Source organism: Stenotrophomonas sp. CASM110 (genome assembly GCF_049384345.1).
Lineage (GTDB): Bacteria > Pseudomonadota > Gammaproteobacteria > Xanthomonadales > Xanthomonadaceae > Stenotrophomonas > Stenotrophomonas muris.
Window position 1 is genome coordinate 1 of record NZ_JBMRGI010000009.1, and the last position, 55,863, is coordinate 55,863.

At 67.0% G+C, this 55,863-nt stretch carries 52 protein-coding genes (1 of these 52 only partly in view); 25 read left to right on the forward strand and 27 right to left on the reverse strand.

The genetic code is table 11. The annotated features are described in order from the left end of the window. Positions 1 to 471: 471 nt before the first annotated feature. The 5 genes from VG561_RS09560 to lpdA all read left to right on the forward strand — a co-directional run bounded on the left by VG561_RS09560 (position 472) and on the right by lpdA (position 8,539). Positions 472 to 1,884 carry a JmjC domain-containing protein gene (locus VG561_RS09560; RefSeq protein WP_423179537.1) on the forward strand — a complete coding sequence of 471 codons (1,413 nt, stop codon included), beginning with the start codon at positions 472 to 474 and terminating at the stop codon, positions 1,882 to 1,884. A 9-nt stretch (positions 1,885 to 1,893) separates the two neighbouring features. Further along, positions 1,894 to 2,790: a GNAT family N-acetyltransferase gene (locus VG561_RS09565; protein ID WP_049442447.1), complete on the forward strand. Its 897-nt coding sequence runs from the start codon at positions 1,894 to 1,896 to the stop codon at positions 2,788 to 2,790. A gap of 186 nt (positions 2,791 to 2,976) precedes the next feature. Further along, entirely contained in the window at positions 2,977 to 5,808 is a 2,832-nt protein-coding gene (locus VG561_RS09570; protein ID WP_423179538.1) for a 2-oxoglutarate dehydrogenase E1 component, read from the forward strand. 40 nt (positions 5,809 to 5,848) lie between these two features. Beyond that, positions 5,849 to 7,039: a dihydrolipoyllysine-residue succinyltransferase gene (gene sucB, locus VG561_RS09575; protein ID WP_180835898.1), complete on the forward strand. Its 1,191-nt coding sequence runs from the start codon at positions 5,849 to 5,851 to the stop codon at positions 7,037 to 7,039. Between the two features lie 63 nt (positions 7,040 to 7,102). Further along, positions 7,103 to 8,539 carry a dihydrolipoyl dehydrogenase gene (gene lpdA, locus VG561_RS09580; protein ID WP_014647703.1) on the forward strand — a complete coding sequence of 479 codons (1,437 nt, stop codon included), beginning with the start codon at positions 7,103 to 7,105 and terminating at the stop codon, positions 8,537 to 8,539. A gap of 148 nt (positions 8,540 to 8,687) precedes the next feature. Here the strand turns inward: lpdA and VG561_RS09585 are convergent, their stop codons facing one another. The 11 genes from VG561_RS09585 to VG561_RS09635 form a co-directional block, all read right to left on the reverse strand. Continuing rightward, positions 8,688 to 8,936 (reverse strand): hypothetical protein, encoded by a 249-nt coding sequence (locus VG561_RS09585; RefSeq protein WP_053495588.1) that lies wholly within the window; start codon positions 8,934 to 8,936, stop codon positions 8,688 to 8,690. After that, positions 8,933 to 9,145 carry a hypothetical protein gene (locus tag VG561_RS09590; RefSeq protein ID WP_014647705.1) on the reverse strand — a complete coding sequence of 71 codons (213 nt, stop codon included), beginning with the start codon at positions 9,143 to 9,145 and terminating at the stop codon, positions 8,933 to 8,935. Before VG561_RS09590 ends, VG561_RS09585 begins: the two co-directional genes overlap by 4 nt. 209 nt (positions 9,146 to 9,354) lie before the next feature. Further along, complete coding sequence (locus VG561_RS09595) at positions 9,355 to 10,947, reverse strand: alkaline phosphatase D family protein (RefSeq protein ID WP_423179539.1); 1,593 nt, start codon at positions 10,945 to 10,947, stop codon at positions 9,355 to 9,357. After that, on the reverse strand, positions 10,947 to 13,190 hold the full coding sequence (locus tag VG561_RS09600) for a TonB-dependent receptor family protein (protein ID WP_423179540.1): 2,244 nt from the start codon (positions 13,188 to 13,190) through the stop codon (positions 10,947 to 10,949). The genes VG561_RS09595 and VG561_RS09600 overlap by 1 nt, the downstream gene beginning before the upstream one ends. Positions 13,191 to 13,363: 173 nt before the next feature. After that, entirely contained in the window at positions 13,364 to 14,794 is a 1,431-nt protein-coding gene (locus VG561_RS09605) for a replicative DNA helicase (RefSeq protein ID WP_014647708.1), read from the reverse strand. Positions 14,795 to 15,092: 298 nt separating this feature from the next. Continuing rightward, a complete protein-coding gene (locus tag VG561_RS09610; RefSeq protein WP_014647710.1) occupies positions 15,093 to 15,653 on the reverse strand; it encodes an NADPH-dependent FMN reductase in 561 nt (186 codons plus the stop codon). Between the two features lie 66 nt (positions 15,654 to 15,719). Then, positions 15,720 to 17,663, reverse strand: a complete 1,944-nt coding sequence (asnB, locus tag VG561_RS09615; RefSeq protein WP_046431608.1) for an asparagine synthase (glutamine-hydrolyzing) — start codon at positions 17,661 to 17,663, stop codon at positions 15,720 to 15,722. Between the two features lie 3 nt (positions 17,664 to 17,666). Then, the gene (locus VG561_RS09620; protein ID WP_423179541.1) at positions 17,667 to 19,946 is read right to left on the reverse strand and encodes a thiamine pyrophosphate-dependent enzyme; all 2,280 of its coding nucleotides are present in this window, start codon (positions 19,944 to 19,946) and stop codon (positions 17,667 to 17,669) included. A gap of 79 nt (positions 19,947 to 20,025) precedes the next feature. Then, positions 20,026 to 20,682: a glutathione S-transferase family protein gene (locus VG561_RS09625; RefSeq protein WP_111206015.1), complete on the reverse strand. Its 657-nt coding sequence runs from the start codon at positions 20,680 to 20,682 to the stop codon at positions 20,026 to 20,028. Positions 20,683 to 20,858: 176 nt separating this feature from the next. Further along, complete coding sequence (locus VG561_RS09630; RefSeq protein WP_032958898.1) at positions 20,859 to 21,401, reverse strand: GNAT family N-acetyltransferase; 543 nt, start codon at positions 21,399 to 21,401, stop codon at positions 20,859 to 20,861. Between the two features lie 126 nt (positions 21,402 to 21,527). Next, positions 21,528 to 22,373 carry a glycine zipper 2TM domain-containing protein gene (locus VG561_RS09635; RefSeq protein WP_046431690.1) on the reverse strand — a complete coding sequence of 282 codons (846 nt, stop codon included), beginning with the start codon at positions 22,371 to 22,373 and terminating at the stop codon, positions 21,528 to 21,530. 163 nt (positions 22,374 to 22,536) lie between these two features. On the opposite strand from VG561_RS09635, the gene VG561_RS09640 reads away from it, so the two are divergent. After that, a complete protein-coding gene (locus tag VG561_RS09640; RefSeq protein ID WP_423179542.1) occupies positions 22,537 to 22,752 on the forward strand; it encodes a DUF6116 family protein in 216 nt (71 codons plus the stop codon). After that, entirely contained in the window at positions 22,749 to 23,522 is a 774-nt protein-coding gene (locus VG561_RS09645; RefSeq protein WP_046431615.1) for a TatD family hydrolase, read from the forward strand. Before VG561_RS09640 ends, VG561_RS09645 begins: the two co-directional genes overlap by 4 nt. Positions 23,523 to 23,556: 34 nt before the next feature. Here the strand turns inward: VG561_RS09645 and VG561_RS09650 are convergent, their stop codons facing one another. Then, positions 23,557 to 24,381 (reverse strand): tRNA threonylcarbamoyladenosine dehydratase, encoded by an 825-nt coding sequence (locus VG561_RS09650; protein ID WP_423179543.1) that lies wholly within the window; start codon positions 24,379 to 24,381, stop codon positions 23,557 to 23,559. Positions 24,382 to 24,460: 79 nt separating this feature from the next. On the opposite strand from VG561_RS09650, the gene VG561_RS09655 reads away from it, so the two are divergent. Both VG561_RS09655 and VG561_RS09660 read left to right on the forward strand, forming a co-directional pair. Continuing rightward, positions 24,461 to 24,895: a cytochrome c gene (locus VG561_RS09655; protein WP_014647719.1), complete on the forward strand. Its 435-nt coding sequence runs from the start codon at positions 24,461 to 24,463 to the stop codon at positions 24,893 to 24,895. Positions 24,896 to 25,031: 136 nt separating this feature from the next. After that, positions 25,032 to 25,526 carry a glycine zipper 2TM domain-containing protein gene (locus VG561_RS09660; RefSeq protein WP_005417545.1) on the forward strand — a complete coding sequence of 165 codons (495 nt, stop codon included), beginning with the start codon at positions 25,032 to 25,034 and terminating at the stop codon, positions 25,524 to 25,526. Positions 25,527 to 25,598: 72 nt separating this feature from the next. Here the strand turns inward: VG561_RS09660 and VG561_RS09665 are convergent, their stop codons facing one another. Next, positions 25,599 to 25,808, reverse strand: a complete 210-nt coding sequence (locus VG561_RS09665; protein WP_014647720.1) for a cold-shock protein — start codon at positions 25,806 to 25,808, stop codon at positions 25,599 to 25,601. A 235-nt stretch (positions 25,809 to 26,043) separates the two neighbouring features. Between VG561_RS09665 and VG561_RS09670 the strand changes: the two genes are divergently transcribed. From VG561_RS09670 to arsC, 3 genes are all read left to right on the forward strand, one after another. Continuing rightward, positions 26,044 to 26,529 carry a DUF456 domain-containing protein gene (locus VG561_RS09670; protein ID WP_032958895.1) on the forward strand — a complete coding sequence of 162 codons (486 nt, stop codon included), beginning with the start codon at positions 26,044 to 26,046 and terminating at the stop codon, positions 26,527 to 26,529. A gap of 118 nt (positions 26,530 to 26,647) precedes the next feature. After that, positions 26,648 to 27,802 carry a phospholipase A gene (locus tag VG561_RS09675; protein WP_053496454.1) on the forward strand — a complete coding sequence of 385 codons (1,155 nt, stop codon included), beginning with the start codon at positions 26,648 to 26,650 and terminating at the stop codon, positions 27,800 to 27,802. Continuing rightward, positions 27,802 to 28,143, forward strand: coding sequence for an arsenate reductase (glutaredoxin) (gene arsC, locus VG561_RS09680; RefSeq protein ID WP_423179544.1), 342 nt, complete (start codon positions 27,802 to 27,804; stop codon positions 28,141 to 28,143). Before VG561_RS09675 ends, arsC begins: the two co-directional genes overlap by 1 nt. Positions 28,144 to 28,214: 71 nt before the next feature. Here arsC and VG561_RS09685 read toward each other — a convergent pair whose 3' ends face one another. The 3 genes from VG561_RS09685 to VG561_RS09695 form a co-directional block, all read right to left on the reverse strand. Continuing rightward, entirely contained in the window at positions 28,215 to 28,850 is a 636-nt protein-coding gene (locus VG561_RS09685) for a glutathione S-transferase family protein (RefSeq protein WP_423179545.1), read from the reverse strand. A gap of 57 nt (positions 28,851 to 28,907) precedes the next feature. Further along, the gene (locus tag VG561_RS09690) at positions 28,908 to 29,246 is read right to left on the reverse strand and encodes a hypothetical protein (protein ID WP_014647725.1); all 339 of its coding nucleotides are present in this window, start codon (positions 29,244 to 29,246) and stop codon (positions 28,908 to 28,910) included. A gap of 125 nt (positions 29,247 to 29,371) precedes the next feature. After that, on the reverse strand, positions 29,372 to 30,889 hold the full coding sequence (locus VG561_RS09695; RefSeq protein WP_014647726.1) for a fumarate hydratase: 1,518 nt from the start codon (positions 30,887 to 30,889) through the stop codon (positions 29,372 to 29,374). 146 nt (positions 30,890 to 31,035) lie between these two features. On the opposite strand from VG561_RS09695, the gene VG561_RS09700 reads away from it, so the two are divergent. The 4 genes from VG561_RS09700 (at position 31,036) to VG561_RS09715 (ending at position 35,340) form a co-directional block, all read left to right on the forward strand. Continuing rightward, positions 31,036 to 31,932, forward strand: coding sequence for an RNA polymerase sigma-70 factor (locus tag VG561_RS09700; RefSeq protein WP_423179546.1), 897 nt, complete (start codon positions 31,036 to 31,038; stop codon positions 31,930 to 31,932). 36 nt (positions 31,933 to 31,968) lie between these two features. Next, the gene (locus tag VG561_RS09705) at positions 31,969 to 32,421 is read left to right on the forward strand and encodes a carboxymuconolactone decarboxylase family protein (RefSeq protein ID WP_134809081.1); all 453 of its coding nucleotides are present in this window, start codon (positions 31,969 to 31,971) and stop codon (positions 32,419 to 32,421) included. 188 nt (positions 32,422 to 32,609) lie between these two features. Further along, positions 32,610 to 34,481 (forward strand): ABC transporter ATP-binding protein, encoded by a 1,872-nt coding sequence (locus VG561_RS09710; protein WP_423179547.1) that lies wholly within the window; start codon positions 32,610 to 32,612, stop codon positions 34,479 to 34,481. Positions 34,482 to 34,560: 79 nt separating this feature from the next. Beyond that, the gene (locus VG561_RS09715) at positions 34,561 to 35,340 is read left to right on the forward strand and encodes a ferredoxin--NADP reductase (RefSeq protein WP_014647730.1); all 780 of its coding nucleotides are present in this window, start codon (positions 34,561 to 34,563) and stop codon (positions 35,338 to 35,340) included. A 75-nt stretch (positions 35,341 to 35,415) separates the two neighbouring features. Here the strand turns inward: VG561_RS09715 and VG561_RS09720 are convergent, their stop codons facing one another. Next, the gene (locus VG561_RS09720; RefSeq protein ID WP_423179548.1) at positions 35,416 to 35,895 is read right to left on the reverse strand and encodes a glutathione peroxidase; all 480 of its coding nucleotides are present in this window, start codon (positions 35,893 to 35,895) and stop codon (positions 35,416 to 35,418) included. Positions 35,896 to 36,025: 130 nt separating this feature from the next. On the opposite strand from VG561_RS09720, the gene VG561_RS09725 reads away from it, so the two are divergent. Continuing rightward, positions 36,026 to 38,194, forward strand: coding sequence for a M3 family metallopeptidase (locus VG561_RS09725; RefSeq protein WP_014647732.1), 2,169 nt, complete (start codon positions 36,026 to 36,028; stop codon positions 38,192 to 38,194). 151 nt (positions 38,195 to 38,345) lie between these two features. Here the strand turns inward: VG561_RS09725 and cfa are convergent, their stop codons facing one another. Genes cfa through VG561_RS09740 form a run of 3 tightly spaced genes read right to left on the reverse strand, consistent with a single transcriptional unit; the run spans position 38,346 to position 40,702 of the window. Then, a complete protein-coding gene (cfa, locus tag VG561_RS09730; protein WP_100450326.1) occupies positions 38,346 to 39,461 on the reverse strand; it encodes a cyclopropane fatty acyl phospholipid synthase in 1,116 nt (371 codons plus the stop codon). A 19-nt stretch (positions 39,462 to 39,480) separates the two neighbouring features. Then, complete coding sequence (locus tag VG561_RS09735; protein ID WP_423179549.1) at positions 39,481 to 40,362, reverse strand: DUF3298 domain-containing protein; 882 nt, start codon at positions 40,360 to 40,362, stop codon at positions 39,481 to 39,483. A gap of 37 nt (positions 40,363 to 40,399) precedes the next feature. Further along, positions 40,400 to 40,702, reverse strand: coding sequence for a GNAT family N-acetyltransferase (locus VG561_RS09740; RefSeq protein WP_006455911.1), 303 nt, complete (start codon positions 40,700 to 40,702; stop codon positions 40,400 to 40,402). A gap of 208 nt (positions 40,703 to 40,910) precedes the next feature. Between VG561_RS09740 and VG561_RS09745 the strand changes: the two genes are divergently transcribed. Next, positions 40,911 to 41,072, forward strand: a complete 162-nt coding sequence (locus VG561_RS09745) for a hypothetical protein (protein WP_014037806.1) — start codon at positions 40,911 to 40,913, stop codon at positions 41,070 to 41,072. 43 nt (positions 41,073 to 41,115) lie between these two features. Here the strand turns inward: VG561_RS09745 and VG561_RS09750 are convergent, their stop codons facing one another. After that, on the reverse strand, positions 41,116 to 41,742 hold the full coding sequence (locus tag VG561_RS09750) for a rhomboid family intramembrane serine protease (RefSeq protein WP_014647735.1): 627 nt from the start codon (positions 41,740 to 41,742) through the stop codon (positions 41,116 to 41,118). A 7-nt stretch (positions 41,743 to 41,749) separates the two neighbouring features. After that, a complete protein-coding gene (locus VG561_RS09755) occupies positions 41,750 to 43,315 on the reverse strand; it encodes an oligopeptide:H+ symporter (protein WP_134809087.1) in 1,566 nt (521 codons plus the stop codon). 162 nt (positions 43,316 to 43,477) lie between these two features. Between VG561_RS09755 and VG561_RS09760 the strand changes: the two genes are divergently transcribed. Further along, complete coding sequence (locus VG561_RS09760; protein WP_049405898.1) at positions 43,478 to 44,326, forward strand: endonuclease/exonuclease/phosphatase family protein; 849 nt, start codon at positions 43,478 to 43,480, stop codon at positions 44,324 to 44,326. Positions 44,327 to 44,457: 131 nt separating this feature from the next. On the opposite strand, the gene VG561_RS09765 is transcribed toward VG561_RS09760, so the two are convergent. Then, entirely contained in the window at positions 44,458 to 45,069 is a 612-nt protein-coding gene (locus VG561_RS09765) for a superoxide dismutase (protein ID WP_005410310.1), read from the reverse strand. 219 nt (positions 45,070 to 45,288) lie between these two features. Here VG561_RS09765 and VG561_RS09770 point away from each other — a divergent pair, with 219 nt between their 5' ends. Then, positions 45,289 to 45,741 carry a ribonuclease domain-containing protein gene (locus tag VG561_RS09770; RefSeq protein ID WP_049405900.1) on the forward strand — a complete coding sequence of 151 codons (453 nt, stop codon included), beginning with the start codon at positions 45,289 to 45,291 and terminating at the stop codon, positions 45,739 to 45,741. Beyond that, positions 45,741 to 46,154 (forward strand): barstar family protein, encoded by a 414-nt coding sequence (locus tag VG561_RS09775; protein WP_262087986.1) that lies wholly within the window; start codon positions 45,741 to 45,743, stop codon positions 46,152 to 46,154. The genes VG561_RS09770 and VG561_RS09775 overlap by 1 nt, the downstream gene beginning before the upstream one ends. 128 nt (positions 46,155 to 46,282) lie before the next feature. Here VG561_RS09775 and VG561_RS09780 read toward each other — a convergent pair whose 3' ends face one another. Together VG561_RS09780 and VG561_RS09785 are read right to left on the reverse strand one after the other, a co-directional pair. Continuing rightward, positions 46,283 to 48,043, reverse strand: a complete 1,761-nt coding sequence (locus VG561_RS09780; RefSeq protein WP_053495369.1) for a hypothetical protein — start codon at positions 48,041 to 48,043, stop codon at positions 46,283 to 46,285. Between the two features lie 10 nt (positions 48,044 to 48,053). After that, positions 48,054 to 48,653 (reverse strand): NfuA family Fe-S biogenesis protein, encoded by a 600-nt coding sequence (locus tag VG561_RS09785; protein WP_014037813.1) that lies wholly within the window; start codon positions 48,651 to 48,653, stop codon positions 48,054 to 48,056. Positions 48,654 to 48,743: 90 nt separating this feature from the next. On the opposite strand from VG561_RS09785, the gene VG561_RS09790 reads away from it, so the two are divergent. The 3 genes from VG561_RS09790 to zupT all read left to right on the forward strand — a co-directional run bounded on the left by VG561_RS09790 (position 48,744) and on the right by zupT (position 50,415). Next, positions 48,744 to 49,094: a 4a-hydroxytetrahydrobiopterin dehydratase gene (locus VG561_RS09790; RefSeq protein ID WP_014647741.1), complete on the forward strand. Its 351-nt coding sequence runs from the start codon at positions 48,744 to 48,746 to the stop codon at positions 49,092 to 49,094. After that, positions 49,091 to 49,507, forward strand: coding sequence for an energy transducer TonB (locus VG561_RS09795; protein ID WP_014647742.1), 417 nt, complete (start codon positions 49,091 to 49,093; stop codon positions 49,505 to 49,507). The genes VG561_RS09790 and VG561_RS09795 overlap by 4 nt, the downstream gene beginning before the upstream one ends. 98 nt (positions 49,508 to 49,605) lie before the next feature. Then, positions 49,606 to 50,415, forward strand: coding sequence for a zinc transporter ZupT (gene zupT / locus VG561_RS09800; RefSeq protein ID WP_014647743.1), 810 nt, complete (start codon positions 49,606 to 49,608; stop codon positions 50,413 to 50,415). Between the two features lie 102 nt (positions 50,416 to 50,517). Here zupT and VG561_RS09805 read toward each other — a convergent pair whose 3' ends face one another. Continuing rightward, positions 50,518 to 51,492 (reverse strand): RluA family pseudouridine synthase, encoded by a 975-nt coding sequence (locus tag VG561_RS09805; RefSeq protein ID WP_049403782.1) that lies wholly within the window; start codon positions 51,490 to 51,492, stop codon positions 50,518 to 50,520. A 407-nt stretch (positions 51,493 to 51,899) separates the two neighbouring features. Between VG561_RS09805 and rne the strand changes: the two genes are divergently transcribed. After that, positions 51,900 to 55,151: a ribonuclease E gene (gene rne, locus VG561_RS09810; RefSeq protein ID WP_423179550.1), complete on the forward strand. Its 3,252-nt coding sequence runs from the start codon at positions 51,900 to 51,902 to the stop codon at positions 55,149 to 55,151. Positions 55,152 to 55,320: 169 nt separating this feature from the next. Here the strand turns inward: rne and VG561_RS09815 are convergent, their stop codons facing one another. Next, on the reverse strand, positions 55,321 to 55,863 hold the 3' portion of the coding sequence (locus VG561_RS09815) for an endonuclease/exonuclease/phosphatase family protein (RefSeq protein WP_423179551.1). 345 nt of this gene lie beyond the right edge of the window; the window shows 543 of its 888 coding nt (coding positions 346–888); its start codon lies beyond the right edge, outside the window — the gene reads right to left on this strand; it ends in the stop codon at positions 55,321 to 55,323.

Here is a 55,863-nt window from a genome sequence, read left to right on the forward strand (position 1 = left end):
CCCATCCATGGGGGCTCGATGGCGCCATCCATGGCGCCAACGGTCCCGCTGGCCCCTCCCGCCCCACCTCTGGCAGATTCCCGGTGACGGATCGAAGAGCATTGGGTTGTCGGGACGGAATTTGAAAGAGGGACGCGGCTTCGCCGCGTCCGTCTTTGTTTGAGGGTCTTTTGTAGAGCCGAGCCCGTGCTCGGCTGCTTTTGGGCGTGGGCAACAGCAAGCCGAGCGTGGGCTCGGCTCTACAAGGGCATGAGCAAGCGCAGCGCGCGACCCGCTGTTGCCTTTGATCTTCTTCTTCCATTCCGTGGCGGGCCGCGCAGGAAACTGTCACCCGCCACGAGGGGCTCCGCCGTTGGCCGGACACCCCGCGACAAACCACCGCACGTGCGCAATCCCGACGAACGGCGGACAATGGAACCCTTGGCGGCTCGCCACGCCGCCCCTCCCGCTTTCCGCTGCAAGGATTCCCCCATGGCCGCCCGCAAGTCCTCCGCCCCCCTGATCGAAGTCACCGCCCGCCCTGGCCAGCCGCTCGGCATGGCGCCGGCCACCTTCCTGCGCGACTTCTGGCAGAAGCGCCCGCTGCTGATCCGCAATGCCTTCCCGGATTTCCAGACCCCGGTACAGCCGGAAGACCTGGCCGGGCTGGCCTGCGAGGAAGGTGTGCTGGCGCGCCTGATCGAGCACGACAAGGCCCAGGACGGCTGGCGCGTGCGCACCGGCCCGTTCCAGGAAGACGTGTTCCCCGCCCTGCCCGACCACGACTGGACCCTGCTGGTGCAGGACGTGGACAAGTGGGACCCGGACGTGCGCGCCCTGATCCAACACTTCAGCTTCCTGCCGCGCTGGCGCATGGATGACGTGATGATCAGCTTCGCCGCCACCGGCGGCTCGGTCGGCGCCCATGTCGATCAGTACGACGTGTTCCTGCTGCAGGCCCACGGCCACCGTCGCTGGCAGATCGATGCGAGCGAATCGATCAAGGGCAGGCAGCCGCCGCTGGGCTTCCGCCCGGACGTGGAGCTGAAACTGCTGAAGGTGTTCAAGCCCACCCACGACTGGGTGCTGGCGCCGGGCGACATGCTGTACCTGCCGCCGAACGTGCCGCACCACGGCGTCGCCGAAGACCCCTGCCTGACCTTCTCGTTCGGCATGCGTGCGCCGTCTTCTGCCGAGCTGATCAGCGACTATCTGGACACCCTGATCGCCGATGCCGATGAGAACATCCGCTACCAGGATGCCGACCTGAAGGTGCCGGCCGACCCGAACGAAATCGACACGGTGGCGATGGCGCGGGTGATCGCCGCCCTCAACGCCATCCGCATGAACGACCCGGACAAGCTGGGTGACTGGTTCGGCCGCTTCATCACCACCTACCGCGCCGCCGGCGAAGTGATGGCCCACCAGGCTGCGCCGGCCACGGAGCAAGTGGTCGAAGCGCTGGCCTCGGGCATGCTGCTGCAGCGCCACCCGTGGGCCCGCCTGGCCTGGCGCCGGGCCAAGCGTGGCGCCAGCCTGTATGTCAGCGGCCAGGACTTCGCGCTGCCGGTGAAGGACGCGCAGCGACTGGCCGGCGCCGAGCAGCTCGACGCCGCCGCCTATCGCGGCCTGTCCGACAAGGGCCGTGCCGTGGTCCAGCAGCTGCTGGTCGGGGGTGTGTTCCAGCTGATCGACCCGAATGAGGTGTACGAGGCCGAAGACGAGGAAGACAGCGAGGATGCCGTGGTGCTCGGCGAGGTCGTCGAAGGCCGCGACCGCGTCGAGGCGATCGACGCCGACGCGGTGTCCGACGATGTCCACTCCGTGACCGTGCACGACGACGGTATCGAGGTCATCGTCAACTTCGAGGACGACGACGAAGACGACAGCACCGGCCGGGCCTGAGCCATCGTCATGATCCGGGTCCAGCAGGTCAGCCACGCCGACGCCCACGTTGCCATCCACGACGTGCGCCAACGCGTGTTCGTGCAGGAACAGGGCATCGCCGCCGAGCTGGAACGCGATGCGCTGGACCCGGTCAGTGCCCATGTGCTGGCGCTGGACAGTGACGGCCAGCCGGTCGGCACCGGCAGGCTGGCTCCGGACGGCCGCATCGGCCGCATGGCCGTGCTGGCCACCCATCGCAGCAACGGGGTCGGCGAGGCCCTGCTGGCGGCCCTGGTCGAAGCCGGGCGCCGGCTCGGCCTGGCCGAACTGCACCTGCACGCCCAGCTGCCCGCGCGCGATTTCTATGCACGCCAGGGCTTCCTGCCCGAGGGCGAGGTGTTCGAGGAAGCCGGCATCGGACACCAGCAGATGCGCCGCCGGCTGGGCGTGGCCAGCGCCATCGACAGCCGCGCCGAGGCGGTGGCGATCACCACGGCCATCATCCACCGCGCCCGTCGCCAGCTGTGGCTGCACAGCCGCCAACTGGACCCGGGGCTGCTCGACGCGCCCCCGGTACAGTCCGCCCTGCGCCGCTTCGTCACCGCCCGCCACGACAAGCAGCTGCGGGTGATCGTGCACGACGCCGCCGCGATCGCGTCTGCCGGGTCGCCGCTGCTGGCGCTGGCCCAGCGCCTGCCCAGCGTGGTCCAGTTCCGCGAGGTCAGCGATCCGGTCGACCGCGCGCTGGCCTCGGCCTGCCTGCTCAACGATGCGGGCGACTTCTACTTTCGTCTGATCGGCCATCGCCTCGACGGCGAGGCCGGCATCGCGCTGCCAGCACGTTCGCAGCCGTTCGAGCAGCAATTGCAGCGTGTCTGGGACCGTTCGCGCGTCTGCAGCGAACTGCGTGCGCTCGGCATCTGAGTCGGCACAGCCGACCGAACCTGTCTGGAACCGGCATCGGCGGACGCGGGATACCTGTGGTGGTGCCCCTTCGTGTCCGGTTGGGGGTACAATTTGGCTGTTTGAACGCGCCCGCGCAGGGCTATTCATCTTCCTGCCGGGTCCTTCTGAAGCCATACCCCACAAAGCGAATCAACACCCTCCATCGTGGACAATCAACTGAAGCAGTTTGCGCAATCTTCGCAACTCGCCGGCGGCAACGCCTCCTATGTCGAGGACCTGTACGAGCAGTACCTGGTCTCCCCGGATAGTGTCGATCCCAAATGGAAAACCTACTTCGACGGCTTCAAGGGCCGCGAAGCAGGTGACATTCCGCACTCGGCCGTCATCTCCCACATTGCGGACGCGGCCAAGGATGCGCTGAAGGCCGGTACCGGTAACGGTGCAGGCGACGAGCGCGAGCGCAATGTCGGTCGTCTGATCACCGCCTACCGTTCGCGCGGCCACCTGGACGCCCGCCTCGATCCGCTGGGCCTGGCCGCACCGGTCAATACCCCGGATCTGGGCCTGCCGTTCCACAGCCTGTCCGATGCCGACCTCAACAGCGAGTTCAGCACCGGCGGCGTCGGCGGCCAGCCGCGCATGAAGCTGCGCGACCTGCTGGCACGCCTGAAGGCGACCTACACCGGCTCGATCGGTGCGGAGTTCATGCACATCTCCGAGGTCGAGCAGCGCCAGTGGATCTACAAGAAGCTGGAAGCCGCCGGTGGCAACTACCAGCTGGACGCTGACACCCAGCGCCGCACCCTGGAGCGCCTGACTGCGGCCGAGGGCCTGGAGCGCTACCTGCACACCAAGTACGTCGGCCAGAAGCGGTTCTCGCTGGAAGGCGGCGATTCGCTGATCCCGATGATGGACACCATCATCCGCAACGCCGGCAAGGATGGCGTCAAGGATGTGGTGATCGGCATGGCCCACCGTGGCCGCCTGAACGTGCTGGTCAACACCCTGGGCAAGAACCCGCGCAAGCTGTTCGACGAGTTCGAAGGCAAGTTCGAGCACGACGAGCACGCCTCGGCCGGTGACGTGAAGTACCACATGGGCTTCTCCGCCGACGTCGCCACCGATGGCGGCCCGGTGCACCTGGCGCTGGCGTTCAACCCGTCGCACCTGGAAATCGCCGACCCGGTCGTGGCCGGTTCCGTGCGCTCGCGCCAGGAGCGCCGCAAGGACACCGCGCGCAAGCAGGTCATGCCGATCCTGATCCACGGCGACGCGGCCTTCTCCGGCCAGGGCGTGGTCATGGAACTGTTCCAGATGTCGCAGGCCCGCGGCTTCGCCGTCGGCGGCACCGTGCACATCGTGGTCAACAACCAGGTCGGCTTCACCACCTCCAACCCGCTGGATACGCGTTCCACGCGCTATGCCACCGACGTGGCGAAGATGATTGCCGCGCCGGTGCTGCACGTGAACGGCGATGACCCGGAAGCAGTGGTGTTCGCCGCACAGCTGGCCTTCGAGTTCCGCCAGACGTTCGCCAAGGACGTGGTCATCGACCTGATGTGCTACCGCCGCTGGGGCCACAACGAGGCCGACGAACCGGCGATCACCCAGCCGCTGATGTACCAGGTGATCCGCAAGCACCCGACCACCCGCGAGATGTACGCCGAGCAGCTGGAAAAGGCGGGCGTGATCGCCGCCGGCGCCGGCAAGGCGATGGTCGATGCCTACCGCGAGAAGCTGGACGCCGGTGAAGTGACCACCGAGCTGGCCAAGGTCGAGAAGACCCCGCCGAGCAGCCCGCTGTTCGTCGATTGGCCGAAGCTGCTGGAAGGCAAGCTGTCCGACCCGGTCTCGACCAAGGTCGAGAAGAACAAGCTGGTCGAGCTGGCCAAGCTGATCAACACCATTCCCGATGAAGTGCAGCTGCACTCGCGCGTGGCCAAGGTCTATGACGACCGCCGCAAGATGGCCGCCGGCGAGATCCCGGGCGACTGGGGCTTTGCCGAGAACCTGGCCTACGCCACCCTGCTCGATGAAGGCCATGCACTGCGCCTGGTCGGCCAGGACGTGGGCCGCGGTACGTTCACGCATCGCCACGCGATCCTGCACGACCAGAAGACCGACAACTACTACATGCCGCTGCGGCAGCTGGTGGATTCGCCGGAGAAGGCCACCGTCATCGATTCGCTGCTGAGCGAAGAAGCGGTGATGGCCTACGAGTACGGCTTCTCCACCACCGATCCGAACACGCTGTGCATCTGGGAAGGCCAGTTCGGCGACTTCGCCAACGGTGCCCAGGTGGTGATCGACCAGTTCATCGCCGCCGGTGAAGCCAAGTGGGGCCGCATTTCCGGCCTGACCCTGCTGCTGCCGCATGGCTATGAAGGGCAAGGCCCGGAACACAGCTCGGCGCGCCTGGAGCGCTTCCTGCAGCTGTGCGCGCTGGAGAACATGCTGGTGGTCGTGCCGTCGACCCCGGCCCAGGCCTTCCACATGCTGCGTCGCCAGATGCACATGACCACCCGCAAGCCGCTGGTGGTGATGTCGCCGAAGTCGCTGCTGCGCCACAAGCTGGCCGTGTCGACCCTGGACGAGCTGGCCAACGGCGAGTTCCAGCACCTGATCGGCGACGCCAACGCAGACGCCAAGAAGGTCAAGCGCGTGGTGCTGTGCTCGGGCAAGGTCTATTACGACCTGCTGGAGGACCAGATCAAGCGTGGCCAGGACGACGTGGCGATCATCCGCGTGGAGCAGCTGTATCCGTTCCCGCGTGCGCTGCTGGCGGCCGAACTGAAGAAGTACGGCAAGGCCACCGACGTGGTGTGGACGCAGGAAGAACCGCAGAACCAGGGCGCGTGGTACCAGATCCGCCACCATCTGCAGTTCTGCCTGGCCGATGGCCAGAACCTGCACTACGCCGGTCGCGCACGTTCGGCCTCGCCGGCTGCCGGTCACATGGCTGACCACGTCCGCGAGCAGCAGCAGCTGATCGCCGACGCACTGGTCAACCCGTTCAACGACACGTTCGCTGAATAATCCTCCCCATATTTAGAAGACAAACCAGGAAGCTCCCGCAATGGCCACCGAAGTCAAAGCCCCGGTACTGCCCGAATCCGTCGCCGACGGCACCATCGCCACCTGGCACAAGAAGGTGGGCGACGCCGTCAAGCGCGACGAAAACCTGCTTGACCTGGAAACCGACAAGGTCGTCCTGGAAGTGCCGTCGCCGGTCGACGGCGTGCTGAAGGAAATCAAGTTCGCCGAAGGCTCGACCGTGACCTCCAGCCAGGTCGTGGCGATCATCGAGGAAGGCGCCGTTGCAGCTGCTCCGGCACCGACCGCCGAGGCCGCTCCGGCCGCCGCCGCTCCGGCTCCGGCCGCTGCCGCTGCGCCGGCCCCGGCCGCCAAGTCGGCCGCCGATGCGCTGCCGCCGGGCGCCCGCTTCACCGCCATCACTGAAGGCGTGAACCCGGCCGATGTCGACGGCACCGGCCGTCGCGGCGCGGTCACCAAGGAAGACATCGTCAACTTCGCCCGCAACGGCGGCGCCGGCAAGGCCGGTGGCGCACGCCCGGAAGAGCGCGTGCCGATGACCCGCATCCGCAAGCGCATCGCCGAGCGCCTGATGGAGTCGAAGAACTCCACCGCGATGCTGACCACCTTCAACGAAGTCGACCTGTCCAAGGTGTCGGCGGCGCGCAAGGAACTGCAGGACGAGTTCGTCAAGGCACACGGCATCAAGCTGGGCTTCATGAGCTTCTTCGTGAAGGCCGCCGCCAACGCGCTGCAGCGCTTCCCGCTGGTCAACGCCTCGATCGACGGCGACGACATCATCTATCACGGCTACTCGGACATCTCGATCGCCGTCTCGACCGAGAAGGGCCTGGTCACGCCGGTGCTGCGCAACGTCGAGCGCATGTCGTTCGCCGACATCGAGAAGACCATCGCCGACTACGCCAAGAAGGCCCGTGACGGCAAGCTGGGCCTGGAAGAGCTGCAGGGCGGCACCTTCACCGTGACCAACGGCGGCACCTTCGGTTCGCTGCTGTCGACCCCGATCATCAACCCGCCGCAGAGCGCCATCCTGGGCATGCACGCCATCAAGGAGCGTCCGATCGCCCAGAACGGCCAGGTCGTGATCGCGCCGATGATGTACCTGGCGCTGTCGTACGACCACCGCATCATCGACGGCAAGGACTCGGTGCAGTTCCTGGTGGACATCAAGAACCAGCTGGAAAACCCGGGCCGCATGCTGTTCGGCCTGTAAGACACCTCCCGCCCCTCCGCGCCTGCGCGGAGGGGTTCTGGTAATGCATCAAGGAATAATTCAATGGCTGAACAATTCGACGTCGTCGTCATCGGTGCCGGCCCGGCCGGTTACCACGCTGCCATCCGCGCGGCCCAGCTGGGCCTGAAGACCGCCTGCATCGATGCAGCGCTGGGCAAGGACGGCAAGCCGGCCCTCGGCGGCACCTGCCTGCGCGTGGGCTGCATCCCGTCCAAGGCGCTGCTGGATTCCTCGCGCCAGTTCTGGAACATGGGCCACATCTTTGGCGACCACGGCATCAGCTTCAAGGATGCCAAGATCGACGTCGAGGCGATGGTTGGCCGCAAGGACAAGATCGTCAAGCAGTTCACCGGCGGCATCGGCATGCTGTTCAAGGCCAACAAGGTCGCCGCCTACTACGGCTTCGGTGAACTGCAGCCGGGCAACGTGGTCAAGGTCACCCAGCATGACGGTTCCATCGTCGAGCTGAAGGGCACCAACGTCATCATCGCGGCCGGTTCGGATTCGATCGAACTGCCGTTCGCCAAGTTCGACGGCGAGACCATCGTCGACAACGTTGGCGGCCTGGACTTCACCGAAGTGCCGAACCGCCTGGCGGTGATCGGCGCCGGCGTGATCGGCCTGGAACTGGGCAGCGTGTGGAAGCGCCTGGGCGCTGAAGTCACCATCCTGGAAGCCATGCCGGAGTTCCTGGCGGCTGCCGATGCCGAAGTGGCCAAGGCGGCTGCCAAGGAATTCAAGAAGCAGGGCCTGGACATCAAGCTCAATGCCAAGGTCTCCAAGACCGAGATCACCGGCAAGGGCAAGAAGAAGGAAGTCATCGTCACCTACACCGACGCGGAAGGCGAAAAGACCCTGACCGTGGACAAGCTGCTGGTGGCCGTTGGCCGTCGCGCCGCCACCAAGGGCCTGCTGGCCGAAGGCACCGGCGTCAAGATCAACGAGCGCGGCCAGATCGAAGTCGATGCGCACTGCCACACCGGCGTCAACGGTGTGTGGGCAGTCGGCGACTGCGTGCGCGGCCCGATGCTGGCGCACAAGGGCTTCGAGGAAGGCATCGCGGTGGCTGAGCTGATCGCCGGCCTGCCGGGCCACGTCAACTTCGACACCATCCCGTGGGTCATCTACACCGAACCGGAACTGGCCTGGGTCGGCAAGACCGAAGCGCAGCTGAAGGCCGAAGGCATTCCGTACAAGGCCGGCAGCTTCCCGTTCGCCGCCAACGGCCGTGCCGTGGCGATGATCGAGCCGGCAGGCTTCGTGAAGATCCTGGCCCATGCCGAAACCGATCGCATCCTCGGCATGCACCTGGTCGGCGCCAACGTCTCCGAGCTGGTGCACGAAGGCGTGCTGACCATGGAGTTCAGTGGTTCGGCCGATGACCTGGCCCGCATCTGCCACGCCCACCCGTCGCTGTCGGAAGTGGTCCACGACGCGGCGATGGCGGTCAGCAAGCGCGCCATCCACAAGGCGAACTGATCGGCATCATGGTAGGTGCCGACCGTTGGTCGGCACTCACCTGCAGACGAAAAACCCCGCTTCGGCGGGGTTTTTTGTTGCCCGTTTCCCTGTAGCGCCGAGCCCACGCTCGGCTGCCCTGCAAAGGCCGCCGGGCATGGGCCCGACGCTACACCTTTCCAGCCGGCTTCTTCGGTGGATCCTCACAGACCCTGTGCTGTACCACCGTATCGCCGGCCTTCCATTGCTTGACCACCCGGCAGCGCGCCTCGGCTTTCGGCGCAGGGACCGCCGCTGCATTGGCTTCGTCAGCCGCAGCGCTCTGCTCGCGCTCCAGCCACGCCGACGGGGGTACCGGGGGTGCGGCCAGCACCGGGCCTGGCAACAGGACCAGACCGGCCAGCAGCACCCTCCTCATGCGGGAACCGCCCGGCCGCCAAGCAACCGCGCCGGCAGCATGAACAGCGCGCGCAGGAAGGCGAACAACGCCGAGAAGGTGATGCCGACCAGGCGGAACGGCAGGCTCAGCAGCCACACGAACGGCCACGCGATCAGGGCGAGGATCGCCAGCGGCCAGCACAGCACGAACAGCAGGCACCACACACCGAGCGCGAACAGGGTCTTCATCACGGTCTCCTTGGGGCGGCACCCTGCCGCCTGCGGACACCTTGGCGCCCCGCCCTCGCCGCCGGCAAACGGTTTGCGACGAAACCGGTCTGGGGGCGATGAAATCCGGTGCAGGGCCGTCGTTGTAGAGCCGAGCCCACGCTCGGCTGCTCTTCGTTGCGATCACAGAAAACCCGCGCTGCGCGCGACAGCCGAGCGTAGGCTCGGCTCTACAGGAGCTGCACCGCGCCCGGGCGGCCATGGGCCACCTGGAATCGCGCCGCGGTACGCACTGCGGCATCCGGGCGCAGCACGCTGTCGGCGAAGCGGAGCTCGGCGTCCACGGTCTGCCGGTTCAGCTGCAGCTCCCACCAGCCGCGGCGGTCGCCGTCGAAATAGCGGATATGCGGGTGCTGCGGAATCGATGGCCCGTAGTACGGCCCGTACGGCGTGTCGTCGCCGCCACTGCTGATCGCCGGGGCGATGAATTCGGTGGCCACGACCGGCGCGCTGGCCGCGTCGAAATCCAGCTTCAGGTCGTTGACGAAGGTGGAATGCCAGTCGCCGCCCAGCACGATGGCGTTGCCCTGCCCGCCTGCCTGCATCGCCTGCAGCAGACGCCTGCGTGCGGCGGGATAGCCATCCCAGGCGTCGTTCCAGAAGCGCTCGCGTGGCGTGCCGCCGTCCAGCCGCAGCTGCGACATAAGCAGCTGCTGCACCACCACGTTCCAGCGCGTGCCCTGCGCGGCGGCCATCGACTGCGTGAACCACGCTTCCTGCCCCGTGCCGAGCATGCTCATGCGCGGATCCAGCGCCGCTTCGCAGCGCGGTGACTCGCCCACACCGCAGGGATTGGCCGGGCGGAACTGGCGGCAGTCGAGCAGGGTGAGCTGTGCCAGATCGCCGTAACGCAGGCGCCGGTGCACGCGCAGGCCGCCATTGCCCGCAGGCGTGCTGCGCATCGGCAGGTGTTCGTAGAACGCGCGGTAGGCCGCCGCGCGGCGAACGATGAAGTCCTCGATCGACACGCCGGGCTTCTCCGGATGGATGCCCGAGTAGTCGTTCTGCACCTCGTGATCGTCCCAGATCACCGCGAAGGCGTGTGCGGCATGGGCCGCCTGCAGATCCGGGTCGAGCTTGTACAGCGCGTACTGGTCACGGTAGCGCTCCAGGCTCACCGTCTCGCCACTGAAACGCGCCGCGTCCAGCGTGCTGCCACGCACGTTCTGCAGCGGGCTGTATTCATACAGGTAGTCGCCGGCATGCAGCACGAGGTCGACATCGCTCCGTGCGATATCGCGCAGCACCGGATAGTAGCCACTGTTCCAGGCCTGGCAGGTGCACAGGGCCAGCCGCAGCTGCTGCAGCTGCGTGTCCGGTAGCGACGCGGTGCGGAAGTGGCCGACCGCGCTTTCCTCATCGCCATCGCAGGCGAAGCGGTAGTAGTAGTCGCGGCCCGGGCGCAGGCCATTGACCTCCACGTGCACCGAATGGGCCAGCTCCGGCACCGCGGCTGCAGTACCCCGCTGTACCAGCCGGCGCATGCCGGCGTCTTCGGCCACGAACCAGCGCACCGGCACCGCCCGCGACGGCATGCCGCCGCCGTTGAGCGGGTCCGGCGCCAGCCGCGTCCACAACACGGCCCCCTGTGGATCCGGATCACCGGCGGCGACACCAAGGGTGAACGGATCACGCCCCAGCCGTGGCCGTGGGCCGGCCGTGGCCAGCCCCGGCATCGCCGCCAGCGCGATCGCCGCCCCCGTGCCCTGCCACGCCATGCGCAGCAGGCGACGACGGCGTTCCGGATCCACAGGCCCGCGCATCAGAAGCGCACGGTGGCGGTGGCCATCACCTGGCGCGGCGCGCCGACCTGCATGGTCGCCAGGCTGCGGGTCGGGTCGGCGGCGTAGGTGCCGTTGGTGTTGATCGAAGACAGGTAGCGCTTGTCGGTCAGGTTGGTCAGGTTCAGCGCCATGGTCAGGTTCTGCGCCGGGCCCAGCGCGCCGAAGTCATAGGCCACGGAGGCATTGACCAGCCAGTAGCTCGGCACCGACTCGTCGTTGGTATAGGTCACGTAGCGCTTGCCGACGTGGTTGGCCGACAGGCGCATGTCCCAGGGGCCCGGGGTCCAGGCCAGGGTGCTGGCGAACATCCATTCGGGGGTGTCGACGGTCTTCTTGCCGCGGGTCGGCACCACGCCATTGTTCACGTAGTCGTTGTCGTAGGTGCTGTCATTCCAGGACAGCGCGTTGGACCAGGCCAGGTCCTGCATCGGCTTCAGCTGCAGTGTCGCCTCGGCGCCGCGGCTGGTCACCGAACCGACGTTGGAGAACAGCGCCGGGCAGCCGAGGATGCCCACGCACTGGGCGATCGCCAGCAGGCGGTTGTCGAACTTGACGTCGTACACCGCAACCGAGGCTTCATAGCCCTTCCCGTAGCCGCGCCAGCCCAGTTCCAGGGTGCGTGACTGTTCCGGCTTCAAGTCCTGCGCGCTGGCATCGAACGCCGCCTGCGGCACGTTGAACGGGCTGCCCACGCCCAACGCGTAGGCGGCGATGTTCCTGGCGAACGAACCGAAGATCTCGTTGCCTTCGTTGAGCTTGAAGTTGAAACCCGCCTGAGGCAGCAGGCCCTTCTTCGAAGTCAGGCTGCTGTTGTTGGCATAGCTGCCCAGTGGCGTGCGCACGCGGGTGCGGGTGTGCGGCGACTTCGCACCGATGTCGATGGTCAGCCGGTCATCGAACAGGCGGAAGCGGTCCTGCACGTAGAACTGGCGGGTAATGGTGGTGTAGCGCTGGTGCCACACGCGCTGGTCCGGGTTGCGCAGGAAGAAGTCATCGGTGACCGGGCCGTCGATGTAGTAGAAGTTGCGCTGCACGCTGTGGCCGTTGTCCTCGTACCAGAGACCGGCTTCCAGGTCGTGGCCACCGACGTTCCAGGTGAACGCCGAGGTCACGCCGGTACGGTCGATCGCGTACTCGGTGGTGCGGATCGAGATCGGAATCTCGCGACTGGTGCCCGGGTTGGATGGATTGGACGGGCTGAACCAGTGGCCCTGGCCGCGGTTGCTGTGGTTGTACACATTGACCTTCAGCCGCATCGACTCGTTCAGGCCGAAATCGCCGGCGATGCTGGACAGGTCATCGTTGCGCAGGCCGTGGCCGGAGTAGTACGCATCCCAGGGGCTGTTGACGCCGCCCGTGAACCTGCCGCGCGCGGCGGCGACGGCACGATCCCAGTCCGGCGCGTAGTTGTCCCAGTCCCAGCCAAGGCGATCGATCATCTCCAGCGACAGGTCCTGGTAGTCCGCCTCGACGCGGCGCGAGGCGTTGAACAGCGCGGTGATCCTGCTGTCCGTTCCGAAATTGTAGGTGGCCTTGCCGTTGAACTGTTTCAGCTCCTGCGAGCCCTTGCCCTTCCACTTGTCGCCTTCGGAGTACACGCCGGACAGGTAGGCCGCAAAGCCCTGGTGCTCACCGGTCTCCAGGCGCGCATAGCTGCGCCGCGCACTGTCGCTGCCGAAGCCCTGCGCCAGCACCACGCCGTACTCGGTGGACGGATCGATCGAATAGAACTGGAACACGCCGCCGAGGTTGCTGGTGGACGGCGTACCCAGCGCGCCGATGCCGGTGGACACTTCGGCTCCGCCCAGGTTCTCGCTGATCACGGCACGGCTGATATGTAGGCCGTTGCTGTTGCCATAGGCCATGTTGCCCAGCGGGATGCCATCGAGCGTGTAGCCCAGGCGGCTCTGGTTGAAGCCACGCAGGCTGATGGTGGTGGACCATTCGTACGCGCCGGTGGCATCGGCCGACTCGAAGTGAACGCCCGGCTTGCTGGCCAGCAGCTTCAGTGGGTTCGCACCGGGCGGCAGGATCTTCATGTCCTCGGCGGTCACGCGCTGCACCTGGCGGGCTTCGCCGCGGCCGATCACCGAGATCGAATCGAGGGTGGTCGCCGACGGTGCGTCGGAGGCGGGGGCGGGTTCAGCGGCAGCGAGCGACGGCAGCGAAGCACAGACCAGCAGGGCCAGCAGATTGCGGCGATGCGAAGCGTGGGACGACATGGAGGTGGATTCCTTGGGCACGCTGGACGCCGAAGGGCGGCGTCGAAGAGCAGCAGCGGCGGAATCGTAGAAGCGGCGCGTTACATGTCATTTACACGCCACATGCGGAATTCTTGCGTTCCGAATGGTGTACCGCCCGGAAGGCGATTGCCGGCCAGCGGCCGGCATGGCCGTTACTCGAACGAGCCGACCGAATCGTGGGCCAGGTTGTCGAAGCGGGTGTACTCGCCGAAGAACTTCAGCTTGCACGAGCCGGTCGGGCCACCACGGTGCTTGCCGATGATGATCTCGGCCAGGCCCTTGTCCGGCGAGTTTTCCTTGTTGTAGTAGTCGTCGCGGTAGATGAACACGATCATGTCCGCGTCCTGCTCGATTGCGCCCGACTCGCGAAGGTCGGCCATCACCGGGCGCTTGTCGGTACGCGTTTCCAGCGAGCGGTTGAGCTGTGACAGCGCGATCACCGGCACATTCAATTCCTTGGCCAGGCCCTTCAACGAACGCGAGATCTCCGAGATTTCGGTCGCGCGGTTTTCGCTGTTGCCGGGCACGCTCATCAGCTGCAGGTAGTCGATCACGATCAGGCCGAGATCATGCTCGCGCTTGAGGCGGCGGCACTTGGAGCGCAGCACTTCCGGCGACACGCCCGGCGTATCGTCGATGAAGATCTTGGTTTCCTTCAGCATCTTGATCGCGCTGGTGACGCGGCTCCAGTCCTCGTCTTCCAGCTGGCCGGTACGCAGGCGCTGCGCGTTGATGCGGCCATTGGAGGAAATCAGGCGCATCGCCAGCTGCGATGCCGACATTTCCATCGAGAACACCGCCACGCCCTTCTTCGACTTGATCGCCGCGTACTCGGCGATGTTCAGCGCGAAGGTGGTCTTGCCCATGGCCGGGCGCGCGGCGAGGATGATCAGATCGGTCGGCTGCAGGCCGGCGGTCATCGCATCGAAATCGGTGTACCCGGTCGGCAGGCCGGTGATGTTGCCGCCGTTCTCGAAGCGGTTGCGCAGCTCCTCGAATGCATCCTTCAGCGCACCGGGCATGGCCACGAAATCGGTGCGACCACGTGCGCCCTGTTCGGCAATGGCGAACACGCTCTTTTCCGCCGAGGCCAGCAGCTCGCTGCTGTCGCGGCCTTCGGGCTGGAAACCGTCGTTGACGATGTCGGTGCCCACTTGGATCAGCTGGCGCAACACTGCCTTGTCACGCACGATCTCGGCGTAGGCCACGATGTTGGCAGCCGACGGCGTGGTACTGGCCAGTTCGATCAGGTAGGCACCGTCGCCCACCAGTTCCATCTTGCCCTGCGACTCGAACCACTCGCCCAGGGTCACCGCATCGAACGGACGCTCGCGCTCGGAGAGCTCGCGGATCGCCCGATAGATCATCTGGTGGTCGCGACGGTAGAAGTCGCCTTCGGTGAGCTGGTCATTGACCCGGTCATACGCTTCGGGCGCCAGCATCAGCCCCCCCAGCACCGCCTGCTCGGCTTCCACCGAATGCGGCGGTACCCGCAACTGGTCGATGCGCGACTCGTCGCGATCGCGATCGAAGCCATCACCGCGCTCTCTGCGGTTGGAACGGAAGCCGGGACGAGCGGACATGCTGCGGTGTTTCCTGCAAAAGTGGGCCAGACGAGTGTAGGCATGCGCCGACCCCGGCGACCATGGACAAGCCTGTGGATAAGCCGTGGAGAAACGGGGGATATCCGCCGGCGCCTGGCCAGACTGGCGTGGGGGCGTCGCACTGCCTGCGACAGGCGCCATTGCGGCACCCGAGCGGAGCATTATCGCAAATCAGGCGCCACGGGTCGGAGCCCGTCGCTGCGCGTCAGGATCCGACCCCGGGGCGTGGTTGGGGTCGGATCCCTCTGCGACGCAGGGAACTCCGACCCCGCAGGCGTCAATCGCCCTTGACGTGCACCGCGATCAGCGCCAGGAACCGGTCCACGTAGCCCTGCAGGAACTTCTGCGTGCCCTCGTTGTGGATCGTGCCGTCGGCATCGATCAGGCCCTCCTTGAAGTGGATGAACGCCTCGGGCTGCCCAAGCACATGCATATCCAGGAAGGCCAGGGTGTTGCGCAGGTGCTGCTGGGCCACGGCGGTACCGATCTGGCCGATGGAGGCGCCGATCACCGCCGCCGGCTTGCCGGCAAACGCACTGTCACCGTAGGGACGCGAGCCGATATCGATGGCGTTCTTGAGCACGCCCGGCACCGACCGGTTGTATTCGGGGGTGACGAACAGCACCGCGTCGGCGGCGCGCACCTGGTCCTTCAGCCGGGTACCCTGCGCCGGGTACTGCGCGTCGAAGTCCTGGTCATACAACGGCAGGTCGCCGATCTGCACGTACTGGAAGCGTGCGCGATCACCGGCGATCTTCTCCAGCGCATGGGCCAGCTTGCGGTTGCACGAGTCCTTGCGCAGGCTGCCGACGAACACGGCGATGGTGGGGACGGACATCGGGACATACTCCTCATGGTGCGGGAGGCCCAGCCTAGTCGCCGGGCCCGTGCAGGCCGGTGAAGATCAGCCGCCCACAATGCCTGCGCGCACCTGCCGCCAATGCGCCTGCCAGGCCTGGAACATCAGCACGTTCCACAGATGGGTATGCCACTTGCGCTGCCCTCCCAGGAACTGCTGCCACAGCGGCTGCACCGCCGCCGCCGACAGCACGCCCTCACGCTCCAGCCGCGCCGGCTGCAGCAGGTCCTCGGCCCAGGGCCGCAGGTCGCCTTTCAGCCAGTCACTGACCGGCGCGCCGAAACCGCGCTTGGGACGGTGCACCATCGAATGCGGCACGTAACGGCCCAGCACGCGCTTGAGCAGCACCTTGCTGGTGGTCTCGCTGCGCTTGAAGCCCAGCGGCAGCGACCAGGCGAACTCGGCCACCCGCCAGTCCAGCAGCGGTGCGCGCGCCTCCAGGCTGACCGCCATCGAGGTGCGGTCGACCTTGCACAACAGATCGTCCGGCAGGTAGGTCACGAAATCGGCCAGCATCATCGCGTCGGCCGGCGTACCCGCGCCGTGCAGCGGATCGGCCAGGTCGTAGAAGCTGCCGGCGGCCCGCGCGCCGGTCACCGCCGCGGCCGGGTCGCGCCAGCGCGAGATGCGGTTGCGGTAGACGTCGCCGATGCCACGCGCACCGGTCTCGGCCAGCAGCGCGGCCAGGCCGCCGGTGCGCGAGGCTTCGCCCTGCTGCTGCGCACGGGCGCCCATCCAGCGCCGCAGCGGCCCCGGCACGCGGCCGAGCATCTGCCAGTTGCGCAGCGCGCGTACATACCGGGTATAGCCGAAGAACAGCTCATCGCCACCGTCACCAGACAGCGCCACGGTCACGCCCTGCCGCGCCAGCCGGGCGACCAGCGCGGTCGGCACCTGCGATGCGTCGGCAAAAGGCTCATCGAACATCGCCGGCAACTGCGGCACCACCGCCAGCGCGTCGGCGCCGCTGACGTACAACTCGGTATGGTCACAGCCCAGGTGGGCCGCCAGCTCCCGGGCCAGCGGCGCCTCGTCATGTCCCGAATCGGTGAAGCCGATGCTGAAGCTGTGCACCGGCTGCCCGCTCTGGGCCTGCATCAGCGACGCCACCAGTGAGGAATCGGTGCCACCGGACAGGAATACGCCGACCGGCACGTCGGCCACCATGCGTAGCGCCACCGCGTCGCGCAGCAGCGTGTCCAGCTGTTCCTCGGCGTCCTCGATGCGGCCCTGGAAGGGTGCGGCCAGCGCCGCCTGCATGCGCGCGCGCGCATCCCAGTACGGCCGCTGTGCCTGTTCCGGACGATGCGCGGATGCGCCGGCAGCGACGGCCGCCGCGTCCAGGCGCAACACCCGGCCCGGCATCAGCTTGTAGCAGCGCTGGTGGATGCTGTGCGGCGCCGGGATGTAATCCAGCCGCAGCAGCAAGGTGAGCGCATCGCGGTCGATGTCGTTGTCGAACGCCGGGTGCTGCCAGAGCGCCTTCAGTTCCGAACCGAACACCAGCGTGTCGCCGGCCCAGCCGTAGTACAGCGGCTTCTTGCCCACGCGGTCGCGGGCCAGCCACAGGCAACGCTCCTGGCGGTCCCACAGCGCGATGGCGAACATGCCGTTGCAGCGCTGCAGGGTGTCTTCCACGCCCCATTGCAGGATCGCCGCCAGCAGTACTTCGGTGTCGGAATGGCCGCGGAAGGCATGCCCCAGCGGCTCCAGTTCCTCGCGCAGGGCCGCGAAGTTGTAGACCTCGCCGTTGTAGGCCATCACGTAGCGGCCGTCGGCCGAGGCCATCGGCTGGTGGCCCAGCGGGGACAGGTCGAGGATGCTCAGGCGGCGATGCGCCAGCGCGATGCCCGCCTCGGCATCAACCCAGCTGCCGCCATCATCGGGCCCGCGGTGGTGCAGCGCCTGGCCCATGGCCAGGGCCTGCGCCTGCAGCGCCTCGGCCGACGCCAGCGGCGCCGGCAACAACATTCCCGCCAATCCACACATGCATCAGGGTTCCTGCGCCAGGTCGAGGGCGGCGCCAATCACCGCATTGTCGCTTGGAAGCCCGAACATTGCTGCCCCCGCCAGTGGCGTGTAGGTGTCGGCACCACAGACCCGGCGCAACGGCAGATGGCCGAACCCGGCCTCGACCAGCGCGGTGACCACGCCCTCGCCCACCCCGCCGCTGTGGCGGCCTTCATCCAGCACCAGCACCCGCCGTGCGCTGGCGGCCTGGGCAGTGATGAAGCCCGCGTCCAGCGGTACCAGCCAGCGCAGGTCGACCACCCGCACCTGCCAGCCCAGCTGCTGCTCGATCGCCCGCGATGCGCGCAATGCCATCGGCACGCCGTTGCCATAGGTATAGATCACCAGGTCGCCGGCCTCCGGCGCATAGACCCGGCCCTCCCCCGGCACCAGCGACTGGCCCTGTGCGGGGAAGTCGAACAGCCACTGGCCATCGCCGGCTTCGTGCAGGTCCTTGCTCATGTACAACGCGATCGGCTCCAGGAACACCGCCACGCGCCCATCCACCCGCGCCAGTGCGGCCAGCGTGCGCAGCATCATCACCGCATCGTCGCCACGCGACGGGCAGCCCACCACCAGCCCCGGGATGTCGCGCAACGCGGTGATCGAGTTGTCGTTGTGGAAGTGGCCACCGAAGCCCTTCTGGTACCCCAGCCCGGCCACCCGCACCAGCATCGGGTTGCGGTACTGGTCGTTGGAGAAGAACTGCAGCGAACACGCTTCGCCGCGCACCTGGTCGATGGCGTTGTGCAGATAGGCCAGGTACTGGATCTCCGGAATCGGCAGCATGCCCAGGTTGGCCAGGCCCTGAGCCATGCCCAGGATCATGGTCTCGTCCAGCAGGGTGTTGAACACCCGGCGTGGGCCGAAGCGGCGCAGCAGATCCTTGGTGACGGTGTAGACACCGCCCTTCTGTGCGACGTCCTCACCGAACAGCAGGCTCTGCGGATACTTCGCCAGCAGTTCCTGCAGGGCATGGTTGATCTGGATCGCGAGGTGGCGTGGCGCCTGCCGTTCGGGCAACGCCTCCGCACCGCCATACAGCGCTTCACGCGTTCCGGCGGGCACCTCGCGCCGTGCTTCGGCCTGCACCGCAGCCGGCGTATAGGGCGCAAGCGGCTCCATCACTTCCCGCAGCGACTGCAGCTTCGGCCGTCCTTCGGCATCGGCAGCGGCGGCCATGCAGCGCGCGCGCATCGTCTCGTAGGCCACCTCGATGGCGGCCGCATCCATCCAGCCCGATTCCATCGCGATCTGTGCCGAGCGCAGCAGCGGATCCTGCGCCTCGGCCGCGCACAGCTCGGGCAACGCGCGCCATTCCACCTCGAAGTCGGTGCCGGCGTGCCCCATCAGGCGCGTGGTGCGCAGATGCAGGAAGGTCGGCCGCCGCGTACGCCGGCAGTGCTCCACCGCCGCCTGCACCTGCGCATGGCCGGTGGCCAGGTCGAGGCCATCGGCGTAGAAATAGTCCAGCCCGGGCTGACCGCTGAAGCGTTCGGCGATCCAGCCTTCAGGCGTTTTCACCGAGATGCCCAGGCCATTGTCCTCGCAGACGAACAGGACCGGTGCCGGCAGCTTCTGGTAGGCCGACCACATCGCGGTGTTGAACGCGGTCTGCGCGGTGGCATGGTTGGCAGAGGCGTCGCCGAACGAGCACAGTACGATGCTGTCGGCCGGAATCGGCAGTTCGTGGCCCAGCCGCTTGCCGCTTTCGAGGGCCAGCGCGGTGCCCAGCGCTTTCGGCAGATGCGAGGCGATGGTCGAGGTCTGCGGCAGCACCCACAACGATTTGCTGCCCCACACCTTGTGCCGCCCCCCGCTGGCCGGGTCATCGGCGCTGGCAGCAAAGGACAGCGCGGCATCGCGCAGCGGGTCGATCCCCGGCACCTGGCGTGAGCGCTCGGCCATGAAGGCACCGGAGCGATAGTGCAGGAATGCAGGATCCGTATGCCGGCAGGCCCGCGCCAGCAGCGCATTGCCTTCGTGGCCGGATGAACCGATGGTGTAGAAGACCTTGTTCTGCACGCGCAGCACGCGCGCCATCAGGTCCAGCTGGCGGCTGGCCAGCTGCGAATCGAACAGCTCGCCAAACGCGGCGGCGGTAAGCGTGCTGCCCGGCAGGATCGGCGCATCCGGCGCCGGGCGCGGGCGCGGGGTACCGCGCCAGCCACGCACCGCGTCGAGGAAATTGGCGTCGCACACGTCGGCGCGGTTGAGCACGCGCATGCGTGCGGGAATCGGATCTGGAACCACAGCGAACATCGAACACCCTCCGTGTCGTTGTTGCATTCCGCCCGGGGTTGGCCAGGCGCTACCCTGTGGGGGATCACCTTGGTGAGAGTCATGCGGCCTCGAAGCGGGCGCGCACCTCGGCGGTCACCGCCGGCATCGGCAGGAAGCGCGGCTGCCCGCGCACGCGCTGCAACCAGGCGCGAACTTCCGGGAACGGCTGCAGGCTGATTCCACCCTCGCCTGCGACGTCGGTGTAGGCGAACAGCGCGATGTCGGCGATGCCGTACCCACTGCCGGTGAACCATTGCGCATCACGCAGGTGCTGCTCCATCACCGCCAGTGCAGTGGCGGCGCGCTCGTGCAGGCGTGGCAGTTCGGCGCGGCGCGGCGACCCAGGCGGGGTCCAGCCGCGGATGAAGCGCGCGACCGCTACGCACGGCTCGTGCGTGTACTGCTCGAAGAACATCCAGCTCAGTGCCTGCGCGCGCTCCCAGCCATCGGTGGGCAGGTAGGGCGTGCCTTCGGCCAGCCAGAAAAGGATCGCATTGGACTCGGTCAGCACGCGGCCATCGTCGCGGACGATCAACGGCACCTTGGCATTGGGATTGAGCGCGAGGAACTCGGGGGTGTGGGTCTGGCCGTGGGCACTGTCCACTTCCACCCAGCGGTAGCGGCTGCCGAGCTGCTCCAGCAGCAGGCGGACCTTGTGGCAATTGCCTGACACCGACATGCCGTGCACCGTCAACGGGACGCGCTCTTCAACCATTGCCTGCTCCCTCGGATCCGGCCGGCGGCCGGCTGCGTGCAGTCTGGCAAGCACGCCAGTGAATGCCAAGCGCGGGTGCAGCATGACTACACGGTAGTGCCGGCCGCTGGCCGGCATCCTCGATGCAGCTGGATCCAAGCGATTGCCGGCCAGCGGCCGGCACTACCAAGCCACGCTCAGCGCGCGCGTTGCCGCCACTGTTCGCGCGACTGGCCCCAGATCTGCATGGGCTTGTCGTTGTATGGCGCTGGCAACTCCCCCATGCGCAGCAGGGTGCTTCCCAGCTTGCGTGCCACGGCCCGCGAGTTGTCGTTGTTCTCGGCGATCGTGTGGATCACCTCAGCCCATCCCAGCGTATCGAACGCCCAGTCGATCGCCGCGACCGCCGCCTCCGGCGCATAGCCCCGGCCCCAGCTGGCATGGCGGATGCCCCAACCGACCTCGGTACCCGGCCAGTCCTGCGGCTGCCACGGTCCCATCCGCCCGATCCAGTCGCCGCTGGATTTCTCGATCACGCTGAACATCGAGAAGCCGAACAGCTGCCAGGCGCCGGCCAGGCTGCAGAAACCGCGCCAGGCCACCGAGGGTGGCTGCACGCCGCCCAGGGTACGCATCGTGGCCTCGTCGGCGCAGAACGCCAGGTACGGCTCGTAGTCCTCGCGAAGCAGCGGGCGCAGGATCAGCCGCTCGGTTTCGATGCGCAGGTCGAAGATGCTCATGCCGGCTCCATGTCGAAGGGGGCACCCATGATGGAGGATGGCTTCCCTGCGCGGATGAATATCGCCGGTCGCAATGAAACGGGCCGGCATGAGCCGGCCCGTCAGGTACTGCATGCTGCGCCGGGATTACTGGCGCGTGGCTGCGGCAGTGGCACCGGCGGCAGCGGTCTGCGTGACCAGCTGGCCATCGACCACCGGCAGGCGATCGCTGGCCGGCTTGTTGTCCATGCGCACGGTCTTCTCCGCGCCGTCATAGCGGTAGGTCACGTTGTAACCCTTCACCACGTCGTTGGTACCCATGGCAATGCGGTTGCCCGGCTTGCTGGCCATGCGCATGGTGCCGGTGGTGCCGTCCTCATTGCGGTAGGTCACGTTGTAGCCGGTGACGCGGCTCGACTCGGAGGTGGCGGTCTCGGTGTGGCACTGGCGCTCGGTGCGGTTGACCACACGGCCACCCACATGGCGCTTGTCGATCTGGTTGCCGATGAAGCCGCCGGCCACGGCACCGGCGGCGGTCGCGGCCTTCTTGCCGTTGCCGCCACCGACCTGGTTGCCGAGCAGGCCACCGACCACAGCGCCGACCACGGTGCCGCCGACGTTGCCATCACGTTCCGGCAGGCGTTCCTGCACCGTCACGTCCTGGCAGACCTCGTGCGGGGTCTGGGTGGTGGAGGTCTCGCGCACTGGATCGGTGCCGATCACGGTGGCGTAGGCCTTCTGCTTCTCGGTGATCGGGTCAACCTTCAGCACATCGGCATATTCAAGCCCGCGCGGCGCGGACGGGTCCAGCTTGTCACCACGTGCGCCGTCGTCAGAAGCGTTACCTTCAACGAGGCGCGATTCACCATTGGGGGTTCCGGCGCTGATGGAATCGGGCGACTTGTCACCACTCTTCATGAAGGCGGCGGTGGCGATGCCACCGACCAGCAGCGCGCCCGCTGCGACCAGGACAGTTGTAGTTGTGCTTTTCATGACCTGCTCCTTGCGGACCATCCGCAACGTTCTCGGGGCAGATTGCAGCATGCGCTGCCTGAACGGAATCTCCACATTTCCTGCTCATTCCGATAACCCATTCAGCATCGGGAAATGCTGGGCCCGTGGTAGCGTTTGCATATTCCCCACGAGGCTTCCCGCCATGGCCAACCCGATGCTGCTGCCGGTACTGCAATGGGCCCGCCGGCTGCGCTACCCCACCCTGTTCAAGCTCACCGCCGGCCTGTTCGTGCTGACCTTGTTCATCCCGGACCCGATCCCGTTCGTCGATGAGCTGGTGCTGGGCTTCGGCACGCTGCTGCTGGCCAACTGGAAGAACCGCAACGCCGCAACACCTCCGCCGCTGGAACAGCGTTGAGCATCCTGGTTGACAGCCACTGCCATCTGGATGCCAGCGGGTTCGACCGTGACCGCGCTGCGGTGATCGAGCGTGCGCAGGCCGCGGGGGTGCGCCAGCAGGTGGTACCGGCGGTGACCGCGGCCAGCTGGCCGAAGCTGCGTGAGGTCTGCCAGCAGGCGCCGGGGCTGTACCCGGCCTACGGCCTGCATCCGATGTTCCTGGCCGATCACCAGCCCGGGCACCTGCCACTGCTGCGCGAGTGGATCGAGCGCGAACGCCCCTGTGCGATCGGCGAATGCGGCCTGGACTTCTTTGTCGAAGGGCTGGACGCCGACGCCCAGCAGGCGTATTTCATCGGCCAGCTGGAACTGGCCCGCGAATTCGAGTTGCCGGTGATCGTGCACGCGCGACGCGCGGTGGATGCGGTGATCGCCGCCATCCGCCGCGTCGGCGGCCTGCGCGGCGTGGTGCACAGCTTTTCCGGCAGCCCGGAACAGGCCGCGCAACTGCACAGGCAGGGCTTCCTGCTCGGCCTCGGTGGCCCACTGACCTACGATCGCGCGCAACGGCTGCAGCGGCTGGTGCGCGAGATGCCGCTGGAACAGTTGCTGCTGGAAACCGACGCGCCCGACCAGCCCGACGCCGGCATCCGCGGCCAGCGCAACGAGCCAGCGCGGCTGGCGACCATTGCCCGGCACGTGGCCGCACTGCGCGGGATGGAGCTGGAAGCCGTGGCCCAGGCCACGACGGAGAATGCGCGGCGATTGTTCGCGCTGCCGGCAATGTAACGGGTAGGTGCCGGCCGCTGGCCGGCACGATCCATCACACCGCGCTGGCCTCTACCGCATCCACCTTCACCTTCTTCGGCTCCAGCAGCATCTCCAGCGCCTTGCCAACCGCCGCGAAGGCGAACGCGCCGGTGATGTGGGTTGCCGCGCCCAGGCCGGCACCACAGTCCAGCTTCAACGCCGCATCGGCGCCCAGGTTCGGACGGATGCCGCAGACGCTGCCATCGGCCTGCGGGTACTTCACATTCTCCAGCGAATACACCGCCGGTACGCCGAAATAGCGCTTGGCGTTCTTCGGGAAGTTGAATTCGCTGCGCAGCTTCTTGCGGATCAGCGCCAGCATGGCGTCGTGCTCGGTGCGAGAGACATCGCGGATGCGCACCAGGGTCGGATCGGTACGGCCACCGGCGGCACCGACGGTCAGCAACGGCAGCTTGCGGCGGCGGCACCATGCGATCGTCTCGACCTTGACCCGGAAGCTGTCGCAGGCATCGATCACCAGATCGAACCCCCGGTCCAGCAGCTCGGCCATGTTGGACACGGTCAGGAATGCCTGCACCGCGTCGACCCCGATGTCCGGATTGATCGCACGGCAACGCTCGGCCATCGCCTCGGCCTTGTTGCGGCCGTAGTTGCCTTCCATCGCCGGCAGCTGCCGGTTGGTGTTGGACACGCAGATATCGTCGGCATCGATCAGGGCCAAGTGGCCGACGGCCGAACGGGCCAGCGCCTCCACCACCCACGAGCCGACGCCGCCCATGCCGACCACCGCCACGCGGCTGCCCTGCAGGCGCTCGAGTGCACCCACGCCGTACAGCCGTTCGATGCCGGCGAAGCGTTGTTTGACCTGTTCGTTCATCGGGCTATTTTAACGTGCAGGTGCTGGCGCCCGCAGTACGCCGGCGTCGAACCCACCGTTGCACGCCCGGAGTGCCCGCATGAATGCCAGCCCGCCCCGCCGCCTGTCCAGCGCCCATCGCTACCTGTTCGTGCTCTGCCTGGGCCTGCTGATCGGCCTGATCGCCACGGTAATGGTCGGCCGCGCCCTGCAGGCGCGTCGCGATCCGTTCCCGGGCAGCCTGATGCAGGTGATGCAGCGGCAGTCACAGCTGCTGCAGCAGGCCCAGCTGCAGAACCGCTGCAGCCTGGCTGACAGCGTGCCGCGGCTGCAGGTGCTGCGCCTGCTGTCCAATGACCTGGACCAGGCGTTTCCCGGGCTGAAGGACAGTGCGCAGTTCCAGCAGCACGCCAGCCAGCTGCGCGGCAACCTCAACACGGCGCTGGCCTCACCCCCCGGCGACTGCAGGGCCCTCGCCCAGCTGGTGGAAACACTGCAGGCGGACTGCCGCGCCTGCCACCAGGATTTCCGCTGAGCCGCATTCATCCTGCAGCCGGGCAGCACGCACACGGTTGGCGCGTTGTTCACGTTCGAAAGGAGAGGATTCGTCCACCCTGCTGCACGACGCAGTACCACCCAACCCACCCGCCTTCACGGCCAGGAGACGCCCCATGAAGATCCAGCTCATCGCCGCCAGCGCCATCGCTACCCTCGCGCTGGCTGGCTGTGCCACCTCGCCCGGTTACAGCGGCGGTGGTTACAACAACGGCTACAACAACGGCGGCTACGGCAACAATGGCGGCTACAACCAGGGCCGTTGCGCTGACTGTGGCATCGTCACCCGCATCAACACCGTGCCCTCGGGCCGCACCGCGCCCAGCGCGACCGGCGCGATCCTCGGCGGCATCGTCGGCGCCGTGGCCGGCCATGAAATCTCCGACCACACCGGTGGCAGCCGTGGCAACAAGAACATCGCCGCCGCCGCAGGCGCGGTCGGTGGTGCCCTGGCCGGCAACCAGATCCAGAAGAACGTCACCAGCGATACCTATGACATCAGCGTGCGCATGGATGATGGCCGCACCATCGTGGTCAACCAGCGCGATCTCGGCGGCATCCGCGAGAACACCTACGTGCGCGTCGTCAATGGCAAGGTCATCCTGCGCTGACCTGCACCGGGCCAACGGCAAAGAAAAAGGCCCGCTTGCGCGGGCCTTTTTCATGCCGACGGGCGGCGGGTATTACACCGGCTGCACCTTGTCAGCCTGCAGGCCCTTCTGGCCCTGCACGACTTCGAAGCTCACAGTCTGGCCTTCCTTGAGGCTCTTGAAGCCCTGGGTCTCGATGGCGCGGAAGTGCACGAACACGTCCTCGCCATTCTGCCGGCTGATGAAGCCGAAGCCCTTCGCATCATTGAACCACTTTACGGTACCGGTCTCGCGCTCAGCCATCTCACTAACTCCCTTTGACTCTCTCTTGTTGTTGGAAACGCCCGGTGGGCGGCTGACAAGCAAGGGGGAAGCGAGGTGCATCGATGCAGCGGATCGGAAAGATCTTGCTTCATCAGGCCACGATCCACGGTGACCTTGCCAAGCTCAGCGACTGCAACTTAACCCGCCCAAAACGAAAAAGCAACTGGCAAAATCTTTCACTGTCAACCCCAAAACGGCCACCATACGGGACAGCATGGGACTCTCATTCATCTTATATCTGCTAGCGGTCATTTTTGTCCTGATCGGCATCGCCGGCATCATCCTGCCGGCCCTCCCGGGCATCCCGCTGGTGTTCATCGGGCTGCTGCTGGCGGCCTGGGCCGACGGCTTCGCCCACGTCGGCTGGCCCACCCTGGTCGCGCTGGGCGTGCTGACCCTGCTTTCACTGCTGGTGGACGTGCTCGCCACCGTAGTTGGCGCGCAGCGCGTCGGCGCCAGCCGCAAGGCCCTGTGGGGCACCTTCGTCGGCAGCATCGTCGGCCTGTTCTTCATGCCCATCGGCCTGTTTGCCGGACCGCTGGTCGGCGCCCTGCTCGGCGAGTACTGGCACACCCGCGAACTCGGCCGCTCGACCAAGGTGGGCCTGGCGACCTGGCTCGGCATCCTGCTCGGCCTGGCACTGAAACTGGCGGTGGTGATCGCGATGCTGGGCCTGTTCGCGTTCGCCTGGTTCTTCTGAGCCACCTAGCCTTCACGCCACGCGCACGCCGTGGCCGTGCATAAACGGTGGGGCTGGCCGCGATCCGGTGCAGCCGCCACACTGTGCGATTCCCGTATCCATCGAAGGGCCTGCTGCAATGACCCTCCCCACGCTGCTTCCCCGTCTGGCGCCGCTGGCGCTTGCCCTGGCCAGTGCACCGTTGGCTGCGCAGGAGTTCGCGCCCAGCGCCGACACCTCGCCGGCCGCCTGCGCGGCGATCACCACCGACGCGGCCCGCCTGGCCTGCTATGACCGCCTCTTCGGGCATACCCCGGAGGCCACCGCCGCCGCCGATGCCGCCGCCGAATCGGCTGCGCAGGCGCGCCGCGAGGAACGACAGACCGCGCGCGTGAGCCAGGGCGAGGAAAAGCTGCGCGAGCGGGTCAGCGACCTGTTCCGTCCGGCGGCACCGGACAGCGCGCTGGCCAATGCTGGCCGCGGTTCGCTGCTGGACAGCCGCTGGGAGCTGGCCGAGGACTCCAAGCTGGGGCCCTTCCAGCTGCGTGCCTACAAGCCGGTGTACCTGCTGCCGGCGTTCTGGACCAGCGACCGCAACACCACGCCGCATTCGCCGAACCCGGCCAACAGCGTGACGACCCCGCAGGTACTCGACAGTGCCGAGCTGAAGTTCCAGATCAGCTTCAAGACCAAGATCGCAGAGAACCTGTTCGGCGACAACGGCGACATCTGGGCTGGCTACACCCAGAGTTCGCGCTGGCAGGCCTACAACAGCGAGGATTCGCGCCCGTTCCGCGAAACCAACTACGAACCCGAAGTGATGATGGTGTTCCGCAACGGCTACTCGATCGGTGGCTGGCGCGGGCGCATGACCGGTATCAGCCTCAACCACCAGTCCAACGGACGGGCCGATCCGCTCTCGCGCAGCTGGAACCGGGTCATGCTCAACATCGGCCTGGATCGCGAGAACTGGGCGCTGGTGCTGCGCCCGTGGTACCGCATCCCGGAAAGCCGCAGCGAAGACAATAATCCGGACATCGAGGATTACATGGGCCGGGGTGACGCGACCCTGATCTGGAACCGAAACGGGCATGAGGTCGCGCTGATGGCGCGTCATTCGCTGCGCACCGGCAGCCGCTCCCACGGTGCACTGCAGCTGGATTACGGCTTTCCGATCAGCAATCTGCTGCGTGGCCATGTGCAGGTCTTCGACGGCTATGGCGAGAGCATGATCGACTACAACCACAAGGCCACCTATGTGGGCGTGGGCGTGTCGCTGCTGGAGTGGTTCTGATGGACGTGACGATCTGGCACAACCCGGCCTGCAGCAACTCGCGCGGCGCACTGAAGCTGATCCACGATGCGGGCTTCGACCCGGTGGTGATCGAGTACCTGGGCACCCCGCCCGACGCGGCCACCCTGCGCCAGGTGCTGGCCGAGTCGGCCCTGAGCGCGCGCGACCTGGTGCGCAGCAAGGAGACCCAGTTCGCCGCACTCGGGCTGGAAGATGCCGACGATGCCACCCTGCTGGCTGCGATGGCCGAACACCCGCGCCTGATCAACCGCCCCGTGGTGCGCACGCCCAAGGGCACACGGCTGTGCCGCCCGCCGGAAACGGTGCTGGAGATCCTGTAACGGAAAAGGGGACGGAGGGGATTAAGTCGTTTGTGCACAAACGACTTAATCCCCTCCGTCCCCTTTTCTGGTTACCGCCAGTCGGTGATGCCTTCGCGGCGGTAGGCCTCGGCGAACGCCGGGCGCGCCTTCATCGAGGTGGCATGTGCCTTGAGCGACGGCCAGGTGTCACTGGGCCTGGGCATGTTGCGCGACCAGCGCATCAGCATCACCAGCATGTAGTCGACCACGCAGGGCGTGGCGCCCAGCAGGTAGGGCCCATGCGCCAGCAGGTGCGTGGCCACATGCTGCCAGGCCGCTTCCAGGCGCTGTCGCGCCATCTCGCGACTGGCCTCCACGTTTGCCTCGCCCGCCACCTCGTGCGGATAGAACCAAGCGCGATAGGCCGGCTGCAACGTATTGGCACACCAGAACATCCAGCGGTAGGCATCGGCGCGCTGCGGCGTGCCCAGTGCCGGCAACAAACCGGCGTCCGGATGGCGGTCGGCCAGGTACAGGGCGATCGCCGCCGCTTCAGTCAGTACCAGGCCATCGATCAGCAGCGTCGGCACCACGCCGGCCGGATTCAGTGCCAGGTACTCCACCGACTTGTGCTCGCGCGCGTCGAAATCCAGCAGCACCAACTCGTGCTCGATGCCGAGCTCGATCAGCAGCCAGTGCACCACCAGCGCGGCGGTGCTTGTCGAACCATACAGCGTGGTGCTCATGCGGCGGATCCTGTGCAGGTGGGCCGGCCGATTATGCGCCCGTGCGGGAGCCGTCGCTCAGCCGCAGCTGCTCATGCAGGTATCGCGGCGCTCGCCACAGGACATCATCGGCGCGCGCAGCGTGCAGTCATGCGTCTTCAGTTCGCAGGCACGGCGCAGGTCCGGGTTGTCCACGTCCTTGCAGCGCTTGTCCGGCGCCGGCACCATCCGCTGCTCGCAATTGCTCTGGCGGCTGCCGAGGGAGTCATTCTGCGCCATGCAGCTGCGGTAGCTGGCCTGGCACTGCATGCGGCATTGCGCCGATGCAGGGAAATCCGCGCCTTCGTACGACGCCGGGGTGCTGCAGCCGGCCAGGGCCAGCAGCACGCCGGCCACGATGAAGCGATGCAGGGCCATGGACACGTCCTGTGCGAGGGTGTGCCAACCGTAGCAGAGCCAGGGCTACAGGCGCGTTAATCCTGCCTCCAGATACAGCAACGGCGCCACACGGGCGCCGTTGTCTGGACCGAAGCGTGCGGGAATTACTCCACCACCACCGGAATCTTGCCGATGCGGGCCTGCCACTCGCGCGGGCCGGTCTTGTGCACCGATTCGCCGGCGGAGTCGACGGCCACGGTCACTGGCATGTCCTGCACGGTGAACTCGTAGATCGCCTCCATGCCCAGGTCAGCGAAACCGACCACCTTGGCCGCCTTGATCGCCTTGGACACCAGGTAGGCCGAGCCACCGACGGCCATCAGGTAGGCCGACTTGTGCTTCTTGATCGCCTCGATCGCGGCCGGGCCGCGCTCGGCCTTGCCGACCATGCCCAGCAGGCCGGTCTGTGCCAGCACCTGCTCGGTGAACTTGTCCATGCGGGTCGCCGTGGTCGGGCCGGCCGGGCCCACCACTTCGTCACGCACCGGATCGACCGGGCCGACGTAGTAGATGAAGCGGCCCTTCAGATCGACCGGCAGCTGCTCGCCCTTGTTGAGCATGTCGACCATGCGCTTGTGCGCGGCGTCGCGGCCGGTGAGCAGCTTGCCGTTGAGCAGCAGGGTCTGGCCCGGCTTCCAGCTGGCCACGTCTTCCGGGGTAATCGTATCCAGGTCCACCCGGGTGCCCTTGGATGCGTCGTAGGTCAGCTTCGGCCAGTCTTCCAGCGACGGCGGGTCCAGCATCACCGGGCCGCTGCCATCCAGGGTGAAGTGCGCATGGCGGGTGGCCGCGCAGTTCGGGATCATCGCCACCGGCAGGTTGGCCGCGTGGGTCGGGTAGTCGTTGATCTTGATGTCGAGCACGGTGGTCAGGCCACCCAGGCCCTGCGCACCGATGCCCAGCGCGTTGACCTTCTCGTACAGCTCCAGGCGCAGCTCCTCGATGCGGTTGGACGCACCACGGGCCTGCAGCTCGGTGATGTCGATCGGCTCCATCAGCGCTTCCTTGGCCAGCAGCATCGCCTTCTCGGCGGTGCCACCGATGCCGATGCCCAGCATGCCCGGCGGGCACCAGCCGGCGCCCATGGTCGGCACGGTCTTCAGCACCCAGTCGACAATCGAGTCGGACGGATTGAGCATGGCGAACTTGGTCTTCGCTTCCGAACCACCGCCCTTGGCGGCGACGATCACGTCGACTTTGTTGCCCGGCACCACCTTGACGTTGACCACGCCCGGGGTGTTGTCCCTGGTGTTGATGCGCTTGCCTGCCGGATCGGCCAGCACCGAGGCGCGCAGCTTGTTGTCCGGGTGCATGTAGGCGCGGCGCACGCCTTCATTGGCCATGTCTTCCACGCCCATGGTGGCGTCATCCCAACGCACGTCCATGCCGATTTCCAGGAACACGGTGACGATGCCGGTGTCCTGGCAGATCGGGCGGTGGCCCTCGGCGCACATGCGCGAATTGATCAGGATCTGCGCCATCGCTTCCTTCGCGGCCGGCGACTCCTCGCGCTCGTAGGCGGCGGCAAGGTTCTTGATGTAGTCGACCGGGTGGTAGTACGAGATGTACTGCAGCGCGTCGGCGATGGACTGGATGAGGTCTTCCTGCTTGATCGATGTCACGTCTTGCTCGCTTGCTCGAGGCTGGCGGGGGTAATCCACCCATTTTACCCCCTCCCCCGGCCCCGGGGTGGTAGTGCCGGCCGCTGGCCGGCAAGATTCCCCCGACGCTCTGTCACGCCACGCGCCACTGCGGCGTCCTTGCCCACATGAACGCCGAAAGCGCTTTCCAGACCCACCGCCCGCGCCTGATGGCGCTGGCCTACCGCCTGCTCGGCAGCCGCACCGACGCCGAAGACGTGGTCCAGGACGCCTGGCTGCGCTGGTCCGGCGCCGATCCTGCGGCCGTCCGCGATGCCGAGGCCTGGCTGGTCACCACCACCACCCGGCTCGGCCTGGACCGGCTGCGTGCGGCCAAGCGCGAGCGCGTCCACTACGTCGGCCCATGGCTGGCCGAACCGCTGGCGGTCACCCTGGAGCCGGACCCGGCGCCCGGTCCGGCCCAGCTGCATGCGCTGGCCGACGACGTCTCGGTCGCTTTCCTGACCCTGCTCGAACAGCTCGGCCCGGAGGAACGCGCCGCCTTCCTGCTGAAGGAGGCGTTCGACCACGACTACCGTGAGATCGCCGAGCTGATCGGCCACAGCGAGGCCAACTGCCGGCAGCTGGTGCACCGTGCCCGGCAACGCCTGCAGGCCGGACGACCGCGCTTCAATGCCGATGCCAGCCAGCACCGGCAGCTGCTGGCGCGCTTCATGGAGGCCTCGCAGCGCGGCGACAGCGACGCGATCCAGGCCCTGCTGCACGCCAACGCGGTACTGGTTTCCGACGGCGGTGGCGTGGTCACTGCGGCGGTGCGGCCGCTGCTGGGCGCCGAACGCATCGGCCGCCTGTTCTGGGCCATCGCCCGCCGCGGCGCGGTGCATCCCGCCCAGCTGGGCTACGTCAACGGCGAGCCGGCGATCCTGCGCTTCCAGGGTGAGCGCCTGCATTCGGTCACCACCATCGAAGTGGTCGATGGCTGCATCGCCAACGTGTACAGCGTGTTGAATCCGGAAAAGCTGCCGGGTGTTGTCACGCGCGATGACGGTACGGCGTCCTGGTAGTGAAAGGCGGCCACCGTGGCCGCCGTGGAGCCGAAAATGTCCGACCACGCCTCTCCCCGCGTCCCCTACACCCGCCTGGCCGCCGAGGCCTTCAAGGGCCTGCTGGCCACCAGCCAGGCCGTGCATGACAGCTCGATCGATCCGACCCTGATGGAACTGGTGTTCCTGCGCGTGTCGCAGCTCAACGGCTGCGGCTACTGCATGGACATGCACGGCACCGCGCTGCGCAAGGGCGGCATCGAGCCGCGCAAGCTGGACACGCTGCCGGCATGGCACGAGAGCCGCTTCTTCGACGAACGCGAGCGCGCGGCACTGGGCTGGGCCGAGGCGCTGACCCGGCTGACCGACGGCGCGCCGTCGCAGGCCGCGTTCGATGCCCTGGCACCGCACTTCGATGAGAAGGGCATCAGTGACCTGAGCATGGGCATCGCGGTGATCAATGCCTGGAACCGCCTCGGTGCGGGGTTGCTGCCGCCGCTGCCGGCCTGACCCACCCCGCCTTCGACAGTTCATCGGTGCTGCTGGTAGGTGTCGACCTTGGTCGGCACGGTGGATCCACGCAATGCGTGGATGCAGGAGGGTCAGATCCCTTCGCTTCGCGAAGGGATCTGACCCCGGTGCCGGCAACACGGCTGCACTGACTCCCCCTGCACGTATCACGCGCGCACAATACGCGCATGCCTGCCATCCCCCCCGTTGGCGCTGCCGCCGCGAAGAAACCCAGCCTGCGCCAGCGCTTCAGGGCGATGCGCAACCTGCTGCCGTTCCTGCGCATGGTCTGGCAGACCAGCCCCGCGCTCACCCTGGCCAGCCTGGGGCTGCGCCTGATCCGTGCGCTGCTGCCGGTGGCGATGCTGTACGTCGGCAAGCTGATCATCGACAGCGCCCTGCACCTGAGCCAGCACGACGCCGGTTTCCCGCCGCCGGGCGAGGCGCTGTCCAGCGGCATGCTCAATCCGCTGCTGGGCCTGCTGGCGCTGGAATTCGGCCTGGCCATCGCCTCGGACCTGCTCGGCCGGCTGGTCAGCTATGCCGACGCGCTGCTGTCGGAACTGTTCGCCAACGTCACCAGCATCCGGCTGATGGAACACGCGGCGACGCTGGATCTGGAGGACTTCGAGGACCCGGACCTGCAGGACAAGCTGGACCGTGCGCGGCGCCAGACCATGGGCCGGATGAACCTGATGAGCCAGCTGTTCGGCCAGGTGCAGGACGCGATCACCGTGGCCAGCCTCGCCGTCGGCCTGCTGGTCTACGCGCCGTGGCTGATCCTGCTGCTGGTGCTGGCACTGGTGCCGGCCTTCATCGGTGAATCGCACTTCAATGCGGCCGGTTACAGCCTCAACTTCCAATGGACGCCCGAGCGCCGCCAGCTCGACTACCTGCGCCAGCTCGGTGCCAGCGTGGAAACGGCCAAGGAAGTGAAGATCTACAACCTGCACCGCTTCCTGGTCGAGCGCTATCGGCGCCTGTCGGTGGCGCTGTTCCAGGCCAACCGTGCCCTGGCACGGCGCCGGGCGTTCTGGGGCACGCTGCTGGCTGCGCTGGGTACGCTGGGCTATTACACCGCCTACGCCTACATCGCCTGGCGCACGGTGCGCGGCGATTTCTCGATCGGCGACCTGACCTTCCTTGCCGGCAGCTTCCTGCGCCTGCGCCAGCTGCTGGAAGGCCTGCTGATCGGCTTCTCGCAGGTGGCCAGCCAGGCGCTGTACCTGGACGACCTGTTCTCGTTCTTCCAGATCGAGCCGGAAATCCACTCGCGCGAAGGCGCCATACGCGTGCCGCAGCCGATCCGCCAGGGCTTCGTGTTCGAGAACGTCGGCTTCCGCTATCCCGATGCCGAACAGTGGGCGGTGCGCCACCTTGATTTCCAGCTGCAGGCCGGCGAAGTGCTGGCCCTGGTCGGCGAGAACGGCGCAGGCAAGACCACCCTGGTGAAGCTGCTGGCACGCCTGTACGAACCGGACGAGGGCCGCATCCTGCTCGATGGCCGCGACCTGCGCGACTACGACCTGGACGACCTGCGCGCCAACCTCGGGGTGATCTTCCAGGACTTCGTGCGCTACAACCTCAGCGCCGGCGAGAACATCGGCGTCGGCCAGGTCGAGGCCATGGACGACCGGGCGCGCATCGCCGACGCCGCGCGCCGCGGCATGGCCGAGGAAGTGATCGAGGAGCTGCCCGGTGGTTACGACCAGCTGATCGGCCGCCGTTTCAAGCAGGGCGTGGACCTGTCCGGTGGCCAGTGGCAGAAGATCGCCATTGCCCGCGCGTGGATGCGCAATGCGCAGGTGATGATCCTGGATGAGCCAACGGCAGCACTGGATGCGCGCAGTGAATTCGAGGTGTTCCAGCGGTTCAGGGAACTGGCGGATAATCGCACCGCCGTATTGATTTCCCACCGTTTTTCCTCGGTCCGCATGGCCGATCGCATCCTGGTGCTGGCCGATGGCCGGATCGAGGCCAGTGGCACCCACGCCCAGCTGATGGCACAGGGCGGCCGCTATGCCGAGCTGTTCGAGCTGCAGGCGGCGGGTTACCGCTGAGAACGCCTCTCGTTCCGCCCAATGAGAACCCGTCTCATTTGAGATAGAATTCCCCCGACGACTTTTGACAGATACGCCCATGTCCTCCGCTTTTGGCGCCGAAACGGTGCTTGAGGTCCGTCACTGGACCGACGCCTACTTCAGTTTCACCACCACCCGCGACAGCGGCTTCCGCTTCGAGAACGGCCAGTTCGTGATGATCGGCCTGGAAACCGAGGCACGGCCGCTGCTGCGTGCGTACTCCATCGCCAGCGCCAACTGGGAAGAGCATCTGGAGTTCTTCAGCATCAAGGTGCAGGACGGCCCGCTGACCTCGCGCCTGCAGCACATCAAGCCGGGCGACAAGGTGCTGGTCGGCAAGAAGCCCACCGGCACCCTGCTGATCAGCGACCTGCACCCGGGCAAGAACCTGTACCTGCTGGGCACGGGTACCGGCATGGCGCCGTGGCTGTCGGTCATCAAGGACCCGGAGACCTACGAGCGCTTCGAGAAGGTGATCCTCTGCCACGGCGTGCGCTACGAAAAGGATCTGGCCTACCGCGATTACTTCGAGAGGGAGCTGCGTGAGCACGAGTTCCTGGGCGAAATGATCGGCGACAAGCTGCTGTACTACCCGGCCGTCACACGCGAGCCGTTCGCCAACCAGGGCCGCCTGACCTCGCTGATGGAAAGCGGCCAGATGCAGCGCACCCTCGGCCTGCCGGAGCTGAGCCCGGAAAACGACCGCGCGATGATCTGCGGCAGCCCGCAGATGCTGGCCGACCTGCGTGCTGTGCTCGATGCCCGTGGTTTCCAGGTTTCGCCGCGCATCGGCCAGCCGGGCCACTACGTGTTCGAGCGCGCGTTCGTCGAGAAATGATGCTGCAACGGTGGTGCCGGCCGCTGGCCGGCTCTTCCTGGCCCACGGGGTTGCCGGCCAGCGGCCGGCACGACCTCACAGCAGCGCTTCGATCTCGCCGCGCAGCTGCTCCGGCCGGGTGGTGGGCGCATGCCGCGACACCACCCGCCCCTGGCGATCGACCAGGAACTTGCTGAAATTCCACTTGATGCGGGCACTGCCGAGCACGCCGCGCTTCTCCCGCGCGAGCCACCTCCAGAGCGGGTCGGCTCCCTCGCCGTTGACCTCGATCTTTTCCGACAGCGGGAAGCTGACCGGATAGTCCAGCGAACAGAACTGGCGGATCTGTGCGGCATCACCGGGCTCCTGCGCGCCAAACTGGTTGCACGGGAAGCCGATCACCACCAGGCCGCGTTCGCGGTACGCCTGCCACAGCTGCTCCAGCCCGGTGTACTGAGGCGTGAAGCCACAACGGCTGGCGACATTGACCAGCAGCAACGGGTGGCCCTGGTGCCGGGCCAGCGCCTGCGGCTGGCCGTCGAGGTCGCGGAAGCTGAAATCGTAGGCGGTCGTCATGGCAGCGGGCCGTGGGCGGTGAATGCATGGTACCCGCGCCCGGCCCCGGCAACATGCCTTTTGACACAAGTGCAGTCGCCGCCGGCCGGGTTACCCTCGGGCCCTTGTTTGCCTTACCGGAGCTTTTACCTTGACCACTCGACTTGCCCTTGCCGTGGCCATGTCCCTCGGCCTTGCCCTGCCCGCCTTCTCGGCCGGCGCCGCCACCCCGGCTGCCAGCACCAATGCCCAGCAGGCCAACCCGTTCTTCGCCGAAAGCCCGCTGCCGCTGCACTTCCCGCAGTTCGACAAGATCAAGGACAGCGACTTCGCCCCGGCCTTCGACGCCGGCATGGCGCAGCAGCTGAAGGAAGTGGAGGCGATCGCCAACAACAAGGCCAAGCCGACCTTCGACAACACCATCATCGCGCTGGAAAAGAGCGGTGACATCCTCGACCGTGCGACCACCGTGTTCTTCAGCCTGGTCGGCGCCGATACCAACGACACCCGCAAGAAGCTGCAGGCCGACTACTCGGCGAAGTTTGCCGCGCACAGCGATGCGATCGCGCTGAACGGCAAGCTGTTCGCCCGCATCCAGGCGCTGTACGACACCCGCAGCCAGCTGGGCCTGGACGCCGAAGGCGTGCGCCTGGTCGAGAAGTACTACGACAATTACGTGCGCGCCGGCGCCAAGCTGTCCGAGGCCGACAAGGCCACGCTGAAGGACATGAATGCCGAACTGGCCAATCTGGGCACCAAGTTCAGCCAGAACGTGCAGTCGGAAGTGAACGCTTCGGCAATCACTGTCGACGACGTCAAGGAGCTGGCTGGCCTGTCCAAGGAGCAGATCGCCGCCGCCGCCGAAGCCGCCAAGGCCCGTGGCCTGGAAGGCAAGTACGTGATCACCCTGCTCAACACCACCGGCCAGCCGCCGCTGACCAACCTGGCCAACCGCGCCCTGCGCCAGAAGATCTACGAAGCCTCGACCACCCGCGGCAGCCGCGGCGGTGAGTTCGACAACACCGCGCTGGTCTCGCGCATCATGCAGTTGCGTGCCGACAAGGCCAAGCTGATGGGCTTCCCGAACTTCGCCGCCTACAACCTGACCAACCAGACCGCCAAGACCCCCGAAGCGGTCAACGCGATGCTGGGCAAGCTGGCTCCGGCCGCGGTGGCCAATGCCAAGCGCGAAGCCGCCGACCTGCAGGCGATGATCGACAAGGAGCAGAAGGCCGCGCGCAAGCCGACCTTCCAGCTGGAACCGTGGGACTGGGCCTTCTACAGCGAGAAGGTGCGCCAGGCCAAGTACAACTTCGACGAGTCGCAGCTGAAGCCGTACTTCGAACTGAAGAACGTGCTGGAGAACGGCGTCTTCTACGCCGCCGGCCAGGAATTCGGCCTGACCTTCAAGCAGCGCACCGACCTGCCGGTCTACCACGATGACGTCACCGTCTACGACGTGTTCGACGCCGATGGCAGCCAGCTGGCGATCTTCATCTTCGATCCGTATGCACGCGCCTCCAAGCGTGGCGGTGCGTGGATGAACTCCTACGTCTCGCAGTCCAAGCTGACCGGCTTCAAGCCGGTGGTCGCCAATCACCTGAACATCCCGAAGCCGCCGGCCGGCCAGCCGACCCTGCTGACCTGGGATGAGGTGAACACCACCTTCCACGAGTTCGGCCACGCCCTGCACGGCATGTTCTCCAACGTGAAGTATCCGTACTTCTCGGGCACCTCGGTGCCGCGCGACTTCGTCGAGTTCCCCTCGCAGGTGAACGAGATGTGGGCCGACAACCCGGTCATCCTGAAGAACTACGCCAAGCACTACCAGAATGGTTCGGCGATGCCGCAGGCCCTGCTGGACAAGGTGATTGCCGCATCGAAGTTCAACCAGGGCTTTGCCACCACCGAATACCTGGGGGCGGCGATGCTGGACCAGAACTGGCACCAGATCGGCCCGGACCAGGTGCCGGCGGCCAAGGACGTGATGGCCTTCGAGCGCGCCGCGCTGGAGAAGGACGGCATCTACTACGCGCCGGTTCCGCCGCGCTACAAGACCCCGTACTTCAGCCACATCATGGGCGGCTACTCGGCCGGCTACTACGCCTACATCTGGTCGGAAGTGCTCGATGCCAACACCCAGAAGTGGTTCAAGGACAACGGCGGCCTGAGCCGCAAGAACGGCGACCACTTCCGCGCCACCCTGCTGTCCAAGGGCGGCAGCGTCGACGCGATGCAGCTGTTCCGCGATTTCGCCGGCCACGAGCCGCAGATCGAACCGCTGCTGGAAAAGCGTGGCCTGACCGGCGCCGGCAACTGATCGCCAGCGCAGTCGCCTGAAACGAAAACCGCCCGGGAGACCGGGCGGTTTTTTGTTGTGGTCGGGGTCAGAGCCCTCTTCTGCGAAAAGGGATCTGACCCCGGGGTCGGATCCCTTTCCGACGGAAAGGGCTCCGACCCCAGCCACGCCATCAACGCGGCGCCACGTACCCACCCGGCACGCCTTCCGGCGACAGCACCAGCTGCCACAGCTGCGCGTGCCGGCAGCGGAAGGTGGCCATCGACCCGGCCAGGTAGAAGCGCCACATGCGCCGGAAGTGCTCGTCGTAGTGCGCATCCAGCCGCGGCCACGCTGCTTCCACGTTGCGCCGCCATGCCTGCAGGGTCAGGTCGTAGTCGGTGCCGAAGTTGTGCCAGTCCTCCAGCACGAAACGGCCTTCGAACGCCTTGGTGATCTGCACCGCCGACGGCAGCATCGAGTTGGGGAAGATGTAGCGTGCAATCCATGGATCGGTGCGATGCCGTGAGACATTGGTGCCGATGGTATGCAACAGCAGCAGGCCACGTGGCGACAGGCAGCGCTTGGCCACTTCGAAGAAACTGGCGTAGTTCTTGTCACCGACGTGCTCGAACATGCCGATCGAGAAGATCGCATCGAATGGTTCGTCCAGTTCACGGTAATCCTGCAGGCGGATTTCGATCGGCAGGCCAGCGCACAACTGCCGCGCGAACTCGGCCTGCTCCTGCGATATGGTCACGCCGACGCCGCTGACACCGTAGCGCTCGGCGGCGAACTTCAGGGCTTCGCCCCAACCGCAGCCAATGTCCAGCACGCGCTGGCCCGGGCGCAGGCCCAGCTTGCGGCAGACCAGGTCGAGCTTGGCCTCCTGTGCGGCGTCGAGGTCGTCGGCGTCGCGCCAATAGCCACAGCTGTAGACCAGGCGCTGGCCGAGCATGGCCTGGTAGAGATCATTGCCGAGGTCGTAATGGCGGCGACCGACTTCGTAACTGCCCTGCCCCGCCTGCAGGTTGAACAGGCGCGCCTTCAGCGCGTCTGCCACTTCGCGCCAGCCGTGCACCCGTTCATCCAGGTGCGCCTGCATCAGGTGGACGAGGAATTCATCCAGGACATTGGCATCCCACCACCCCTCCATGTAGCTCTCGCCCAGGCCGAGCGAGCCGTGGCCCATGACCCGCGCGAAAAAGCGCGGGTCATGCACCTGGATGTCCTGTGGCTGGGTGCCGCCGATGCGGACCCCGGCTTCGTGGAGCAGGCCGGCGACCCGCTCCTGCAACCCTGTATCCACGCCACCTCCTCGACTGCGGTCAACCGCGTGCGAACAGTTCCACGTAGTCCTTGGCCACGTGCGGCAACAGCACCGCTGCCGGTACATCGGCGGTCTGGGTGCCGTCCGAGTATGGACCCACCTGGTACGGCGGGAAAACAAAGCGCAGCGCGGTGATCTGCCCCTTGTCGTCGGTCAGTGGCTGGAACTGGCTGAAATTGTCGGCCTGCGGGCCGGTTCCGTCGGCGATCATGCGCGATGCGTTGCGCAGCGATTCCTGCAGCTGGGCCGGGTCCATGTCCTCGCCACTGAGGCGGGTGGCCACGCGTTCGCGCAACTGGTCGGCGACGAAATCGCTGATCGCCTTCCAGCCCTTGGCATCGGCCACAAGCTTTTCGGCGCTGAGCATCTGCTGCTGCGGCGGCAGCCACACGAAGCGCGCCACCAGCGGTTCGCCGTGGGCGCCACCCGTGTAGCGGCTGCCGTCGGCACTGACCACCACCAGCTGCGGGGTTTCAAGCAGCTTCTCGAAGCTCAGCGACAGCTCGTAGGGCATGGTCGGCTTGTCGTTGCCCAGCCCGTCCAGCGCCTGCTGCAGGTCGCTGCGCGCACTCGTGGCATAGCTCTGCAGCGCGCGGGCCAGGCCCGGATAACGGTCGATACCGGCCGGGTAGCTGATGCCCACCACTTCGCGCTCGTTGTTCTCGATCACGTCGCGCAGGTCCAGCGGCGCTTCCGTGGCCGGCGTTTCGCCCGCGGCGGTGGCTTCGGCGGCGGGCGCCGCGTCGGTCGCCGGTGCCGGCTCGCTTTCACGCTGGCAACCGGCCAGCAACAGCACGCCCACCACGCCGGCCAACACGCTGCCGTGCAATGGCCGGTTGTTTCCAATCTTCATCGGGATCCCCTGTTCATGTTTGTACATCATCGCCTGCCATGGCTGAAGCGAGACCCGCTGGCGTTCAGCCAACGAGCAGGTCGTGGTACTCCTCGTGGCGCTGCAGGAAGGCTTCGGCGTAGGAACATGCCGGCACCACCTTGTATTTCTGCTCGCGGGCAAAACGCAGTGCCACGCGGGTCAGCTCACCGGCGATGCCACGGCCGGCGATCGGCTCGGGCACCTCGGTATGGGTGATGACCATGCGCCTGCGCTTGATCTGGTAATCGAGCACCGCCAGCTGTCCGCGCACACGTGCGGTGAAGCGGTGGTTGGCCAGGTCGTGCTCGACCTCATAGGCCAGACCGGGGGGCGTGACCGAAGCCATGGAACTGTCTCCTGCGGCGACTGCGTGGATGGTGCGCAGCCGGGCGCCATGATCGCGTGAAGCCTGAACAGGGGCAAGTCCAGTCCATTCACGTCAGTTTTCGCCCTCAAGCTGGAGGCGGGCCGGCCGCTATCGCCTATGGAGGGGTACGGCCAGGCTGGCACGACCCTTGCGACCGTTGACCATGCGCACCACCGTGGAGGCTCCCATGCACGCCAGCAATTCCCATTCCGATACCGACCGCGCCCTGCTGGAGGGCCTGCTGCAACTGGCGGTGGAAGGGCAGACCGAGGATCAGGATTTCCAGCGCATCGGCGAGGAAGTGTTCGCCCGCCTGCTGGATACCTACGGCCAGCAGACCGCAGCCTGACCCGGCCGGGGCGGATCGGACCCGATCCGCCCCGCTACCCGCATCAACCGCCGCCGAGGCGGAAGGTCGGGTTGGAGAGTTCGCGCAGGAAGTGGGTGAAGATGCTCGGCTGCATGGCCAGCATGAAGATCACGCCAAACGCCGCACCTGCCAGGTGCGCGCTGTGGTTGATGCGGTCGCCACCGCGCCTGTCCATCCAGATGCTGTAGCCGACGTAGAACGCGGCATAGATGATCGCCGGTGCCGGGATGAAGAACACCAGGATGATCGACCACGGCTTGATCAGGATGAAGGCGAACAGCACCGCCGATACCGCCCCGGACGCCCCGAGGCTGAGGTAGTTCGGGTTCTTCTGGTTCTTCAGGTAGCTGGGCAGGATCGAGACCAGCAGCGCGCCGATGTAGAACGCCGGGTAGGTCAGGTAGCTGCCGGTCAGCTGCACCATCACGCTCTCGATGAATCCCCCGAAGAAGAACAGGGTGATCATGTTGAAGATCAGGTGCGACCAGTCGGCGTGGATGAAGCCATAGGTCACCAGGCGGTCGTACTGGCGGTGACGGTCGATGGCCGGCGGCCACAGGATCAGGCGGTCGGCCAGCTTGCGGTTGTTGAACGCCATCCACGACAGGATGGCGGTGATGGCGATCAACAGCAGATTGACGGGGGTCATGTCAGGCTCAGGCGGTACGGTAGTTGTCGACCATACGATAGCGTTTCGCGTACCAACCGAAGGCCAACGCCGCGACGAAGGCGAAGCCGGCGAAGAAGAACATCAGGAACGCCGCCTCGCTCAGGCCCGTGCCCGCGATCTGGTGGGTGACCGTGTCGTTGCGCACCGCTGCGTTGGACAGCAGCACCCACAGGTTGCCGATGGTGGTGGTCAGGTTCCAGAAGCTCATCACCACGCCCTTCATCGCCTGCGGTGCCTGGCTGTAGGCGAACTCCAGGCCGGTGGCCGAGACCAGCACCTCACCGAAGGTCAGCAGCGCGTACGGCAGCATCTGCCAGAAGATCGACATGGCGTTGCCGCCGTCCATCACCACCTGGATGCCACCCACCACGATCCAGGCCAGGCCACTGAAGGCGATGCCGGCGGTCATGCGGCGCAGCGCGGTCGGTTCGAAGCCGAAGCGGCGCAGGGCCGGATACAGCACCAGGTTGTTGAACGGAATCAGGATCATCACCAGCAGCGGGTTCAGCGCCTGCATCTGCGAGGCGGTGAACCAGCTTGGCATCTGCATCTGCTGGCCCTGCAGGACCCAGGTCGAGGCCTTCTGGTCGAACAGCGAGAAGAACGGCGTGGTCAGCGCGAAGATCACCAGCACGCGCAGTACCGAGCGCACGCCTTCCACGGCTTCGGCCGGATGCTGGCCACGGGCGCGGTCCAGCTGCAGCCAGGTGCCGCCACCGATGCCGGCAAGGATGGCCACCAGCGCCAGGCACAGGCAGATCACGATGCCCAGCGAACCGACCAGGCCGAACGAGGCCACCGCCAGCGCCAGGCCAAGCACGGCGATCACCAGGCCCGGACGGCCCTGGCCAGCCACGCGCGTGGTCAGCGCGGTACGCACCACGTTGGCGAACGAATGCGGGTCCTTCGGCGGCAGCGGCACCAGCACGTAGCGCCTGCGGCCCAGCCAGAACACGAAGGTAGCGATGAACATCAGGATGCCCGGGATGCCGAACGCCCACTGCGGGCCCCAGTTCTTCAGCACCAGCGGGATCAGCAGCGAGGCGAACAGCGAGCCGAAGTTGATGATCCAGTAGAAGGCGTCGAAGACGATCTTGGCCAGGTGCTTGTTGCTCTGGTCGAACTGGTCGCCCATGAACGAGGCCACCAGCGGCTTGATGCCGCCGGCACCGAGCGCGATCAGGCCCAGGCCGAGGAAGAAGCCCTCGCGGCTGTTCTCGAACAGCGCCAGGCACAGGTGGCCGGCGCAGTAGACCAGGCTGAACCAGAGGATGGTGTGGTACTTGCCGAAGAACCGGTCGGCCAGCCAGCCACCGAGCAGCGGGAAGAAATACACGCCGATCATGAAGCTGTGCATGATGTCCTTGGCTTCACCGGCACGGCCTTCGGCAGTGATTTCCTGCAGCAGCAGCGAGGTGATCAGGAACTGCACCAGGATGTTGCGCATCCCGTAGAAACTGAACCGCTCGCAGGCCTCATTGCCGATGATGTACGGAATCTGGCGCGGCATCTTTCCCTGGCCGGCGATGGGGGCGACTGCGTCGTGGCTCATCCTGTAAGGCATTCCTGCAAAGCGAAAGGCGCAAGGTTACCGGAACCGGGGCTTGCGAAGCACGCTGCAGGGCTGCATGACAACGGTGCCAATCCATGGCAGGCAGTGCAGGCCCTGCCGGAAGTCACGGCACCTGCACGACAAAAGCGTAAACTTATCGTTATGCGCCCCCTCGCCCACGCCCGCCTCCTGCTCAGCTGCCTTGCGCTGTTGCTGGCGTTGCAGGCGCAGGCACGACCACAGGCGCCGGCCGCCGTTGCCAGCGAGAGCGACCCCAGGCAGCTGACGGTCGCCGCGCTGGAGCTGCCCAGCCGCGATGACGCGCAATGGAAGCAGCGCCGCGAGCAGGTCGCACAGCTGCTGACCGAGCTGCAGCCGGACGTGATCTCGGTGCAGCAGGTGCTGCAGCAGCAGGGCCGCAACCCGGCCTGCTGGCTGGCCAGCCGGCTGCGCTACAGCTGCGACTTCGTTACCGCCGATCCGCCCAGCCAGCCGCTGCGGCATGGCAACGCCATGCTGACCCGGCTGCCGGTCAGCGAGGACGGCGTGACCCTGCTGCATCCTCCCGGCACCTTCAGCGCGGCCGGCATGATGCGGCTGAGGCTGGGCGAGGCGCTGGTCAACATCTATGTGGCGCGGCTGCGCCCGGACCCGGACGAGGCCAGCGCCCGCCAGCACCAGACCAGCGACCTGATGACCTGGATCGGCGCCACCGCCGAAGGCATGCCGAGCCTGATTGCCGGCGATTTCTCGGCCAGCACGGTGGAACTGGTGCGCAGCACGCCGGGGTTCCAGCCGGCCCGGCGCAATCCCGGCGGCCGTGCCGAGGCGCCGGCGGCCAGTGGGGGCGGCAGCAGCGGCCACGGCCTGGATGTGCTGTTCCAGGTCAAGCATTTCGGCGGCATCCGCCAGCAGCCGATCCTGCTGCCGGCCGACGGCGACCTGCCCGGCCTGCGTCTGGGTGTGATGGCGACCCTGCGCCTGCAGGGCGATACGGCCACTGCGGAATAGGTAGTGCCGGCCGCTGGCCGGCTCCCCCGGTACTGCACGGTTGCCGGCCTGCGGCCGGCACTATCGAACGACTGCTGCAACAGAAAAGGCCGGGGTCTCCCCCGGCCTTCTCATGTCATCCCGTCACGCGATCAGGCGATCGCTTCCTGGTAACGGCGCTCGACTTCGTTCCAGTCGATGACGTTGAAGAACGCGCCGATGTATTCCGGGCGGCGGTTCTGGTACTTCAGGTAGTACGCGTGTTCCCACACGTCCAGGCCGAGGATGGGGGTGTTGCCTTCCATCAGCGGGCTGTCCTGGTTGCCGGTGCTCTCGACCACGACCTTCTTGTCCGGGGTCACGCTCAGCCACGCCCAGCCACTGCCGAAACGGGTCAGCGCGGCCTTGGTGAAGGCATCCTTGAACTTGTCGAAACCGCCCAGGTCCTTGTCGATGGCCTTGGCCACGTCGCCCACCGGGTTGCCGCCGGCATTGGGGGCCATCACGGTCCAGAACAGCGAGTGGTTGGCATGGCCACCACCGTTGTTGCGCACCGGGCCCTGCAGGTTCTCCGGCAGCGACTTGAGCTTCTTCACCAGCTCTTCGACCGGCAGGTCAGCGTACTCGGTGCCTTCCAGCGCCGCGTTGACGTTGTTGATGTAGGTCTGGTGATGCTTGGTGTGATGGATTTCCATCGTCGCCGCATCGATATGCGGTTCCAGCGCGTCGTAGGCGTAGGACAGCTTGGGCAGGGTGTAGGCCATGATGCATCTCCTGATTGCGAGGGCACCCGACGATGTCGGGCGGTGCGCGGTGAATGATGGGGACAGACCGCCAGATTACCAAGGGGGATGTAAAGGAAATTGCGTCCTGCCAGTGAGCACGACGGCAATTGTTACGCAGCAGTGACGCAGCGCGCTCCTCATGCACCGTGCAGCGCACAGGCGCTACAGTGCGTGCACTACCCTCGCCCGCCCCTGCCCATGCGCAACCCCCGGCTGCTGATCACCGCCATCGCCCTGCTGCTGCTCGGCCTGGTCGCCAACCATTTCCTGCAGCGGCCCCCGGCACCGCAGTTCGCGCCCGACCTGCAGGGCACGCCTGTCGCGCGCGCGCCGGCCACCGCCTCGCCCGGCAAGGACAGCGGACTTCCCGCGTTCCTGCCCGCCGAAGCGCGCGCGACCATCGCCCTGATCCAGCGTGGCGGTCCATTCCCGCACCGCCAGGACGGCAGTACCTTCGGCAACCGCGAGCAGCAACTGCCGCAGCGCGCGCGCGGCTACTACCGCGAATACACCGTCGACACCCCTGGCGCGCCTACGCGTGGCACGCGTCGCATCGTCACCGGCGGCGATCCGCCGGAAGCGTGGTACTACACCGACGACCATTACGCGTCATTCCGCAGCTTCACCGTACCGGCCCAGGGAGCGCAGTGATGAGCCACGATGATTTCGGCCTTGGCCTGCATGACATCAACAACGCCGGCGTCTACGCCATCGACAGCGACGACATCGGCGCACTGGCCGCGGCGATGCGCGATGCCGGCCTGAAAGTGATCCGCATCGATCTGGAGGGCGTCGCGGACAAGCGCACCCTGCTCGCCCGTTTGGCCGCACAGCTGGATTTCCCGGCCGGTTTCGGCGGCAACTGGGATGCGCTGTCGGACAACCTGCGCGACCTGCAATGGCTGCCGGCCAATGGCTACGCGCTGTTCCTGGCCGACGTGGACGCGCTGCGCGCCGGTCCGCAGAAGGACTTCGACACCCTGCTGGACGTGATGGACGAGGCCAGCCGTGACTGGGTCGGCCGCGACGTACCGTTCTGGGTGTTCCTGTCGCAGAGCGCGTAAGGTCACTGCCTTGGCCGGCATGCACTGACGCCTTGGCAGAGGCCGATCTTGGTCGGCGCTTCTGTGCCAACCAAGGTCGGCATCTACCAAAGCGCGGGCCGGCCAGCGCATCGGGCGCGGCCGAAGCTTTAGCGGCTCCCGTTGTCTTCCTGCAGTTCCTTCTTGAACGGGATGTCCGGCGGCGGTCGTGCCACGGCCGGCTGGTCCTGCATGTTGGGGTTGGTCAGGCCACAGCCGCCACCGGCCTGCAGGATCGAAATGACGCAGGAGATCCTTGTGTTGGTGCCCGGCAATGGAATCTCCATCGCCTTGACGCCCTTGCGCACCCATTCGGCCAGCAGCGATTCCTGCGGCACCCAGTACTTGTCGAACGAGGTCGGCGTGTAGTCGTACGGCGGGCGCTTCAGCCAGGTGCCGGACTGCGCAATGCGCTCCTTGCTCCAGCCGTCGTTGGCACCGCCGGGCGCACCGCGCGCGGCATGGCCATCGCCCTCCTGGCCAGGCACGCGCACGCTGCCATCGGCATTGAACAGGCCGCTGCCCTTGCCGGCGGTACTGGCCTGGCGGGTACCGTTGCTGCTGCCGTCGCGGTTGCGGCTGGAAGACCCCCAGTCATCGCCCTTGGCAGGCGTCGCCCAGTTGCCTGGATCAGGCGCCGGGCGCGCTCCCGCGTTTGCGGGTGTGCTGCTGGATGCTGACGGACGCGCGCTGCTGCTCGCCTGCGTCGCGCTGCCCTGGGCCGCAGTCGCGGGCGTCGCCGTGGCACTGCCACTGGAGGATGCCGGCGCTGCCACCGGTGCCGAGGCCACTTCACGTTCCCGCACCTGCACGTCGCGGCCAGTGGGCGCGCGTACGGCGGGCTCACGCCCGGCCACCGCCGCCATCCGCACCTGCGGATCGGCCACGGCCTGCACTTCACGTTCGCGCACCTGCACGTCCTGCTGCGGCACGCGCACCTGCACTTCCGCGCTGCGCAGCGGTTGGGGAGCCACCGGCGCGTCGACCGTACTGACTTCGCGTTCGCGCACCTGGATGTCACGCACCTGCGGCGTGCGCACGGCCAGTTCCGGGGTACGCACCGGGCTTGGTGTCGGCGGCGCCTGCACCGGCTGCACGCTGCGCTCGCGCACGGCGGGTGTGCTGTCACGCGGCACGACGCTGACTTCGGTGCGCGGCACACTGACCGGCGGCACCACGAAATCCGTGCTGGCCTGCGCCACTTCGGTGGCCTGGACGGGCGAAGGCGGCGGCGCGGCCACCGGCGCCGGCTCGGCGTCGGCTGGCGGTGGTGGAACGCTGGCGGTCGGCGCGGATGCCGGGGATGAGGCGGTGGTTTCGGCAGCCACCGGACGCGGCGCAGGGGCCGAGGCAGCGCCCGCCTCCTGGCCCGGCGCAACCCGACCTGCCGCCGCAGCCGCAGCCGCTTCGGCGCCCGGCTGATCGCCACCGCCTTCCTGCGACGCGCGGCCGACGAACTCCACCTGCACGCGCTCGCCCTCGGTGCCCTCTTCGTCCGGCGCGCTGGTACGGATCACCGCCACCCACAGCAACAGCACGAAGAACAGCAGGTGCAGCAGTGCACTGACCAGTGCCGAGGTCCAGCGCATCCAGCGCTGGTCGCGCGGCGCGGCGTCCCAGTCCTGCCAGAACAATCGGCGCAGCGCCTGCCACGGCGACAGCCGCGGCGACTGGCCTGGCGGGCCCGGCAGCGGGCGCGGCAGGAAAACTGCGATCACCTCGCGGGCATGGAACGGCCGCGGCAGTGGCCCCAGCGAGCGCAGCCACAGCGCCCAGCCATAGGGCAGGCGCGTGGACTTCTCGAGGACGGCGCGGGGCTGCTGGCGCGCCAGCAGCAGATCAATGAGTTGCTCGGCCCGGGTCAGAGGCACGCGTCAGCGATCAGGCGACGTTGCCGCGCGGAATGTAAGGCGCGTGGCCGCTGTCATGATCGGTCGCGTCACGCACGGCGGTCACGCCCGGCACGCGGCCCATCAGGGTTTTTTCGATGCCCTGCTTGAGCGTCACATCGGCCATGCCGCAGCCCTGGCAGCCACCACCGAAGCGCAGCAGCACCACGCCGTCGGACGAGACTTCCTGCACGGCCACCTTGCCGCCATGCGAGGCCAGCTGCGGATTGACTTCGTTCTCCACCACCCAGTGCACGCGTTCGACCAGCGAGGCCGCATCACCCGGCGCTTCGCCCTTGATGCGCGGCGCCTTGATGGTCAGCTGCTGGGCACCGGCGGTGCCGGCGACGATGTCGATCTCGGCGCCATCGAGCCAGCCAACGCTGCCGGCGTCGACATAGAGGGTGAAACCATCGCAGTCCACCGCCCACTCGTCACCGAGCAGGTCGGTCGGTTCGGCGAATTCCAGCCGGGCATCGGCGCGCGGCGTACCGGGGTCGACCGCGCTCAGGCGCACGCCCATGCCGGGCACGCCCTCGCGTTCGATCAACTTGCGGAAATGGGTCTGGGCAGTGTCGGAGATCTGGATCATCAGGCTATTCTAGCCAAGTAAGCGTCAGCCGCTCATTCGGTTTATACACCGTCCGGCGCATTGTTCAGTCAACACGAGGTGGAGATTCCCATGGCCGACCTGATTCCACTGGCCCAGGCCCGTTGCGTGCCGCGCAAAGGCAGCGACCACAAGCTCGGCGAGGCCCGCCTGGCCGAACTGCTGCCGCAGGTTCCCGGCTGGGAGCTGAGCGAGGGTGACCAGGCCCTGTCGCGTACCTTCCGCTTCAAGGATTACTACGCCACCATGGCCTTCGTGAACGCGCTGGCCTGGATCGCCCACCGCGAGGACCACCACCCGGACCTGGGCGTGCACTACGACCGCGCGGTCGTGCGCTTCTCCACCCACGATGTGGGCGGGCTGAGCGAGAACGACTTCATCTGCGCGGCCAAGACTTCGGCCCTGACGGAGCAACTGCCATGAACGTACGTTTGCTGAGCCTGTCCCTGATCGCTGCGACCGGCCTGGCCGGCTGTGGCGCGTCCGAACCGCCGTCACCGCCACCACCGCCGCCGACCGAAGTGGCCGCGGTGAAGACGCCGCCGCCGCAGTACCCGCTGGAACTGGCCTGCATGGGCGTGGGCGGCACCAGCACCTTCAAGGTGACCATCGGCACCGACGGCAAGCCGAGCGAGGTTGCGCTGTTGACCGGGGCTGGCAACCCGCAGCTGGACGAACTGGCCAAGACCGCCGTGCAGGGCTGGCAGTTCAAGGCCGCCACCCGTAACGGCCAACCGGTGCCGGCCACCATCCAGGTTCCTGTCAGCTTCAACCCGCCACAGCCGAAGCCGGACCAGTGCTTCGCCATCGAAGAACGCCTGCGCCGCGGCGGCTGATCGCGCGCACCCCGACGGGGCCTGCCGACGCCCGCCTCGCCCTCGCCGCCCCGGCCCTGCCCGGGGCGGCTGTCTGTTGACCAGGATCGCGTGGGTTGATGCTGCAGATTCCCCCTGAAAACATCTGGATCGCACTGGCGGTCACGCTTGCCGCAGGCCTGGCCACCGCGATCGGCAGCCTGCTGGTGCTGTTCTCGCGCCGCCCCAGCCCGCGCCTGCTGGCGTTCGGCCTGGCCTTTGCCGGTGGCGCGATGGTCTATGTGTCGCTGTCGGAGATCCTCAACAAGTCCATTGCGTCGTTTGCACTGGCGTATGGCGAGCGCACCGGCTTCACCTACGGCACCTTGGCCTTCCTGCTGGGCGTGATCGTGATCGTACTGATCGACCACTTCATTCCCAATCCGCATGACAGCCTGGACAAACAGGACCCTGCGTTCCGCGAGAACAGCCGCGAGTACCTGAAGCGGGTCGCGCTGCTGACCTCGGTTGCGATCACCGCACACAATTTCCCGGAAGGGCTGGCGACCTTCTTTGCCACGCTGGAAAGCCCATCGGTGGGCATGCCACTGGCCTTCGCCATCGCCATCCACAACATTCCCGAGGGCATCGCGATCGCGGTGCCGGTGTACTTCGCCACCCAGAACAAGTTCTACGCGTTCAGTGCCAGCCTGCTGTCCGGCCTGGCCGAGCCCGTGGGCGCGGCGCTTGGCTACTGGCTGCTGTCAGGATCGCTGTCGCACGCCACGTTCGGCTGGGTGTTCGGCCTGATCGCCGGCGTGATGGTGTTCCTGGCGCTGGATGAGCTGCTGCCGGCGGCCAAGCGCTATGCCAAGGGCCACGAGACGGTTTACGGACTGGTGGCCGGCATGGGCACGCTGGCGATCAGCCTGGTGCTGTTCAAGTGGTGAGGGGTTCCCGGCTCGCCCTGTAGAGTCCAGCCATGCTCGACTGGCTTTCCGCGCGGCCCGACCGAGGCGCAGTCGAGCGTGACTCGACGCTACGGGAGATCCTTACTTCAGCCGGTCCAGCGCCTCGACCAGCTCATCCGCCAGCGGCGCGTTCAATACGTATGGGCTCTTGCCGTCATCCAGCGCGAACTCCAGCGAGGCCGCATGCAGGAACAAGCGCTTCAGCCCGATCTGCTCACGAAGCCGCTTGTTGACCGCTGGATCGCCGTATTTGTCGTCACCGGCCACCGGATGCCCCAGATGCTGGGCGTGCACGCGGATCTGGTGGGTACGGCCGGTCTCGATGCGGACTTCGCAGTACGAATGGCCACCGCGGCGTTCCAGCACCCGGAAGTGGCTGATCGACTCCTTGCCGATCGCATTGACCTGCACATGGCGCTCGCCGCCCTGGCGCAGGCCCACGTGCAGCGGTGCGTCGACCGTCATCACGCCGTCGGGCATGCGCCCGGCCAGCAGCGTCAGGTAGCGCTTGCGGATGCCGGCGCCGTGGTCTTCACGCAGCAAGGCCTGCAGTTCGCTCAGCGCCGAGCGCTTCTTGGCCACGATCAGCAGGCCCGAGGTGTCGCGATCCAACCGGTGGACCAGCTCCAGGGTCTGCCCCGGGCGCAGCGCGCGCAGGGTCTCGATGGCGCCGAAGCTGATGCCGCTGCCGCCGTGGCTGGCCACGCCGGTCGGCTTGTTCAGGGCCAGCAGGCGGGCGTCCTCGAAGACGATGGCCTGCTCCAGGCGGCGCATGAACGCCTCCGGCGGACCGGCCTTGTCTCCCTCCTCAGTGAGACGGACCGGTGGCACGCGCACCTCGTCACCGGCCTCGAGCTTGCGTTCGGCCTTGGCGCGGCCACCGTTCACCCGAACCTGGCCACTGCGCACCAGCTTGTAGACCAGGCTGCGCGGGGCGCCCTTCAGCTGGCCGAGCAGGAAGTTGTCCAGGCGCTGGCCGGCGCGGTCGGCGGGAACGGTGATCATGCGCACGGAAGGCTTGTCGCCAGCGGGTTTGGTGGGGTCTTGGGCGGTCATCAGGCTGTTTATTCTGTTACACTCGGGGGGCGAGATAAGGGATTGATTTCGTTGGAAGTTACTCAGGGCCAGAAGCCCAGCTTCCGACGAATCCGGCACAGTGCGCGACCACCGCCCGCGGGGCGGCCATGTTAGCGGCTCACCGGCCTTCCCGGCCATCGCCGGATGCCTGACACGCAACCGTGCTGAACATGTCCCGCGTGGCGCTCCAGCCTGGCTGACAGCTGCCTGCGGCCTGTAACACCCCAAAACCCATAAGAGTGAAGCGCTCCCGCGGCCTGCCGTGGTGTCGTAGCGCTGGAAACCCAAGCCGCCCTCCCCGCGCTTGCGCGAATGGGCGGCGAACCGTGTCCAGAGGCGAAACCCCATGGCGTTCCGCGCGGTAGCCGCTTGCGAGGAACGCAACAATGAAGCGAATGCTGATCAACGCCACGCAGGCTGAAGAGCTGCGTGTTGCCATCGTGGATGGCCAGTCGTTGTATGACATCGACATCGAACAGCCGTCGAAGGAACAGAAGAAGTCCAACATCTACAAGGGCCGGATCTTCCGCATCGAGCCCTCGCTGGAAGCCGCCTTCGTCGAGTACGGCGGTGGCCGCCATGGCTTCCTGCCGCTGAAGGAAATCTCCCGCGACTACTTCCAGGCCGGTGTCGACCACAACAAGGCCGGCATCCGCGAGCTGCTGAAGGAAGGCCAGGAGATCGTCGTCCAGGTCGACAAGGAAGAGCGTGGCAACAAGGGCGCCGCCCTGACCACGTTCATCTCGCTGGCCGGCCGCTACATGGTGCTGATGCCGAACTCGCCCAGCGCAGGCGGCGTTTCCCGTCGCATCGAGGGCGAAGACCGGGCCGCGCTGAAGGACGCCCTGGACAAGCTGAACATTCCCGACGACATGGGCGTGATCATCCGTACCGCCGGCGTCGGCCGCGATGCGGAAGAGCTGCAGTGGGATCTGGACTACCTGCTCAATGTCTGGCGCGCCATCGCCGAAGCCGCACTGAGCAAGCCGGCTCCGTTCCTGATCTACCAGGAATCGCGCCTGATCGTGCGCGCCCTGCGTGACTACCTGCGCGCCGACATCGGCGAGATCCTGGTGGACACCGAGGAGATGTACGAGCACGCCCGCGAGTTCATGCAGCAGGTGATGCCGCAGACCCTGCGCAAGCTCAAGCATTACAAGGACGACATCCCGCTGTTCAACCGCTTCCAGATCGAGTCGCAGATCGAGGGCGCCTACGAGCGCAACGTGCGCCTGCCGTCGGGCGGCTCGATCGTGGTCGACCAGACCGAAGCGCTGACCGCGGTCGACGTCAATTCCTCGCGCGCCACCAAGGGCAGCGACATCGAGGACACCGCGTTCCAGACCAACCTGGAAGCGGCCGAGGAAGTGGCCCGCCAGCTGCGCCTGCGCGACCTGGGCGGCCTGGTGGTGATCGACTTCATCGACATGGCCTCCAACAAGCACCAGCGCGAGGTCGAGAACCGCCTGGCCAACGCGCTGAAGTACGACCGTGCGCGCGTCCAGGTCGGCCGCATCTCGCGCTTCGGCCTGCTGGAAATGAGCCGCCAGCGCCTGCGCCCGAGCCTGGGTGAATCCAGCCAGATCGTCTGCCCGCGTTGCGACGGCCACGGCCGCATGCGCAGCGTCGAGTCGCTGTCGCTGTCGATCATCCGCGTTGCCGAAGAGCATGCGATGAAGGAAAACACCGGGCAGGTGCTGGTCCAGGCGCCGGTGGAGATCGCCAATTACCTGCTGAACGAAAAGCGCAGTGCCCTGCGCGAGATCGAGCAGCGCCACGAGGCGCCGATCGTGATCGTCGCCGACGAGCAGCTGCACACCCCGCACTACACCGTCACCCGCCTGCGCGAGAACGAGCTGGGTGAAGAGAGCAACAAGCCCAGTTACCAGCGCGGCACCCCGCGCAAGCTGCCGGTGCATGCCCTGACCAAGGGCCAGCTGAACATCCCGCCGCCGGCGGTGACCCAGGTCAAGCACACCTCCCCCGCCCCGGTGCGCGAGGAAGTGGAGCCGGCCGCAGCGGCACCGGCCCCGGTCGTGGCAGCGCCGGTTGCAGCGGCCCCGAGCGGCGGCGTGATCGGTTGGCTCAAGCGCGTGTTCGGTGGCGAACCGGCGCCGGCACCGGCACCGGCGGCTCCTGTTGCCCGCCAGCAGCAGGACGGCGGCCGCAAGGACCGCAACAAGGATCGCAACAAGGACCGCAAGGATCGCCGCGACGACAACCGTGGCAACGGCAACGCTCAGCAGCAGAAGGATGGCGGCAACCGCAAGGAGCGCGGTGAGCAGCGCAAGGACGGCCGCAACGGCAACAACGGCAATGCCCAGCAGCAGCCGCAGCAGGGCAGGCAGAAGGAGCCGCAGCAGAAGGACGGCCAGCAGCCGCATCAGCAGAACAAGCCGCGCAACGAGCAGCAGGGCCAGAACCAGAACCAGCAGCAGCCGAAGCTGAAGCAGCCCAAGCAGCCGCGCCAGCCGCAGGACGGTGACAAGCCGGCCGAGAAGCCGCAGCGCAGCACCGCCGAGGCACCGGCCGAGGCCGTGACCGCGGCTGCCGCCGTGGCCGCCACGGCGGTCGCCGCCAATGGGGTGACCGCTCAGGAAGCCACTGCGCCGGTGGCGCCGGTTGCGCCGGCCGCCTCCGCTCCGGCGGAAGCCACTGCACCGGCCGACACCACTGCCAACGCCGGCAACGAGGCCGAGGCGATTGCCGTGACCGGTGAAGAGGCTGCTGTCGACGCCAACGGCGAGCAGGCCGGTGAAGGCGCGACCCGCCGCCGCCGTGGCCGTCGTGGTGGCCGTCGCCGCCGTCGTGGTGGCGCCGAGAACGCTGCCGGCAGCGATGGCCTGGGCGATGATCAGGACGACGCGGACGACAGTGATGACACCGATGCCGCTGATGTCGCCGAGCAGAGCAACGACAGCGTCGCCGGGACCACTCCGGTCGCGGCCGCGCAGCCGGCCCGTCCGCAACCGGAATTCGATTTCGATGACGAAGTCGAACCGACCGCTGCCGAATCCGGAAAGCCGGTCCGTGCCGCCGCCGCTGTTGTCGCCGCGCCGGTCGCGGTGGTGAGCAGCACCGTGGTCGATGCCGCTGCACCGGTGGTGGCCGAGGTACAGGCCCCGATCAATACCGTGGCCAAGGCCGAACCGGCATCTTCGCCGGTGCAGACCAGCATGCTCGATGCCATCGACGCGGCGACCCCGGCCCAGCCGGTGGTGGCTGCAGCACCGGCGGTCGAAGCCAAGCCGGTCGTGGTTGAGGCTGCCCCGGCCGTTGAAGCCACTCCGGTGGTCGAAGTGAAGCCGGTCGTGGAATCGAAGCCAGAAATCGCTGAAGCCGCTCCGGCGGTCGAAGCCGAGCCGCTGGCCGTTGAGGCCGCCCCGGTGGTGGAGGCCGCTCCCGCGGTTGAAGCCAAGCCGGTTGTCAAGACCGCACCGGTCGCCGAACAGCCCGTCGCTCCGGTGGCAGTTGAAGCCGCACCGGTGGAAGCTGCGGCCCCGGTCGCCGATGCGGTGGTGACGCCGTCGATCGATCCGGCCGCCGATGGTCACACCGATGCCGCCGCCCAGGCGGCCGAAGCCAAGGCCGACGAAGAAGACGAAGACGCCGCCAAGCGCACGCCGCCGGCGAACTGATCGCGATCTGGTCGCGTGAAAAGGAACGGCGGGGATCGATGATCCCCGCCGTTTCTGTTTGTGCGCCGGGCGCGTGCAGCGCTCTGGTAGAGGCCAACCTTGGTTGGCGCCGTTGTTCGAGCGAACGCGGACACGTCCGTGTCAACCAAGGTTGGCACCTACCAGGACATCAGCGCGTCGGCGCGAACTGCAACCGGGTCCACACGCCGTAGTGGTCCGAGGCCCAGCGACCGCTGTCATCTGGCTGGTCGAACAGGAGCTTCGCTTCGCGCGCGACCATCCGGTCCTGCTGGAAGAAGATGTGGTCGATACGCGAAGGTGCCTGGTAATAGTGCCGGTTCAAGGTGCTGACCCCGGCCAGGTCGGTGTTGACGTGCACGCTGCCATAGCTGTCGCCGTAATGGCTGCGCAGCTCGCTCAGGTCACCTGCGTCCACCAGCGCATTGAAGTCGCCCGCGATCACCACCGGCGCGCCGGCCGAGGTAGCGGTGATGAAGCGCAGCAGGTCCTCGACCTGGGTACGGCGGATGCGCTGACCACTCTCGTCGTTGCGCTCGTTGAGATGCGTGGCGTAGACGTTCACCGGCGTGCCGTCGACGTCGATGCGCAGGTGGGCCACCGTGCGGTAGTCGTCCAATGGCAGCAGCAGATGGTCCCCCTGGGCGAGGATCGGCCGCCGGGTCAGCAACGCATTGCCGTAACGCTTCGGCGC

Excerpts from the sequence above, each read along its gene's own strand:
- VG561_RS09560 (WP_423179537.1), top strand. The coding sequence starts at position 472 with ATGGCCGCCCGCAAGTCCTCCGCCCCCCTGATCGAAGTCACCGCCCGC.
- VG561_RS09565 (WP_049442447.1), top strand. The coding sequence starts at position 1,894 with ATGATCCGGGTCCAGCAGGTCAGCCACGCCGACGCCCACGTTGCCATC.
- sucB (WP_180835898.1), top strand. The coding sequence starts at position 5,849 with ATGGCCACCGAAGTCAAAGCCCCGGTACTGCCCGAATCCGTCGCCGAC.
- lpdA (WP_014647703.1), top strand. The coding sequence starts at position 7,103 with ATGGCTGAACAATTCGACGTCGTCGTCATCGGTGCCGGCCCGGCCGGT.
- VG561_RS09585 (WP_053495588.1), bottom strand. The coding sequence starts at position 8,936 with ATGAGGAGGGTGCTGCTGGCCGGTCTGGTCCTGTTGCCAGGCCCGGTG.
- VG561_RS09590 (WP_014647705.1), bottom strand. The coding sequence starts at position 9,145 with ATGAAGACCCTGTTCGCGCTCGGTGTGTGGTGCCTGCTGTTCGTGCTG.
- VG561_RS09595 (WP_423179539.1), bottom strand. The coding sequence starts at position 10,947 with ATGCGCGGGCCTGTGGATCCGGAACGCCGTCGTCGCCTGCTGCGCATG.
- VG561_RS09600 (WP_423179540.1), bottom strand. The coding sequence starts at position 13,190 with ATGTCGTCCCACGCTTCGCATCGCCGCAATCTGCTGGCCCTGCTGGTC.
- VG561_RS09605 (WP_014647708.1), bottom strand. The coding sequence starts at position 14,794 with ATGTCCGCTCGTCCCGGCTTCCGTTCCAACCGCAGAGAGCGCGGTGAT.
- VG561_RS09610 (WP_014647710.1), bottom strand. The coding sequence starts at position 15,653 with ATGTCCGTCCCCACCATCGCCGTGTTCGTCGGCAGCCTGCGCAAGGAC.
- asnB (WP_046431608.1), bottom strand. The coding sequence starts at position 17,663 with ATGTGTGGATTGGCGGGAATGTTGTTGCCGGCGCCGCTGGCGTCGGCC.
- VG561_RS09620 (WP_423179541.1), bottom strand. The coding sequence starts at position 19,946 with ATGTTCGCTGTGGTTCCAGATCCGATTCCCGCACGCATGCGCGTGCTC.
- VG561_RS09625 (WP_111206015.1), bottom strand. The coding sequence starts at position 20,682 with ATGGTTGAAGAGCGCGTCCCGTTGACGGTGCACGGCATGTCGGTGTCA.
- VG561_RS09630 (WP_032958898.1), bottom strand. The coding sequence starts at position 21,401 with ATGAGCATCTTCGACCTGCGCATCGAAACCGAGCGGCTGATCCTGCGC.
- VG561_RS09635 (WP_046431690.1), bottom strand. The coding sequence starts at position 22,373 with ATGAAAAGCACAACTACAACTGTCCTGGTCGCAGCGGGCGCGCTGCTG.
- VG561_RS09640 (WP_423179542.1), top strand. The coding sequence starts at position 22,537 with ATGGCCAACCCGATGCTGCTGCCGGTACTGCAATGGGCCCGCCGGCTG.
- VG561_RS09650 (WP_423179543.1), bottom strand. The coding sequence starts at position 24,381 with ATGAACGAACAGGTCAAACAACGCTTCGCCGGCATCGAACGGCTGTAC.
- VG561_RS09655 (WP_014647719.1), top strand. The coding sequence starts at position 24,461 with ATGAATGCCAGCCCGCCCCGCCGCCTGTCCAGCGCCCATCGCTACCTG.
- VG561_RS09660 (WP_005417545.1), top strand. The coding sequence starts at position 25,032 with ATGAAGATCCAGCTCATCGCCGCCAGCGCCATCGCTACCCTCGCGCTG.
- VG561_RS09665 (WP_014647720.1), bottom strand. The coding sequence starts at position 25,808 with ATGGCTGAGCGCGAGACCGGTACCGTAAAGTGGTTCAATGATGCGAAG.
- VG561_RS09670 (WP_032958895.1), top strand. The coding sequence starts at position 26,044 with ATGGGACTCTCATTCATCTTATATCTGCTAGCGGTCATTTTTGTCCTG.
- VG561_RS09675 (WP_053496454.1), top strand. The coding sequence starts at position 26,648 with ATGACCCTCCCCACGCTGCTTCCCCGTCTGGCGCCGCTGGCGCTTGCC.
- arsC (WP_423179544.1), top strand. The coding sequence starts at position 27,802 with ATGGACGTGACGATCTGGCACAACCCGGCCTGCAGCAACTCGCGCGGC.
- VG561_RS09685 (WP_423179545.1), bottom strand. The coding sequence starts at position 28,850 with ATGAGCACCACGCTGTATGGTTCGACAAGCACCGCCGCGCTGGTGGTG.
- VG561_RS09690 (WP_014647725.1), bottom strand. The coding sequence starts at position 29,246 with ATGGCCCTGCATCGCTTCATCGTGGCCGGCGTGCTGCTGGCCCTGGCC.
- VG561_RS09700 (WP_423179546.1), top strand. The coding sequence starts at position 31,036 with ATGAACGCCGAAAGCGCTTTCCAGACCCACCGCCCGCGCCTGATGGCG.
- VG561_RS09705 (WP_134809081.1), top strand. The coding sequence starts at position 31,969 with ATGTCCGACCACGCCTCTCCCCGCGTCCCCTACACCCGCCTGGCCGCC.
- VG561_RS09710 (WP_423179547.1), top strand. The coding sequence starts at position 32,610 with ATGCCTGCCATCCCCCCCGTTGGCGCTGCCGCCGCGAAGAAACCCAGC.
- VG561_RS09715 (WP_014647730.1), top strand. The coding sequence starts at position 34,561 with ATGTCCTCCGCTTTTGGCGCCGAAACGGTGCTTGAGGTCCGTCACTGG.
- VG561_RS09720 (WP_423179548.1), bottom strand. The coding sequence starts at position 35,895 with ATGACGACCGCCTACGATTTCAGCTTCCGCGACCTCGACGGCCAGCCG.
- VG561_RS09735 (WP_423179549.1), bottom strand. The coding sequence starts at position 40,362 with ATGTACAAACATGAACAGGGGATCCCGATGAAGATTGGAAACAACCGG.
- VG561_RS09740 (WP_006455911.1), bottom strand. The coding sequence starts at position 40,702 with ATGGCTTCGGTCACGCCCCCCGGTCTGGCCTATGAGGTCGAGCACGAC.
- VG561_RS09745 (WP_014037806.1), top strand. The coding sequence starts at position 40,911 with ATGCACGCCAGCAATTCCCATTCCGATACCGACCGCGCCCTGCTGGAG.
- VG561_RS09750 (WP_014647735.1), bottom strand. The coding sequence starts at position 41,742 with ATGACCCCCGTCAATCTGCTGTTGATCGCCATCACCGCCATCCTGTCG.
- VG561_RS09755 (WP_134809087.1), bottom strand. The coding sequence starts at position 43,315 with ATGAGCCACGACGCAGTCGCCCCCATCGCCGGCCAGGGAAAGATGCCG.
- VG561_RS09760 (WP_049405898.1), top strand. The coding sequence starts at position 43,478 with ATGCGCCCCCTCGCCCACGCCCGCCTCCTGCTCAGCTGCCTTGCGCTG.
- VG561_RS09765 (WP_005410310.1), bottom strand. The coding sequence starts at position 45,069 with ATGGCCTACACCCTGCCCAAGCTGTCCTACGCCTACGACGCGCTGGAA.
- VG561_RS09770 (WP_049405900.1), top strand. The coding sequence starts at position 45,289 with ATGCGCAACCCCCGGCTGCTGATCACCGCCATCGCCCTGCTGCTGCTC.
- VG561_RS09775 (WP_262087986.1), top strand. The coding sequence starts at position 45,741 with ATGAGCCACGATGATTTCGGCCTTGGCCTGCATGACATCAACAACGCC.
- VG561_RS09785 (WP_014037813.1), bottom strand. The coding sequence starts at position 48,653 with ATGATCCAGATCTCCGACACTGCCCAGACCCATTTCCGCAAGTTGATC.
- VG561_RS09790 (WP_014647741.1), top strand. The coding sequence starts at position 48,744 with ATGGCCGACCTGATTCCACTGGCCCAGGCCCGTTGCGTGCCGCGCAAA.
- VG561_RS09795 (WP_014647742.1), top strand. The coding sequence starts at position 49,091 with ATGAACGTACGTTTGCTGAGCCTGTCCCTGATCGCTGCGACCGGCCTG.
- zupT (WP_014647743.1), top strand. The coding sequence starts at position 49,606 with ATGCTGCAGATTCCCCCTGAAAACATCTGGATCGCACTGGCGGTCACG.
- VG561_RS09805 (WP_049403782.1), bottom strand. The coding sequence starts at position 51,492 with ATGACCGCCCAAGACCCCACCAAACCCGCTGGCGACAAGCCTTCCGTG.
- rne (WP_423179550.1), top strand. The coding sequence starts at position 51,900 with ATGAAGCGAATGCTGATCAACGCCACGCAGGCTGAAGAGCTGCGTGTT.